This is a genomic window from Streptomyces sp. NPDC048269 (genome assembly GCF_040652395.1).
Lineage (GTDB): Bacteria > Actinomycetota > Actinomycetes > Streptomycetales > Streptomycetaceae > Streptomyces.
Genome location: NZ_JBEZLW010000031.1, coordinates 1 through 57,056 on the forward strand (window position 1 = coordinate 1; position 57,056 = coordinate 57,056).

Genomic DNA, 57,056 nt, shown 5'->3' on the forward strand with positions numbered 1-57,056 from the left:
TCGGCGTCAGGCTGACCACGCTCCGCCCGGAGCAGGCCGACTACATCGGCGTCCCGGTCGAGGGCCCGTACAAGCCGGACCACTACCGCTACTGACGTGTTCCAGTCCCTGTCCGTACGCAACTTCAGGCTCTTCGCCACCGGTCAGCTGCTGTCCGTGATGTGCACCTGGATGATGTTCGTCGCCCAGGACTGGCTGGTGCTGTCGCTCAGCGGCGACTCGGCCACCGCCCTCGGGCTCGTCACGGCCGTGCAGTTCACCCCCACGCTGCTCCTGACCCTGTACGGGGGACGACTCGCCGACCGGTACGACAAGCGCAGGCTGCTGATCCTCGCGAACCTCGCGGCCGGGCTGCTCGCCCTGCTCCTCGCCCTGGTGGTGCTGGCGGGGCGGGCGAGCCTGCCGGTCATCCTCGTCTTCGCCGGCTCCCTGGGCGCCGTGTCCGCCGTCGAGTCGCCCACCCGGATGTCCTTCGTCAGCGAGCTGGTCGGCAGCGAGCTGCTGCCCAACGCCTCCGCCCTCAGCGCCGCGTACTTCAACACCGCGCGCATCCTCGGCCCTGCCCTCGCCGGTCTCCTGATCAGCGGATCCGACTCCACCGGGCCGGTGATGCTGCTCAACGCGCTCAGCTACCTGGCCACCGTCGCCAGTCTGATGATGATGCGCACGAAGGAGCTGCAGCGCACCGGGGGCGCCCAGGACGGCGCCAGGATCGCCGACGCGCTGCGCTACATCCGGGGCAGGCCCGACCTCGTCATGCCCCTCGGCCTCGTCGCCGCCGTCGGCATGTTCGGTTTCAACTTCGCGCTCACCCTGCCGCTGCTCGCCAAGACCGTCTTCCACTCCGGATCGGCGAGCTTCGGACTGCTGACCACCGCCATGGCGGCCGGCTCCCTGCTCGGTGCCTTCGCCGGCACCGCCCGCCGCGGCCGGCCCGGCCCCGGACTGGTCATCGGCGCCGCCCTCGCCTTCGGCGTACTGGAGACCGCCAGCGGCCTCGCGCCCAGCTACGCCCTCGCGATCCCGCTGCTGGCGGCCACCGGCTTCGCCACCATCTCCTTCGCCCAGGCCGCCAACCACCGCGTCCAGCTCGGCAGCGACCCGCGCTACCGGGGCCGCGTGCTGGCCCTCTACACCATGATCCTTCAAGGGTCCACCCCGCTCGGCGCCCTCCTCGTCGGATGGCTCTGCGAGCACTACGGGGCACGTTCCGGCCTGTACGTCGGCGGCCTGGTCACCGTGGCCGCGGCCCTCACGGCCCTGTACGCGCACCGGCGCACCCGAGACCGGTCCTCAAGCGGACTTCCACGGGACGTCGAGGGCGCCGGGCGAGGGTTGGCTGGTTCCGATGTGCGTTCCCGGCCCACAGAACGGAGGCCGCGCGTATGAGACCGCACCGAGTGCTCCACGCCGTCTACAAGATGCTGGTCGCGGCGGGCAGCATCTGGGTCTGGTTCCCGCCCGAGGAGACGAGCGTCCCGCAGGGGCCCCCTCCCCGGCACCCCGAGAGGCTGCGCCCGGATCTCCCGTTCGACGAGACCGAGACGGCCCTGTTCCGGCAGCTGATGGGCCTGTGGCAGTGAACCCCGGCCCTGCCGTACCCGCACACCTCCCCCCTCCCAACAGTCCCGGAGGAAACCCGTGAGCATCACTGACGCCGCCCCCGCCCGTATCCAGGACCGTGCCGCGGAACTGGCCGACATCAAGGCCCAGGCCGTGGCCGGGCCCGACCCCAAGGCCACCGAACGGCAGCACGCCAAGGGCAAGCTGACGGCACGGGAGCGCATCGAGCTGCTGCTCGACGAGGGCTCGTTCCACGAGATCGAGGCCCTGCGCCGGCACCGGGCCACCGGATTCGGGCTGGAGGACAAGAAGCCCTACACCGACGGGGTCGTCACCGGCTGGGGCACGGTCCACGGGCGGACCGTCTTCGTGTACGCACACGACTTCCGCATCTTCGGCGGCGCCCTCGGCGAGGCCCACGCCCAGAAGATCCACAAGGTGATGGACCTCGCGCAGTCCGCCGGCGCCCCCCTGGTCAGCCTCAACGACGGCGCGGGAGCCCGTATCCAGGAAGGCGTCACCGCCCTCGCCGGCTACGGCGGCATCTTCCAGCGCAACACCCGCGCCTCGGGCGTCATCCCCCAGGTCTCCGTGATGCTGGGCCCCTGCGCCGGCGGCGCCGCGTACTCCCCGGCCCTCACCGACTTCGTCTTCATGGTCCGGGAGACCTCGCAGATGTTCATCACCGGTCCCGACGTGGTCCGCGCGGTGACCGGTGAGGAGATCACCCAGAACGGCCTCGGCGGCGCGGACGTCCACGCGGCGGTCTCCGGCGTGGCGGCCTTCGCGTACGACGACGAGGAGAGCTGCCTCGCGGACGTACGGTTCCTGCTGTCGCTGCTGCCCTCCAACAACCGCGAGACCGCCCCCCGCGAGGAGACCGACGACCCCGCCGACCGGCGCACCGACGCCCTCGCCGGCCTCGTCCCGGCCAACCCCAACCAGGCCTACGACATCCGCAAGGTCATCGAGGAGATCGTCGACGACGGCGAGTACTTCGAGACCCAGCCCGCCTGGGCGCAGAACGTGGTGTGCGCGCTGGCCCGCTTCGACGGCCACGTCACCGGGATCGTCGCGAACCAGCCCTCCGCGATGGCCGGGGTCCTCGACATCCACGCGAGCGAGAAGGCCGCCCGCTTCGTGCAGTTCTGCGACGCCTTCAGCATTCCGCTGGTCACCCTCGTCGACGTACCCGGCTTCCTGCCCGGCGTCGACCAGGAACACAACGGCATCATCCGGCACGGCGCGAAGCTGCTGTACGCCTACTGCAACGCCACCGTCCCGCGGATCCAACTGATCCTGCGCAAGGCCTACGGCGGCGCGTACATCGTCATGGACTCGCGCTCCATCGGCGCCGACATCTCCCTCGCCTGGCCCACGAACGAGATCGCGGTGATGGGCGCCGAAGGCGCGGCCAACGTCATCTTCCGGCGGGAGATCGCGGCGGCCGAGGACCCCGACGCCGAGCGGGCGCAGAAGATCAAGGAGTACCGGACCGAGCTGATGCACCCCTACTACGCCGCCGAACGCGGCCTGGTGGACGACGTCATCGACCCCGCCGAGACCCGCTCGGCGCTCATCGGCTCGCTCGCGATGCTCCGCTCCAAGTACGCCGACATCCCGTCCCGCAAGCACGGCAACCCGCCGGTGTGAGCCGCGAGGAGGACAACGCATGACGACCACCTGGAAGATCACCGGCGGCAATCCCTCCGCGGAGGAGACCGCCGCCCTCACCGCCGTCCTGACCTCCCTGCTGGCCCGGCGGGCCGCCGCCGCACAGGCACCGGCCCAGGGCACCGGGGTTCCCGGCAGCGGCTGGCACCGCACCCACCGCAACCCGCACGCCTGCGCCGGGATGTGGCGCGGCCGATGACCATCTGCGCCCCGCTGAAGGGCCGTTCAAGTACGGCTCCAGCCCGGGGCGGCACCGTATCGACGGCACACCACGCAAACCGAAACCCATGTCAGGAGAATCGCCATGACCGACGCGAGGCTGGTCGGAACCTGGACCACGGAGCTGGAGGACGACGGTAAGTCCGTGTTCGGACTGGCGTCCTTCACCGGTGACGGCGGCGTCACCTGCTACCAGGTCAACGCCAAGAACATCGGCCTGGGCAACTGGGAGTCCACCGGACCGGATTCCTTCCACTACAACTTCCACATCCTCGCCGTCAGCCCCGAGGGCGAGCACGTCGGCGAGGCGCACGTCTTCGTCACCGGCGAGTTCGTCTCCGACGACGAGTGGGTCGGCACCGGCGGCGCCAACTTCTACTCGCCCAAGGGCGACCTGCTGCGCGGCCACGAGGGCTCCAAGGTCAGCGCCCGCAAGTTCGGCATCGACAAGTAGCCGGACGGCCGACCCGTCTCGTACCCCGGACCGGGAATACACGGAGGAAAGAACCCCATGCTGCGCGACGAACTCAAGGGTGAGCTGGTTCTCCCGTCCGATCCGGGGTACCGGCTCGCCAGGCAACTGCAGAACACCGAGTACGACTCGGTGACCCCGTACGCCGTCGCCTACTGCGAGTCCCCCGAGGACGTCCTCGCCTGCGTGCGGCACGCCCAGGACAGCGGCGTACAGGCTCACGTGCGCGGCTCCGGCCACAGCTTCAACGGCTGGTCCACCGGCCCGGGCCTGGTCATCGACCTGTCCCGGATGAACCACGCGGTCGCCGACGGCCCCGCCGTGCGCATCGGCGCCGGCGTGCAGTCCCTCGACGCCCTCGACGTCCTGAAGGCCCAGGGCCGCCAGATCGTCACCGGCACTTTCCCCACCGTCAGCCAGGGCGGCTTCCTGACCGGCGGCGGACTGGGCTGGCAGACCCGCAAGTTCGGCGTCGCCAGCGACCGGATCCTCTCCGCCCGCGTCGTCCTCGCCGACGGGCGGACCGTCCGCGCGTCCGCGGACGAACACCCCGACCTGTACTGGGCGCTGCGCGGCGGCGGCGGCGGGAACTTCGGCATCGTCACCGAGTTCGAGCTGCGCCCCGTGGACGCCCCGCTGCTGACCGCCTTCGAGACCCTCTGGTCCTACGAGGACGCCCCCGCCGTCCTGGCCGCATGGCAGGCCTGGGCCGCCGCGGCCTCCGAGGACCTCGGCACCTCCCTGGTCGTACTGCCCGGCATGTTCGGGCCCGGCGGCAAGCCGGTCGTCAAGGTCTGGGGCGTGCACCACGGGGCGCCCGAGGAGCTGGAGCGGGCCCTCGACGAGCTCACCGAGGCCGCCGACGCCAAGCCCGTGCACCGCGAGGTCGGGGCGCCCGGAGCGTACGCCGAGGTCATGCACGAGGCGCTGTGCGGATCCAAGACCGTCCAGCAGTGCCACCGCACCGGCACCCACCCGGACGCGATCGGCCACCGCCACCCGTACACCCGCCAGGCCTACCGGCTCACCGGCCGGCCCGTGACCCGCGCCGAGGCCGAGAGCCTGCTGCGGGCCTGGAACCCGGACCTCGACAACGAGCGCTACCTGCTGTGCATCGCGCTCGGCGGCGCGGCCAACCGGATCGGCCGCACCGAGACCGCGTACGTCCACCGCGACGCGCAGTTCCTGACGGGTTTCCAGATCGCCACGCGCGACGAGGAGTCGGCGACCCGGGGCCCGGCCGAGCTCGACGAGTGGGCCGACCGCTGCGGGGCGGCCCTCGCTCCGCTGGCCACCGGCTCGTACATCAACTTCCCCAGCTCGCGGGTGCCGGCGGACTGGGAGGGCGACCACTACGCGGAGAACGCCCCCCGGCTGCGCGACATCAAGCGCGCCTACGACCCCGACGGTTTCTTCCGGCACGGGCAGAGCATCGGCGCCGGCCCGGCCGGCGCCCACCAGACCACGAAGGCGGCAGGACGATGAAGACGGATCTCACGGACAAGGTGGTGCTCGTCACCGGCGCCTCCCGGGGCATCGGCCGGGCCACCGCCGTCGCCTACGCGGCGGAGGGTGCGCGCGTCGCGATCACCTACCACTCCGACGAGGCGGGCGCGAAGGAGACGGCCGAGCAGGTCGCCGCTGCCGGCGGCACCTCCTGCGTGGTCCGCTACGACCTCGCCGACGAGGACTCCATCCGCGCCGCCGTCGCCGCGGTCGGCGCCGAATGGGGCGGCATCGACGTGCTCGTCGCCAGCGCGGTGGAGTGGGGCGACGCGATCCCGCGGCCCGGCCGGCAGATGCCCGCCTTCGAGGAGGTCCCCGTCGAGCAGTGGCAGCGGGTCCTGCGCACCTCGGTCGACGCCGTCTTCCACACCATCCAGGCCGTCCTGCCCCACATGCGCGGCCGCGACTGGGGCCGCATCGTGCTGATCGGCGCCGGGCTCGCGAACTCCGGGATGATCGGCGCGGGCGCGTACGGCGCCGCCAAGTCCGGGCTGTTCGGGCTGGTCCGCAGCCTCGCCTGGGAACTGGGCCCCGCGGGGATCCTCGTCAACCAGGTCGTCCCGGGTCAGACCCTCACCGAGAACGTCCTGGCCCACGCCTCGCCCGCCTTCCTGGAGAACAAGGCCAAGTCCCTGCCGTCGGGGCGGATGAACACCCCCGAGGACGTCGCGCGCACGATCGTCTTCCTGGGCTCCGCCGCCAACGGCAACGTCCACGGCGAGGCCCTGCGCGTCACCGGCGGACTCTGAACGCCGCCCCCCTCCCCAGTCGGACCCCACGCACGGCCGCCGCCGGCCACACACCCAGGAGAACCCATGACCGACACACTCGACGCGCCGAAGACGCTGGCGGACGGGGCCGAGGACGCTCCTGCCTACCCGATCCAGCGCAAGTGCCCCTACCAGATGCCGCCCGGGTACGACGAACTGCGCGAGGAGGGCCCGATCTCCCGGGTCACCCTCTGGAACGGCCGTGTGGCCTGGCTGGTGACGGGCAACGAGCTCGGTCGCAAGCTGTTCCCGGACGCCCGCCTCTCCTCCGACGTCCTCGACCCGGCCTTCCCGCTGCTCGCGCCGCGCATCGAGGCCCAGCGCCAGCAGGCCGCCGCGCCCCCGCTGGTCGGCGTCGACGACCCGGTGCACGCCCGCCAGCGCCGCATGGTGCTGCCGAGCTTCGGCGTCCGCCAGGTCAACGCGCTGCGCCCGGTGATCCAGCAGTACGCCGACGACCTGCTCGACAAGATGCTGGCCAAGGGCCCGGGCACCACCGTCGACCTGCTCACCGAGTACGCCCTGCCGATGCCGTCCGCCGTCATCTGCCAGCTGCTGGGCGTCCCGTACGAGGACCACCACTACTTCGACGAGCGCTCCCGGCACGTGCTGTCCTCCTCGGGCCCCGAGCAGGCGGCGCAGGCGCAGCAGGCGTTCACCGAGATCCTCGCGTACCTCGACGACCTGATCAGCCGCAAGCAGGCCGAGCCCGGCGACACCCTGCTCGACGAGCTGATCGCCCGCCAGCTGGAGGACGGCAAGGTCGACCGTCACGAGCTGGCGATGATCGCGACCGTCCTGCTGGTCTCGGGACACGAGACCACCTCCAACATGATCGCGCTGTCCACGATGGCGCTGCTGGCCCACCCGGAGCAGCTGGAGGCGCTGCGCGCCGACGAGTCCCTGATGCCGAGGGCCGTGGACGAGCTGATGCGGTACGCCTCCATCGGCGACATGCTGATGCGCGTGGCCAAGGAGGACATCGAGGCCGAGGGGCACCTGATCAAGGCCGGCGACGGGGTGATCCTGTCGACGATGCTGATGAACCGTGACCCGCAGTCCTTCGAGAAGGCCGACGACCTGGACATCTTCCGGCCCTCCGGCCGGCACGTCGCCTTCGGTTACGGCATCCACCAGTGCATCGGGCAGAACCTGGCCCGCGCCGAGATGGAGATCGCCCTCGCCACGCTGCTGCGCCGGGTGCCGACGCTGCGCCTGGCGGTCCCGGCCGACCAGGTGCCGGTCAACGCGCCCTTCGTCCTGCAGGGAGTCTCCGAACTCCCCGTCACCTGGTAGGCCGCCGTGCGCATCTCGATCGACACCGACCGGTGCATCGGCTCCGCCCAGTGCGCCGTCTCCGTTCCCTTCGTGTTCGAGCAGGACGACGACGGGTTCTCCACCGTCGTCTCCGGCCGTGAGGACGGCGCCGGCCACCCGATGGTGCGCGAGGCCGTACGGGCCTGCCCGGTGCAGGCCATCACGATCACGGAGACGCAAGAGGCGTGAACGCGTGCCGGCCGGGCCCTGCGGCCCGGCCGGCCTTCCCGCAGCTCGGGGCCCGGACGGTGCGGCGTCCGGGCCCCGAGCCGTTCTCGATCGGATCTCGAGCGCCGTCGTGGACGATGGTGGCCATGGACATCCGCAGCCTCGACGGTGACGACCCGGCGACGATCACCCTGCTCGTTCCGGGCTTCCAGGAGACGATGAGTCTCGAACTGCCCGCCGACCCACCGGTGTCGGAGGCCCTGCTCGCCCGGCTGCTGCAACGCCGGCACGGCGCCGACCGGATCGTCCTGGCCGCCTTCGACGGTGACACGCCCGTCGGTGTCACCAAGCTCGGCCTCGACCTCGGCGACCCTGCCGGACCCGGTCACGGCTCGCTGTGGGTCTTCCCGTCCTTCCGCCGCCGCGGCGCGGGCACCGCCCTGGTCGACGCCGCCCGCGCCGAACTGCGCGCCCGTGGCCGCGGCCACCTGATGGTCGACGCCCCGCACACCCCCGCGGCCGAGGCCTTCGCCTCCGGCTGCGGCGCCGAACTGCGCGGCACCAACCTGCGCAACCGCCTCTTCCTGAAGGGCCCGGCCGCCGCCGGACTCGACGGACTCGCCGCCCGCGCGGTCCCCGGACACCGCCTGGTGAGCTGGACCGACCGCTGCCCCGACGAACTCGTGGGCTCCTACGCCCGTGCCTGGGGCGCCCTGGACGCCCCCGTCAACGGCCAGGCGCAGGTGCGCACCCCCACCGCCGACGACGTCCGCGCGCGCGAGGCCGAGGCGGAGCGGGCCGGGCACCGCCAGCACGTGACCGCCGCGGTCGACGCCGCGACCGGCGAAGTCGTGGGGTACGCCACCGTGTTCGTCCGCGACAGCCCGATGGCCGACGCGGGGGAGACCCTCGTGCTCGCCGACCGGCGCCGCCGGGGCCTGGGCACCTGGCTCAAGGCGGACCTGCTGGCCCGTACCGCCCGCGAGAACGGGCAGGTCGCCCTCGTCCAGGCCTGGAACGACGTGCGCAACGACGCCGTCGTCGCCCTCAACCGCCGCCTCGGGTTCACCGCGGACAGCTCCTGGTCGACGTACCGCGTCAAGGCCTGAGGCGCCGGCTCCCTGTTGCTGCGAGCGGAGTTCGAGTTCAGGTCCACCGGCCGCTGCCACGATCCGCACAGACCGGTATCCGCGAGAGGGGTTCTTTGTGAGTAAGAGCGGCACGCATGTACTGATCGTCGGTGGCAGCCTCGTCGGCCTCTCCACCGCGGTGTTCCTCGCCCATCACAACGTGCCCTGCACCCTGGTCGAGCGGCACCCCAGCACTTCCATCCACCCGCGCGCGGTCGGCTACTACCCCCGTACGGCCGAGATCCTGGGCACGGTGGGCGTCGAGGCGGCCGCCAAGGCCGCCGCGTCCGGCTTCGAGAAGCACAAGACCCGCGCGGGCGTGGTCTCCCTGGCCGGCGAGGTCCTCTTCAGCAAGGAGGAACTGGAGGGGGGCGACGAGCTCGCCGACCTGACTCCCTCCAAGCTGCTGCTGCTGCCCCAGGACCGGCTGGAGCCGATCCTGCGCGCCCGGGCCGAGAAGCTCGGAGCCGACCTGCGGTTCAGCACGGAACTGGTCTCCTTCACGCAGGACGAGGGCGGTGTCACGGCCGTCGTCAAGGACGCGGAGGGCACCGAGACCACCCTGACCGCCGACTACCTGGTGGCCGCCGACGGGCCGCGCAGCACCGTACGGGAGTCGCTGGGTCTGGTGCGCGAGGGGCGCGGAGTGCTCTCCCGGCACGTCAGCATCGCGTTCGGCGCCGACTTCGGCGCGGTCCTCGGGGACCGCCGCTACAGCGTCGTCCACGTCAAGAACGACACGGTCACCGGCATCCTGGTGCACGACGACACCCTCACCGAGGGCACCCTGATCGTCGGCTACGACCCCGAAAAGGGCGAGGGCCTCGACGACTTCACCGACGCCCGCTGCGCCGAGCTGGTCTCCGCCGCGATCGGCTCGGACGAGGTCGAGGTCACCGTCCGCTCCCGCTTCCCGTGGGACATGGCCGAACTCGTCACGGGGAACTTCGTCCAGGGCCGGGTCCTGATCGCGGGCGACGCCGCCCACCAGATCCCGCCCACCGGCGGCTACGGGGCCAACACCGGCATCGCCGACGCCTTCAACCTGGCCTGGAAGCTGGCCCTGGTGACCAAGGGCGCCGCGGGCACCGCCCTGCTCGACACCTACCAGGAAGAGCGCCGGCCGGTCGGCACCCACACCGCGCGGCAGGGCTCGCTCCAGCTCGCCCTGCGCTCGGGCACCGCGACCGAGGAGGAGAAGGCCGCCACCGAGGACGCGATGACCGTGACGATGGGCCAGGCCTACCCCTCCGGTGCCTTCATCACCGAGGCAGGCGTGGAGCGGCCGCCGCTGACCTCCGACCCGCGCACCCTGCGCGGCGAGCCCGGCACCCGCGCTCCGTACGTGGTGCTGGAGCGTGACGGCGCGCCGCTGTCCACGCTGGAGCTGTTCGGCGCCGGTTTCGTCCTGCTGGCCGGGGCGGACGGCGGCTCCTGGGCCGACGCGGCCGGCGCGGCCGCCACGGCGCTCGGCGTCGACCTCGCCTTCCACCGCATCGCGCCGGCCGCCGGCGGCGGGGCGCTGGCGGACCCGGAAGGCCGCTGGGCCGCCGCCTACGGCGTGGCGGACTCGGGCGCCGTCCTGGTGCGACCGGACGGAGTCGTCGCGTGGCGCACCCCGGCCGCCGTCCCCGCCGGTGAGCAGGGCGCGGCGCTGACGGCGGCGCTGCGCCGGATCCTGGCGCGCTGAGGGATGAGGGACTGGCGGTTATCCGTCGGCCTGGGTGCCGCGCATCTCGGCGACCGAGTCGACGTACTTGATCAGCAGGCGGGCGAACTGCAGGCGCTCGTCGTCGGGCCACTCCCGGGTGATGAACTCGAAGGCGGCCCGCTGGTGACGGCGGAACGCCGCCAGCATCGCCAGTCCCTCGTCCGACATCTGCAGGATCGTCCGGCGTCCGTCCTGCTGGGACGCGGCGCGGACCAGGTAGCCGGCGGAGATGCAGTCGGTGACCATGCGGCTGGCCACCGAGGGGTCCACCGCGAGGCGCTCGGCGACGACTCCGACGGTGATCTCCTGCCCGTCGTGTTCCGGTCCCTCTTCCACGATGTTGAGCACCAAAGTCCGGGTCATGTCCTTGCGGGACACCGGGCTCTCCACGTTCAGCGCGGAAGCGCGGCGCAGCCGCGAGAAGGCCGGGCCGACCGCGTCCAGTGGGTCGGCGGCTGCCAGAGCGCCCTGCGCGGAGGGGAGCTGCGCGGTCTTCTGCCTGGTGGTCGAAGTCTCCATGGCGAACATCCTAGGCGCGGCGATTGAGGACAGCGAGCATGTGTATGCTCACAAGCGTTTGCATGACAGCAAGCATATAGTTTTTCCTCGTCATAGACACCCCCATCCCCCCTCTGGAAGGACTGCAATGCCGGACACCAAGGACTTCGACTTCGACGTCCTCATCGTCGGCGGAGGTCCGGTGGGCATGCTGCTCGCCTCCGAACTCCGCATCGCCCGCGCCAAGCCCGTCGTACTGGAGCGCCTCACCGAGCGGACCCCCCACTCCAAGGCCTTCGGGCTGCACGCCCGCTCGCTGGAGTCGCTCGACCGCCGCGGCCTCGCCGACCGGTTCCGCGACGGTGCCCACTCCTGGAGCAACGGCCACTTCGCCGGCCTCGACGTCTGGGTCGACTTCTCCCTGCTCGACAGCGCCCACAACTACGCGCTGCTCTCCGAGCAGACCCGCACCGAGCGGCTCCTGGAGGAGCGCGCCGAGGAGTTCGGAGTCGAGATCCGCCGCGGTCACGAGGTGACCGCCGTCCGCCAGGACGAGGACGGCGCCGAGGTCGACGTCACCGGCCCCGAGGGCTCGTACACCCTGCGCGGCCGCTACGTCGTCGGCACCGACGGCGGCCGCAGCCTGGTCCGCAAGTCCGCGGGCATCGGCTTCCCCGGCACCGGCGGCCGCGTCACCGCGCGCCTGGCCGACGTCGTCCTCGCCGACCGCGAGAAGGCCCCGATGGGCATGGAGCGCACCGAGCGCGGCCTGCTCTTCTGCGTGCCGCTCGACGACACCTACCACCGCGTCGCCACCTTCGACTTCGAGACCACCAAGGAGGCGGGCTCCGAGCTCACGCTGGAGGAGTTCACCGAGAGCCTCCGCGAGATCTGGGGCGACGACCTCGGCGCGAGCGAGCCGCGCTGGCTGTCCTGGTTCACCGACTCCGCCTGCCAGGCCGAGACCTACCGCTCCGGGCGCGTCCTGCTGGCCGGCGATGCCGCGCACACCCACTTCCCCGTCGGCGGCCAGGGCGTCAACCTGGGTCTGCAGGACGCCCTCAACCTCGGCTGGAAGCTCGCCGCCACCATCAACGGCTGGGGCTCCGAGGGTCTGCTCGACACGTACGACAAGGAGCGCCAGGAGCCGGCCCGCGCCGTCCTGGCCAACACCCGCGCCCAGATCGCGCTGATGAACCCCGACCCGTACGTGACCCAGCTGCGCGCGCTCTTCCAGGAGCTCATGACCAAGGACCAGGTCAACCGCCACATCGCCGAGATGCTCAGCGGTGTCCGGGTCCGCTACGCCATCGAGGGCCCCGAGCACCGGCTGCTCGGCGACTTCGCCCGCGACCTGACGCTGAAGACCGAGGAGGGCACCCAGACCCTCCCGAAGTACCTGCGCCGGGGCAACTTCGCGCTGCTCGACCTCGCCGGCCGCCCGGAGATTTCCGAGGTGTACCAGGAGTGGGCCGCGCCGCTGAAGTGGGCCGGCCGCGTCGGCCACATCGTCGCCGAGTGCGCCGAGGAGCCGGAGCTCGCCGGTGTGCTGGTCCGCCCCGACGGATACGTCGCCTGGGCCGCGGACCGCAGCGCGTCGGCCGAGGAGGTCGCCGAGGGCCTGCGTACGGCCCTGGAGACCTGGGCCGGGGTCACCGACCCCACCCGCGCCGTCTTTAAGTAATTGGCAAAGAAACCCCCCGCGAGGCCATCTCATGTGGACTCGCAATCAAATGCATGACAACATGCATATGTATCCGGTCCCCCGGACGGAGCCGCGGCCCAGCGCGACGGCTCGACGGAAATACCGTTTGGAGAAATCATGCGAATCATCCGCCACTACGAGCACGGCGCTCCGTCTGTCCTGCGCCTCGAAGAGGTGGAGAAGCCGCAGCCCGGTCCGGGTCAGGTTCTGATCCGCGCCGAGGCCATCGGCGTCACCTTCGCCGAGGTCCAGCGCCGCCAGGGCATTCCGATCGGCGGCCACGCCGGTCTGCCCGGCGCCCCCGGCGGCGACGTCGCCGGCACGATCGAGGCCGTCGGCGAAGGCGTCACCGACCTCGCCGTCGGCGACCGCGTCGTCGGCGACATCGACCACAGCGCCTACGCGGAGTACGTCGTCGCCGACACCGGCTGGCTCATCAAGATCCCGCAGGACCTCGACGCCGCCGCCGCGACCCTGCTGCCGAGCCCCGCCCAGACCGCGTACCACGCGATCAAGGAGGCCGGCCGCCTCCAGCCCGGCCAGACGATCGTGATCGACGCGGCCTCCGGCGGCGTCGGCCACCTCGCCGTCCAGATCGCCAAGGCCCTCGGTGCCGGCAAGGTCATCGCGACCGCCAGCACCCAGGCCAAGTGCGACTTCGCCCGCGAGCTCGGTGCCGACGTCACCGTCAACTACAGCGACGAGGACTGGGTCGACCAGGTCCTCGCCGCCACCGACGGCCGCGGCGCCGACGTGGTCCTCGAAACCGTCGGCGGCGACGTCCTGCTGAAGTCCCTGGGCATCACCGCCCAGTTCGGCACGCTCGTCTTCTACGGCTCGGCCTCCGGCGACATCCCGGACCTGCCCACCCTGGCCCTGTCCCGCATGAAGAACGTCGCGGGCTTCAGCCTCTACGCGATGCTCTACAACAAGCCCGAGGCGATCGCCGAAGGCCAGCGCCACCTCTTCGAGCTCATCAGCTCCGGCCAGGTCAAGCCGGTCGTCCACGAGCGCCTGCCGCTCGAGGAGGCCGCCAAGGCCCACGAGCTCATGGAAGCGCGCGCCCAGCTCGGCAAGGTCGTCCTCGTTCCCTGAGGACCTGCCGTTCAGGTGGCCGGCCCGTCCACCCCCGGGACGGGCCGGCCCCACCCCCCACCACACCCGCACCACCACCCACAACCATCGTGACCTTCCCCCAGCCCCTTTCGGGCCGAGTAGCCAGGTGACGCCGGCCGCAGCTCAGCGGCCGGTGCGACGGGGATCGCGCACACCGATTCGAAAGGCGGCACCACCTTGTCCGCTCCCACCGCTCCGGCATCCGGCGGGCTGCACCCCTCCGGGACCAAAGTCACCCCGGTCATGGTCGCCTGCATGCTCTCCGCGTTCGTGGCCATCCTCGACATGCAGATCGTCGCGACCGCCCTTCCCCGCATCGCGGGCGACCTCGGCGGCATCGACCTCTTCGCGTGGGTGACCACCGCGTACGTCATCGCCAGCAGCGTGACCACGCCCATCTACGGCAAGCTCGGAGACCTCTTCGGCCGCAAGGTCGTCTACCTCTCCGCGATGGGCCTGTTCCTCCTCGGCTCCGCCCTGTCCGGCCTGGCCGGCTCGATGGAACTGCTCATCGTCTTCCGCATCGTGCAGGGACTGGGCGCCGGAGGCCTCTTCGTCTCCGTCCTCGCCATCATCGGCGAACTGTTCACCCCGCGCGAAGGTGCCAAGTACTACGGCATGTTCGGCATGGTCTTCGCCGGCGCCTCCCTCGCCGGCCCCGCCGTCGGCGGCCTGCTCACCGACGCCCTCAGCTGGCACTGGGTCTTCCTGGTCAACCTGCCCGTCGGCGCCGTGATCGTCGCCCTGCTCGCCAAGTACCTGCACCTGCCGCGCAAGGTCCGCGAGTCCGAGCTCGACTACGCCGGCATCGTCACCCTCTCCGGCGCCATCGTCGCCGTGACCCTCCTGACCTCCTGGGGCGGCGTCGAGTACTCCTGGACCTCCCCCCAGATCATCGGCCTCGGCCTCGCCACGCTGCTGCTCCTCGGCCTGTTCGTGAAGGCCGAGTCCGCCGCCGCCGAGCCGATCGTCCCGCTGCGCCTGTTCAAGGACTCCACCTTCACCATCTCGCTGCTCGGCACCATGATCTGCGGCATCGTCTTCGTCGGCACGGTCAACTTCCTCGCCCTGTACGTCCAGGTCGCCACCGGTGCCAGCCCCACCACCTCCGGCTTCGTCCTGCTGCCGATGATGCTGGGCCTCGTGCTCACCTCCGTGGTCTCCAGCAAGATCATCGGCAAGACCGGCAAGTACAAGGTCTTCCCGATCCTGAGCATGGCGCTCGGCATCGTCGGCGCCGCCCTGCTGTCCACCATGGACGCCGACACCCCGCGCGCCCTGGCCATCGCCTACATGCTGGTCTTCGGCCTCGCCTCGGGCCTCTCCGCCCAGGTCTTCACGCAGGCCGCCCAGAACACCGCCCCTCCGCAGGACATGGGCGCCGTCTCCGGCACCGTGACCTTCGGACGCTCCTTCGGCACCTCGATCGGCATCTCGCTCTTCGCCGCGATCTTCTACGGCCGCCTCACCGACGAGCTCGCCGCCCGCGTCCCGGCCGGCGCCCTGAACGGCGTCGACCACAACTCGCTCTCCTCGGACACGGTCCTGAACTCCCTCGACGCCACGGTGCGCACCGCCGTCGAGCAGGCCTACGCCGCCGCCCTCACCCCGGTGTTCGTCGCCGCGGTGCCGGTCCTGGTGGTCGGCCTCGTCCTCACCCTGCTGATGAAGAACCACACGCTCCGCTCCCGCCACCACGGTGGCGGCGGCGACGGAGCGCCCGCCGACTCCGCTGCCAAGGAGACTGCCCCGGCCACCGCCGACAGCTCCCCCGAAACGGCCTGATCACACCATCCCCCGCGTGTGACATGGCCGAAGTGCCGCCCGCCCCCGCGACCCGCGGTGGGAGGGCGGCACTTCGCCATGTCCGCCGCCCGTACGCCCTGACCTCCGTATGCCCGTACGCCCTGCGACGGCCCGTTCCGCGGCTTCAGGACGCTTCGAGTGGGACTCCACGCGAACCGGCCATTGTCGGGAGAAGGACCGAAGCGGTCCCCCACGGTTTGCTAGGAGGCTCGCGTGACAACGACCGATGACCGTACGACGGCCGCGGCGGTCGACCCCGGTCCGCTGATCAAGCTGACCATCGCGGACTGCGCGGCCAAGGTGCTGCACAGCGCCGTGACGCTCGGCGTGTTCGGCGCCCTCGCCGAGGGGCCGGCCGGCGCGGACCACATCGCCGCCGAGTCGGGCCTGCACCCGCGCATGGCCGCCGACTTCCTGGACGCGCTGGCCGGTCTCGGCCTGCTGGAGCGCACCGGCGACCAGTACGCCAACGGGCCGCTGGCGCAGGCGTACCTGGTGCCCGGCACCTCCACGTACCTCGGCGGCTTCGTCGAGCTGACCAACGAGACCCTGTACGGCACCTGGGGCCGGCTCACCGAGGCACTGACGACCGGCGCCCCGCAGCACCTCGACCCCGACAAGGGCGGCTTCGTCGGGAACACGCACAACGACCCCGAGAAGATGAAGCGCTTCTTCGCCGGTCTCGACGCGTACAGCGACCGGATGGGCATCGAGCTCGCCGGCAGCATCGACTGGAGCCGGCACTCCTCCTTCATCGACCTCGGCGGCGCGCGCGGCAACCTCGCGTCCGTGCTGGTCAAGGAGCACCCGCACCTGAAGGCCGGCGTGTTCGACCTGGAGCGCACCCGCCCGCTGTTCACCGAGCACACCACCCGCCTCGGCCTCGGCGACCGGATCGAGTTCACCGGCGGCGACTTCTTCGCGGACGACATCCCGAAGGCCGACGTCATCGTGCTCGGCCACATCCTGCACGGCTTCGACACCGACCGCCGCCAGGAACTGCTGCGCCGCGTCTTCGCCTCCGTCAACCCCGGCGGCCAGGTCCTCATCTATGACCGGATGATCGACGACGAGCGCCGCAACGCCGAGCGCCTGCTCTCCAGCCTCCACATGCGCCTCGTCAGCCAGGACGGCTCGGAGTACCGCATCGACGACGTCCGCACCTGGCTGACCGAGGCCGGTTTCACCGACACCGCCGCCGAGCCGCTGCTCGGCACGCACACGCTGGTGACCGCGACCCGATGACCGCCCACACGGAGCCGTCCGCCGCCCCGACCACCCAAGGAATCACCATGAGCCAGGAGAAGGTGCCCGTACTCATCGTCGGCGGCGGCCTCGCGGGCCTGTCCGCCGCCGTGTTCCTCGCCCACCACGGGGTGAAGGCCACTCTGGTGGAGCGCCACCCCGGCACCTCCACCCACCCCAAGGCCCGTGCCATCAACCCGCGCACGATGGAGCTCTACCGCGCGGTGGGCATGGAGGACCGGGTCAAGGCCGGACGTTCGCCGATCTCCGGCAACACCGATCTGATCCACGTCGAGACCCTCGCGGGCAACGAGCGGGTCCGGATGCCCAACGCCTCCATCGAGGACATCAGCCGCATCAGCCCCGCCCAGTGGACGCTGATCGACCAGAACCAGCTCGAGCCCATCCTGCGCAAGCGGGCCGAGGAGGTCGGTGTCGACCTGCGCTTCCACACCCGCCTCGACGCCGTCACCGAGGACGCCGACGGGGTGAGCGCCACGCTCACCGACGCCGGCACCGGCGAGAGCTACACGCTGCGCGCCGAGTACCTCGTCGCCGCCGACGGCAGCCGCAGCCCCGTCCGCGAGCTGCTGGGCATCGGGTCCCACGGCCGTGGCACCCTCACCAACCTGGTCAGTTTCTTCTTCGACGCCGACCTGGACGAGGCCCTGCGCGGCCGCAAGATCATCGCCGCCTACGTCAACAACCCCGAGGTGCGCGGCACGATCATCCCGATCGACAACGACCGCAAGTGGGTCATCAACGTCTCCTTCTTCCCCGACAAGGGGCAGAGCGCCGACGACTTCACCCCCGAGCGCTGTGTCGAGCTGGTCCGGGCCGCCGTCGGCGTCCCCGACCTGGAACTGACCATCGAGTCGGTCAACATGCCCGCCTGGGACATCTCGGCGCGCGTCGCCGACACGTTCACCGCGGGCCGCTTCCTCATCGCCGGTGACGCCGCGCACGTGATGCCGCCCACCGGCGCCTTCGGTGCCAGCACCGGCATCCAGGACGCGTACAACCTGGCCTGGAAGCTGGCCCTGGTGCTGGCCGGCAAGGCCGGCCAGGGGCTGCTGGCCTCGTACGACTCCGAGCGCCGCCCGGTCGCCGAGGAGACCGTGCGCCAGGCGATGCTGCGCTTCGCGGTCCGCGAGGGCAAGCAGTTCCAGGACGTCGCCAAGGACCTGGTCGACGAGACCACGATGACCTTCGGGTACGCCTACCCGGCAGGCGCGTTCGCCGGCGAGGACCCGGAGCTGTGGACGGTCACCGAGGACCCGGACAAGCCCAGCGGCCGTCCGGGCTCGCGCGCCCCGCACGTGCTGGTCACCGGTGAGCACGGCCCGTTCTCCACCGTCGACCTCTTCCCGGTCGGCTTCACCCTGCTGACCGCCGGCCCCACCGCCCCGTGGGCCGCCGCCACCGCGGCCGGACGGGAGCTCGGCCTGGTGCTGACGGTCCGCGGTGTCGGCGAGGGCGGCGACTACGCCGACACCGAGGGCACCTTCAAGGAGCGGTACGGGATCTCCGAGGGCGGCGCCGTCCTCGTCCGCCCCGACGGCTTCGTCGCCTGGCGCTCCCAGGACGGTCCCGAGGGCGACGTCGCCGGGACCGTGGCCGGTCTGCTGCGCTCCCTGCTGTCCCTGGACTGACGAAGACCCCCCACAACGACCAGGCGCGCCTCCCGATCCGGGAGGCGCGCCTGGTCGTTGTGTGTGACCCGCTGCCCCGGTCTGCGACTGAGGACGGCTGTCTATCCGCGATCCGAACTCGGCGGCGCAGTGCCGCCCGAGGGTGCTCGGGCTTTCGTGTGGAGGATCTCGCGGGCCTGCTCCGCGGCGCGGGCGATGCTCTCGGAGACGAAGTCGAGGAAGCGGGCGACGTTCTCCAGGCGGGCGGCGGCCGGGGTGTCGGGGCCGAGGACGCCGACGCCCTGCCGTGCGATCTCGACGATCTGGGCGGTGGACCGGGCGCTGGCGACCATCGACTGGTACCAGATGTCGTCGTCGACGACGTAGCGCTCGCGGCGGCGTTCGTCGCGTTCCCGGCGGACGAAGCCCTGGCTCTCGAGGAACTTGATCGCTTTGGAGATGGACGCCGGGCTGACCTGGAGGCGCTGGACGAGTTCGGACGCGGTGAGGCTGCCGGTGTCGGTGAGGGTGAGGCAGGCCATCACCCGGGACATCATCGTGGGCATGCCCGAACCCATGAGGACGGTGGTGAACGTCTCCTCGTACTCGCGCACGGCCTCGGCGTCGCGTCCGTAGGCCTGCGGGGACGCCTCCGCCCCCTGGGGCGCGGCCTGCCTGCGCCGGTGGGCGCGGCGTTCGGTGGCGCGGTGGGCCAGGTCGGCGCGGTAGGCGGTGGGGCCGCCGTTGCGCATCACCTCGCGCGTGATGGTCGAGGTCGGGCGGTCGAGACGTCTGGCGATCTCCGCGTAGGCGAGGCCGTCGGCCAGTCCCAGCGCGATCTGCTGGCGTTCCTGCTGGGTGAGTCTGCCTCCCGGCATCGCGGTCTCCTCCGTGGTCCGTGGTACCTCCAGTATAGCGATCATTCTCAGTTCATTGCAACGAACGAGGGTTGTCGTTGCGTTGATCCCGAGGCCGGTTGCAACGATTTTCTGTTCTGAAACGCACTAATGGTGGTTGGGTGCAACGGGTTTGTTGAGGGTTATTTGAATGCAACGTAGCTTTTCGTTCATCGAAAACTACGAGTTCCAGGAAAACGCGATGCAGAAGTCCGATACCCACGCCCCCATCGCCGCCGTTCTCGACATTCCCCCGGGGCGGCGTGCTCCGACACCACGTCGGCGTACGCCGCCCCGTCCGCGTCATCGGCCGCCCGCCGGGTGCGGGCACGGCCCGTGGGCCCTCACACCGTGCGCGACAGCACCCGGTGGACGACCGCCGACAGCTCCACCGCCGGATCCGCGGGCTGCTCCGCGGCGCGCCAGGCCAGGAACCCGTCCGGCCGGACCAGCGCGGCGCCCGTGGACGTGATGCCGTACTTCTTCAGGAACTCCTCGACGACCTCGGCCGGCTCCTCGCCGCCCACCCGGTGGAACGCCACGTCGATACCGGCCAGCCGCGACACCTGGCCCGCCGCCCGCTCCCACAGCCCGCTGTCCGGCCCGGCCAGCAGCCGCCAGCCGCCCGTCAGCGTGTCGTGCAGCGGCGCATCGACACCGCCGGCGCGCAGCGCGAAGTGCGGGGCCCGGGTGCCGGGGCGGCCCGAGGGCTGGGTCGGGTCCTCGACCGGGGCGCCGTCGTCGTCGCCCGGCTCGGACAGCACCGCGCCCGAACGGTAGACGTGGCCGAACAGCACCGTCGTCTCCGGGCGGTGGCGGGCCGCGACCTCCTCGTCCAGACCGCTGCGCTGCAGGTACCGGATCACACCCTGCTCGGTGGTGAACTCGGCGACCGGGACCCGCTCCTCCTCGTACGTGTCCAGCAGCTCCGGACCGGCCTGCCCGCGCAGCACCAGCGCCAGCTTCCACGCCAGGTTGTGCGCGTCCTGCACGCCCATGTTGCCGCCGAAACCGCCGGTGGGCGGCATGATGTGGGCCGCGTCGCCGGCCAGCAGCACCCGCCCGGAGCGGAACCGGTCGGCGATCCGCGCCGCGATCTCCCAGCTGGTGCTCGACTCCACCGCCACGTCCAGGTCCGGCACGCCGACCGCGGCCCGGACCATCTCGACGCAGTCCTCCTCGGAGTACTCGGCGTGGGTCTCCTCCGGGGGCAGGCTCGGCGCCAGCACCCAGCGGTCCGCGTCGTCGAGCCGGCCGAGCACACCCTTGACCTTGTCGTTGGCGACGAAGCACAGGAAGAACTCGCGGCCCGCGACGTACTCGTCGAGCGCGGCGTGGAAGATGACGTTCATCTGGCGGCCGAAGACGCCCTGGCCGTGCGTGCCGATGCCCAGGTCCTCGCGGATCTCGCTGCGGACCCCGTCCGCCGCCACCAGGTACTTGGCGCGGACCGCGGTCTCGGTGCCCTGGCGCACGTCCCGCAGGACCGCGCTGACCCCGTCCTCGTCCTGCTCGTAGCTGACCAGCTCGGTGGCGAAGCGGATGTCCGCCCCCAGCTCCTCGGCCTTCGCGCGCAGCACCGGCTCGAAGCGGTCCTGGCCGATCAGGGTCCAGCCGGTCGGGCTGACCTCGTTCGGGTCGTGACGGAAGGGGCCGTCGAACCGGCCCAGTTCGGCCCCCGTCAGGGACTGCACCTGCAGGATGTCGCCGTACTGCGCGTGCGGGTTCTCCTGCGCGCGCACGGCCTGCTCCAGGCCCAGCGCGCGCATCAGCTCCATCGTGCGGGGGCTCGCCGCCTGGGCCCGGGGGTGCGCCGAGATGTGCGTGTGCCGCTCGACGAGGATCGGCCGTATGCCCTGCTGCGCGAGGAACAGCGCCTGGGCCAGCCCCACCATGCTGCCGCCCACGATCAGTACGTCGGTTTGCTCCGCCATCGGGTGTGCTCCTTGTTCTCGATGCCGCTGCCGTCTCCATGCGGTTCCGGACACTCCCGGCCAGCCAACACGGCCCGGCTAGAGGACCGCTCGGACCCGGAACGCGCCCGCCACCACCCCTGGCGCCGGGCACCGGGCGCGTCCAGACCGCTTCAAGCGGCGCGCGAGCCCCGGCTGAAAACCTTCGTACCGCTGTTGACGATCCGTGCTGGACGGGAGGCCTCGGGCCGTGCTGGAAACCCTGAGTGTGCTGGTGCTGCTGGGCACCGGGCTGGTGGCGGGGGTGCTCTTCGCCGTGGCGGTCAGCGTCATGCCCGCCCTGATCGCGATGACCCCCGACCGCTACGTCGACACCCACAAGCTGCTCGGCAAGCGGTACGACCGCTTCATGCCGTTCATCGTGAGCGGCTCCGTCGTCGTCGACGCCGTCTTCGCCGTGCGCGCCGACGAGAGCGGCCCGCGGGCACTGTTCATCGCCGCGGCCCTGGCCATGACCGGCGTCGCCATCGTCTCGCAGACCCGCAACGTACCCATCAACAACCGGGTCAAGAAGACGCAGCCCGAGGACCTGGGCCCCGACTGGCAGGACCCCCGCACCCAGTGGCGCGACTGGCACCTGGTGCGCACCTGCTTCGCCATCGCCGGCTGCACCCTGACGGCCGCCGCGGTGGTGCTGTCATGACGGCCGCACCCGGCCAGGCGCTCACCGGCGCCCCGCGCGTCGCACGGGCCCTGCCCGGCGCCGAGGACCGCGCCGCCGCCAATGCCCGGATGATCGCGATCCTCTCCCGGCCCGACCCGGGCCCGGTCGCCGAACACCTCGCGCTGCTGCACTTCACCGGTCGGCGCAGCGGCGCCGCGCACACCGTTCCCGCGGGCGTGCACCGCCTCGGCGACGGCCTCTTCATCGCCACCGGCAGCGCCTGGCGGCACAACTTCGCGGGCGGCGCCGACGGCGAACTCACCTGGCGCGGCCGCCGCGAACCGGTCCGCTTCGAGCTGGTCACCGACCCCGAGCGCACGGCCCGCGGCTACCTGGAGCTGTACGAGCGCTACGGCGCCGAGGCGGCCCACCGCCGGCTCGGCATCCTCGTCGCCGAGGACGGCCCGGCGCCCACCCTGGACGACTTCCGGGCCGCCGTCACCGGCATTCCGCTCGCCCTGGTCGCCGTGACGGTCACCACCAGCGACACCACCGAACTCGCCATGAATGAGAGGACCTCCCGATGAGCGCAATCGCTGGCTGGGTCGACTTCGAGCGGGACCTGTCCCCGGAGGCCGCCGTCGTCGAGACCATGGCGGCCACCCTCGCCCACCGCGGCCCCGACGGCCAGGGCATCTGGACCGGGGGCCATGCCGCGCTCGCCCACCGGCGCCTGGCCCTCCTCGACGTGACGGAGACCGGACAGCAGCCGGCCGTCTTCGCCACCGAAGGCGGCACCACCGTCGCCGTCCTCACCCTCGACGGGGCGATCACCAACCACCCCGAGCTGCGCGCCGAACTGGCCTCCAAGGGACACCGGTTCACCGGCGGAGGCGACGGCGAGACCGCCCTGCACGCCTACCTGGAGTGGGGCACCGACTTCCTCACCCACCTGGAGGGCCTCTTCGCGATCGCCCTGTGGGACGTCCGCAGCCAGGAGCTCCTGCTGGCCCGCGACCGCCTCGGCGTGAAGCCGCTCAGCTACTACCCGACCCCCACCGGCGTGCTGTTCGGCTCCGAGCCCAAGGCGATCCTCGCCCACCCGTACGTGGCCCCCATCGTCGACGCCGACGGCCTGCGCGAGCTGTTCGCGCACAGCCGCAAGCCCGGCACCTCCGTCTACCGCGGCATGCGCGAAGTCGTCCCCGGCCACGTGCTCGTCGTACGCCGCCCCGGCAGCCAGGAGCAGCGCTACTGGTCACTGCCCGCCCGGCAGCACACCGACAGCCTCGATGACACCATCACCACCGTCCGCGGGCTGCTCGCCGACGCCGTCGCCTCGCACCTGCGCGCCGACGTCCCCGTCGGCGCCATGCTCTCCGGCGGCATCGACTCCAGCGCCCTGACCGCGCTCGCCCACAAGACCCTCACCGGTGCCGGCGGCGGCCCGCTGCAGAGCTTCTCGGTGAACTTCACCGGCTACACCGAGAACTTCGAGCCGCACCCCACGATGCGCTCCACCCCCGACGCCCCCTACGCGGCGCTCGCCTCGCAGCACATCGGCTCGCAGCACCGCGAGATCCTCCTCGACACGGCCGCCCTCACCGACCCCGAGGTGCACGCCGCCGCCCTGCGCGGCCAGGACGCCCCGTCCCCGCTCGGCGACATGGACGTCTCCCTCATCCAGTTCTTCGCCCGGCTGCGCGAGGCGGGCTTCGCCGCCGTGCTCTCCGGCGAGACCGCCGACGAGGTGTTCAACGGCTACTTCTGGGCGTACGACCCCCAGCACAGCAACTCGCAGACCTTCCCGTGGGTCAACTTCGAACGCAGCCACGACGCCGCGGCGGGCGGCCTGGGCACCTCCATGATCGACCGCCAGCTGCGCAAGGAGCTCGACTTCCTCGGCTACGCCGACCAGCACTACCGCGACGCCCTCACCGAGGTCCCGCACGTCGAGGGCGACACCCCGGCCGAGCGCCGGGCCCGCGAGGTCACCTACCTCGCGCTCACCCGCTGGGCGCCCACCCACCTCGACCGCGCCGACCGCATGAGCATGGCCCACGGCGTGCAGCTGCGGCCGCCGTTCTGCGACCGGGCGCTCGTCGAGTACGTCTACAACGTGCCGGCCGCACTGAAGCGGGTGGACGGCGTCGAGAAGAGCCTGCTGCGCTCCGCGGTCGCCGACCTGCTCCCCGACGCGGTGCTGCACCGCAAGAAGAGCGCGTACCCGACCACCCAGGAAGCCGCGTACGGGGACTTCGTGCGCCGCCGGTTCGTCGAACTGGCCACCGACCGCAATGCCGCTGTCGCCGGCCTGCTCGACACCTCGGCGTCCGCCGATGCCCTGACCGCCGACGGCTCCCCGCAGGGCGCCTTCGCCTGGGTGGAGCGGGCCAGCATGGAAATGGTCCTGCAGCTCGAGACCTGGCTGACCGAGTACCGGATCGACCTGCGGCTCTGACCGTGCGGGCCGCCGGTCCAGATCGTTTCAAGACAGCTTCAAGACGCACCCGCGAGGGTGGGTCAACGACCGAGGAAGCCAGGAGGGCAACGTGCACCGCACACTGATCGTGGCGAGGATGGGACTCGCCGACGCCGAAGGCGTCGCCAAGGTCTTCGCGGATTCGGACAACACCGACCTGCCGCACATGGTGGGCGTCTCCAGGCGGACCCTGTTCGCCTTCCACGACCTGTACTTCCACCTCGTCGAGGCGGAGCAGGACATCGGCCCGAACCTCTACAAGGCGCGCAGCCACCCGCTGTACAACGACATCAACACCCGGCTGCAGGAGTTCATCTCCCCGTACGACCCGAACTGGCGCGAGCCGCGCGACGCGATGGCCGTCCCGTTCTACTCCTGGACCCCGGAGAGCGGCGTGACCATCACCCCGCCGTCCGGCCCGAACATGGGCGGCGCCCGATGACCACCTCCGCCACTCCCACCAAGGTCAACCTGGAAGAGGTCGTCTCCAACCGCAAGCGCGGCGGCGACATCCGGATCACCCTCAGCCCCCGCACGGTCGGCTGCACCTCCGGCTTCGGCGGCACGCTTCGCCTGGCCCACGGCGAGTACGTCACCGAGCACCTGCACCCGTACTCCGAGGAGTTCCTGCACGTCGTCTCGGGCGAGCTGGAGATCACCCTCGACGGGGAGCCGGTGCGCCTCGGCCCCGGCGACTCGCTGCTCGTCCCGATCGGCGTCCGCCACCGCCTGGTCAATTCCGGCCCGGAAACGGCGCAGGTGGTCTTCCACCTGTCCCCGCTCGCGCCGCGCCCGGAGCTCGGCCACATCGACACCGAGGCCCCGCTCGTAGAGGGCGGCGCCAACCCGGACGTCGGAGGGGCCCGATGAGCCGTCGTGCCGTCATCACCGGGGTCGGCGCCGTCGCCCCCGGCGGCATCGGCCGGGACGCCTACTGGGACCTGCTCTCCAACGGCCGTACGGCCACCCGCGAGATCACCCTGTTCGACGCGTCGAAGTTCCGCTCCCGGGTCGCCGCCGAATGCGACTTCGACCCCGTCGCCGCGGGGCTGAGCGCGCAGGAGATCCGGCGCATGGACCGGGCCGCCCAGTTCGCGGTCGTCGCCGCCCGCGAGGCCATCGAGGACAGCGGCATCGACCTCGGCGCCGGCGACCCGGGCCGGATCGGCGTCAGCATCGGCAGCGCCGTCGGCTGCACCACCGGCCTGGAGGACGAGTACAAGGTCCTCTCGGACGGCGGGAAGAACTGGCTCGTCGACCACACCTACGGCGTCCCGCACCTGTACGGGTACATGATCCCCAGCACGCTGGCGGCCGAGGTGGCCTGGCAGGCCGGGGCCGAGGGGCCCGTCGCGCTGATCTCCACAGGCTGCACCTCCGGCCTCGACGCGGTCGCCCACGGCGTCCAGCTCATCGAGGAGGGCACCGCCGACATCGTCATCGCCGGCGCCACCGACGCCCCGCTGTCGCCCATCACCCTCGGCTGCTTCGACGCCATCAAGGCGACGACGCCGAACGCCGACGGCCCCTCGTCGGCCGCCTCCCGGCCCTTCGACGGCCGCCGCGACGGCTTCGTCCTCGGCGAGGGCTCCGCGGTGATGGTCATCGAGTCCGAGGAGTCGGCCAAGGCCCGGGGCGCGGTGATCTACGCCGAGGTGGCGGGCTTCGCCAGCCGCTCCAACGCCTTCCACATGACCGGGCTCAAGCCGGAGGGCCGCGAGATGGCCGAGGCCATCTCGGTGGCCCTGGACCGGGCGCAGCTGGGTCCGCAGGACATCGACTACATCAACGCGCACGGCTCGGGCACCAAGCAGAACGACCGGCACGAGACCGCCGCGTTCAAGCGGAGCCTGGGGCAGCGCGCGTACGAGATCCCGGTCAGCTCCATCAAGTCGATGATCGGGCACTCGCTGGGTGCGATCGGTTCGCTGGAGGTGGCCGCCTGTGCTCTGGCTCTGCGTCATCAAGTGGTGCCGCCGACCGCGAATCTCTCGGTCCCCGACCCCCAGTGCGACCTCGACTACGTACCCGTGACCGCCCGCGAGCACCGCATGGACCACGTGCTCAGCGTCGGCAGCGGATTCGGCGGCTTCCAGAGCGCCCTGATTCTCGGCCGCCCCGGCGGCCACGGAAGGGAGGCGGCATGAGCGCGCTCGGCATACCCGAGGGGCGGCGGCGCCCCGCGGTCGTCACCGGCCTGGGTGTGGTCGCCCCCACCGGCATCGGGGTCCGCCGGCACTGGGAGTCGGTGCTGGCCGGCAAGAGCGGCCTGGGCCGCATCACCCGCTTCGACCCGTCCTCGTACCCGGTCAAGGTGGCCGGGGAGGTGCCCGGATGGGAGGCGCGCGAGCAGGTCCCGAAGGGTCTGATCGCCCGCACCGACCGGTTCACCCACTTCGCCCTGGCCGCGGCCGAGGCGGCGCTCGCCGACGCGGCCGTCGACCCGGAGCAGCTGCCCGAGTACGAGATGGCCGTGGTCACGGCGAGCTCGTCCGGCGGCACCGAGTTCGGCCAGCGCGAGATGGAGCAGCTGTACCAGAAGGGCCCGGCCTGGGTCGGCGCCTACCAGTCGATCGCCTGGTTCTACGCGGCCACCACCGGTCAGGTCTCCATCCGGCACGGCATGCGCGGTCCCTGCGGGGTCATCTGCGCCGAGCAGGCCGGCGGACTGGACGCCCTGGGCCAGTCCCGGCGGCTGCTCGACACCGGCTCCCGGCTGGTGCTGTCCGGCGGTACGGACGCCTCGCTGTGCCCGTACGGCCTGACCGCCCAGCTGCCCACCGGCGCGCTGTCCACCGAGGACGACCCGACCCGCGCCTACCTGCCCTTCGACGAGGACGCCTCGGGCTACGCACCCGGCGAGGGCGGCGCGATCCTGGTCGTCGAGACCGAGGAGGGCGCCCGCGAGCGGGGCGCGAAGCACTACGGCCGGATCCTCGGCTACGCCGCCGGGTTCGACCCGCCGGCCGGGTCCGAGCGCCCGCCCGTGCTCGCCTCGGTGATCCGCCGGGCCCTGGTGGACGCCGGGGTCGGCGCGGACGACGTGGACGTCGTCTTCGCGGACGCCGTCGGCACACCGGACCTCGACCGCGCCGAAGCCGCCGCGATCAACGAGGTATTCGGCGCCGGCCGCGTCCCGGTGACCGCGCCGAAGACGCTCACCGGCCGCCTGTACGCGGGAGGGGCCGCCCTGGACGTGGCGACCGCCCTGCTCAGCCTGAGCGCCGGCGTGATCCCGCACACCGCCGGCCCCGGCCGCGCCGCCTCCGGGCTGGGCATCGACCTGGTCGTCGACCGCCCGCGGCACACCGCGCCCAAGACGGCGGTGGTCCTAGCCCGCGGCCACGGCGGCTTCGCCTCCGCGCTGGTCGTGGACGCCGGGGACCGCACCGACCACACCAACTGACCTCATACGCGAAAGGGCAGGAAGCCATGAGCGATTTCACCGTAGCTGACTTGAAGCGGATCCTGCAGGCGGGCGACGGCATCGACTGCGAGGTGGACCTGGAGTCCGACCTGGACCCCAACACCTCCTTCGCCGAGCACGGCTTCGACTCCCTCGCCGTGCTGGAGCTGACCAACCGGATCGAGCGCGAGTACGGCATCTCCGTCGAGGACGGCGGCCTCGAGTACGAGAACACCCCGCGCGAGGTCGTGGACTACGTCAACGCGCTGCTCGCGGAGGCCCGAGTCTGATGGCGGGCCACACCTGCAACTCCATCGTCATCGACGCTCCCATGGACCTGGTCTGGGAGCGCACCAACGACGTGCCGTCCTGGACCGAGCTGTTCAGCGAGTACTCCGTCGCCGAGGTCCTGGAGCAGGACGGCCCCACCGTCACCTTCCGGCTCGCCCTGCACCCGGACGAGAACGGCAAGGTGTGGAGCTGGGTCTCGCAGCGCACCACCGACGAGGCCACCCGCACCGTCCGCGCCCACCGCGTGGAGACGGGCCCCTTCGAGTACATGAACATCCACTGGGAGTACACGCAGACGGACGAGGGCGTCCGGATGCAGTGGACCCAGGACTTCCACATGAAGGACGGCGCGCCCCTCGACGACGAGGGCATGACGGACCGCCTCAACCGCAACACCCCGGTCCAGATGAACCTCATCAAGCGCAAGCTCGAGGCCGCCGCCCGGGCCCGGCTGACCCCGCTCGCCGACCTCGCGGGCAAGCGGATCCTGGTCACCGGCGGGTCCCGGGGCATCGGGCGCGGCATCGTGCTCGCCGCCGCCCGCGCGGGTGCCGACGTCGTCACCTGCTACCGCCAGGAGAACGACCACGTCACCTCGCTGGAGAAGGAGCTCGCCCCGCTCCCCGGTACGCAGCACGTGCTGCGCGCCGACGTCAGCGTCGCCGCCGACGCGCGCCGGCTGGCCGAGCGGGCGAAGGAGCTGCTGGGCGGGCTCGACGCGGTCGTCAACAACGCGGGCGACTTCGCGCCGACCCCGTACGCGGAGCTGACCGACGCCGCGTGGGCCACCGCGCTGCAGTCGAACCTCAACAGCACCCACCAGGTCACCCAGGCCGTGCTGCCGCTGCTCGGCGCGGGCGCCTCGATCGTCAACTTCGGCTCCACGGTGGCCCGTATCGGCATGGCCGGCGGCGTCCACTACACGGCCGTCAAGCAGGCGCTCGTGGGTATGACGCGCTCTCTGGCCCGGGAACTGGGTCCGCAGGGCATCCGCGTGAACACGGTCTCGCCCGGCCGGATCGCCACCGAGGCGCTCGACGAGCTGCCCGCGGAGGTCGCCGCCCAGCAGCGCGCGATCTTCTCGAAGTTCAACGCGCTGGGCCGCCTCGGCACCCCGCAGGAGATCGCCAACGTCGTGCTGTTCCTGATCAGCGACCAGGCCTCCTACATCACCGGACAGAACATTCACGTCGACGGCTGCGTGTGAGCCACCGTCGCACCTCGGAAGGGACACACCACGTGGAACTCGGACTGCAGGGCAAGAAGCTCCTCGTCACCGGCGGGTCCCGGGGCATCGGGCGCGGCATCGTGCTCGCCGCCGCCCGCGCCGGTGCCGACGTCCTCACCTGCTACGTGCAGGAGAGCGAGTACGTCGAGAGCCTGCGCCGGGAGCTGAAGGAGACCGGCGGCGACCACTACGTCGTCCGCGCCGACGTCGGCGACCTGGAGCAGGTCGACGCGCTCGTCGAGACCGCCAAGGAGAAGTACGGCAAGCTCGACGGCATCGTCAACAACGCCGGTGTCATCAGCCACATCCCGTTCGCCGAGCTCGCCCCGGCCGAGTGGTCGCGTGTCCTGGACACGAACCTGACCGCCACGTACCGGATCATCCAGCAGTCGCTGCCGCTGCTGGGCGAGGGCGCCTCGGTCGTCAACATCGGCTCGCGCGGCGCCGCCGCCGGCATTCCGCTGCGCGCCCACTACACCGCGGCCAAGGCCGCGATGATCGGCCTGACCCGCTCGCTCTCCAAGGAGCTGGGCGGCAAGGGCATACGCGTCAACGTGGTCGCCCCGGGCGTCATCGAGACCGAGGCGTTCGACGACATGCCGGCCGAGCGCGCCGCGGGCCTGCGCGCGACGTACTCGCAGAAGACCGCCCTGGCCCGCCTCGGCCGGGTCGACGAGCTGGCCGCCCCGGTGCTGTTCCTGCTCAGTGACCTGTCGGCGTACGTCACGGGCGAGACCCTCAACGTGGACGGAGGCATCTGACCATGTCCGACGCGACCTTCCGGGTCATGCTCCGCATGCAGATCAAGCCGGGCGTGGAGGCCGACTTCGAACGTGTGTGGAAGGAAGTCGGGGGCTCGGTCACCAGCCACCCGGCCAACCGCGGCCAGTGGCTGTCCAAGAGCACGACCGAGAACGAGGACGGCGTCTACTACATCGTCAGCGACTGGGTGGACGAGCCGCGCTTCCGCGAGTTCGAGACGAGCGACACCCACCTGGAGCACCGCACCAAGCTGCACCCGTACCGCAGCGGCGGCTCCATGACGACGATGGACATCGTGGCGAGCCTGTCGAGGGCGGCCGCGTGAGTGCCGCTCCCGCCGTGGAAGTGGTGCTCTACCACCTCTCCGACCGGGGCGAGGACGTCCTGGCGGCCTACCACGAGGCCAGCCGCCGCATGTCCGGCACCCCGGGCCTGCTCGGCAACCAGCTCATGAGCGAGCTGGGCCGCTCCGACAGCTATGTCGTGGTCAGCCACTGGGACAGCTGGGAGTCCTTCGAGAAGTGGGAGGGCGGCGCGGACCACAAGGACCAGACGGCCCCCCTGCGCGAGTTCCGCGACACCGAACGGGCCCGCCCCTTCGAGATATACAAGGTGCTGGCCAGCTACTGAGACCCGTGGGGGACGCGCGCAGCGTCCCCCACGCCCGGTGGCCGGTTCCCTCGGGAAACGTTCCGGGGCTCCCTTGGCGTCGGGTGTTCCCCTGGCGTCGGGTGGGCGGCGTTGAGTTACTCGCGGACCTGCGCGTTCACCGGGGGATGCGCGTCACCGCTGTCCGCGCCCAGGCCCGAGAGCAGGCGCAGCCCGTCCTCGGCGCGGCTGCCGGGGGCCGCGGACAGGACCAGCAGCTCCATGCCCGAGGCGTCCGGTAGCGAGAAGTTCTCCTGGTGCAGTTCCAGCAGTCCGACCAGCGGGTGCCGGTACGCCTTGCGTCCATGGAAGAGGAGCCCGGCGAGGCGGTTCCCGGCGAGCACGTCCAGGCGATGGTCCATGATCAGCGCGGGTGCGTCGGCGACCAGGTCGAGCACGCGCAGCAGCTCCGGCCGGACGGGTTTCGGGCTGCACGTGCGCGGCTGACCGCCGGCGACGGCCGCCCCGTGCGGCACAGACTGCTCTGCGCCAGAAGGAAGCCGCGGTTCAAAAGCATCACCGAGGTGTCACAACGATCGGTCAGGCGGTGTCTTGATGCCGAAGCCCTTTGAAGCGGAGGAGACACCATGACCGGGAACACCGATGTGGTCGTGATCGGCGGCGGGTACGCCGGTGTGATGGCCGCCAATCGCCTGACGCGGCGCGATGACGTGACGGTGACGCTGATCAACCCGCGCCCGGCGTTCGTCGAGCGGATCCGCCTGCACCAGCTGGTGGGCGGGACCCACGACGCGGTCGTCGACTACCGGAAGGTCCTGGCCGCGGGCGTCCGCCTGGTGGTCGACACCGTGACACGGATCGACGCCGGCGAGCGCAGCGTGACACTGGCGGCCGGCGGCGCGGTCGGCTACGACTACCTGATCTACGCGGTGGGCAGCGGCAGCGCCGACCCACGCGTGCCCGGAGCGGCCGAGTTCGCCTACCCCATCGCCACCTTCGAGGAAGCGGGGCGGCTGCGCCCGGTCCTCGACGCCGCCCCCGCGACGGCTGCCGTGACGGTGGTCGGCGGGGGTACGACCGGCATCGAGACCGCCGCCGAGCTGGCCGAGGCGGGCCGCACCGTGACCCTGGCCTGCGGTGGCGTGCTGGGCCCGTCCCTGCACCCCCGGGGGCGGCGCTCGGTCGCCGAGCGGCTGGCCGAACTCGGAGTGACCGTGCTCGAAGGCCCCGACGCGAAGGTGACGGCCGTGACGCGCGACGCCGTGCGGCTCAGCAACGGCCGCGAGCTGCCGAGCGACGTGACCGTCTGGACCGCCGGGTTCGGTGCGCCGGACCTGGCCGCCCGCAGCGGGCTGAGCACCGACGCCCTGGGCCGCCTGCTCACGGACGAAACGCTGACCAGCGTGGACGACGTACGCATCGTCGCCGCCGGGGACTCGGCCGCGCCGTCGGGCCTGCCGCTGCGGATGAGCTGCCAGGCGGCGGTCCAGCTGGGCCCGCAGGCCGCCGAGACGGTGCTCAGCCGGATCGCGGGCAGGCAGCCCGCGGACATCGACGTGGCGTTCGTCGCCCAGTGCGTCAGCCTGGGCCGTCGCGCAGGCGTCCTCCAGCTCACCCGCAGGGATGACACCGCCAAGGGCTACTACCTCGGCGGCCGCCCGGGCGCGAAGGTCAAGGAACTCATCTGCAAGGGCATCCCCTGGCAGCTGTCGTACGAGGCGCGCAAGCCCGGTTCGCGCACCTGGTGGGCCAAGGACGACAAGCGCCGGCAGCTGCTGCGGGCCGAGCGCGCAGAGGCGCCGGCCACCGCTGGACACACCGCCTGAGGGCTGTCGTTGTCGGTCCGGTGACCGTCGCGGTGTCGACCGCATGTCGACGGCGCCGCGCACCGAACGGGTGGGTCATGATCGAACAGCCACCAACGACAAGGACCATGCTGTGAATACCTGCTTGAAGGCCTTCGCCGGCCAGGGCCGCCGGCGGGGGAGAGGGATCGGGATATGAACGACCACGCCAGCGACCCGGCGACGGAGACGTTCGTCGCCCACCGCAACCTGCTCTTCACCGTCGCCTACGAGATGCTCGGCTCGGCCGCCGACGCCGAAGACGTCCTCCAGGAAACCTGGCTGCGGTGGGCCAAGGTCGATCCGGAGGAGGTGCGCGACCAGCGCGCCTACCTGGTCCGGATCACCACCCGGCAGTCGCTCAACCGGCTGCGCACCATGAGCCGCCGCAAAGAGTCGTACGTCGGCCCCTGGCTGCCCGAACCGATGCTCACCACACCCGACGTGGCCGAGGACACCCTGCTCGCCGAGAGCGTGTCCATGGCCCTGATGCTCGTCCTCGAAACACTCTCGCCCACCGAACGCGCCGTCTTCGTACTCCGCGAGGTCTTCGACGTCGACTACGACGAGATCGCGGCCGCCGTCGACAAAACCCCCGCCGCCGTCCGCCAGATCGCCCACCGCGCCCGCAAGCACGTCGACGCCCGCCGCCCCCGCCAGACCGTCTCCCCGAGCCAGACCCGGGCGGCTCTGGAGTCGTTCCGGCACGTCATCGAGACCGGGAACCTTCAAGGCCTCCTCGACGTGCTCGCCCCCGACGTCGTCCTCATGAGCGACGGCGGCGGCATCAAGCAGGCCGCACTCCGGCCGATCACCGGCGCCGACAAGGTCGCCCGCTTCATGATCGGCGGTCTCGGCAAGAACAAGAGCCCGATCACCCTCTCTCCCACCGTGGTCAACGGCAGCCCGGCACTCCTCGTGCACCTGGACGGGGAGATCGACGGCGTCATGGCGATCCGGGTCGAGGAAAGCCGCATCACCGGCCTCTACTACGTCCGCAACCCGGAGAAACTGTCCCGCGTCGAATCCGAGACCCCGCTCACCCTGCGGTGAAAACCCGGTGGGGGATGCGCCACTTGGGGATCGGTGCCTCGTCCCTCTTGGTCCCCCGTCCCTTCGGTCCCTCGCCGTGGTCGGTACTGAACCCGCAGGTCAGAGCATTGCCGGCGGGATCGCGGCGGGGACCGAAGGGACTGAAGGGACTGAAAATGCCAGTTCCGCCTACATGCGTGTGCGTGTGTATGCGCACGCGTGAACAAAGAGCCTTGGACGCTGGACTGCTGATAACTGGCACTTGTGAGTCCCTTCAGTCCCTCTGCGGGGTGCGAAATCCCTCTGAACTGGGCTTTCGTCGGAGGGACTGAACGGGGACCGAAGCGGGACGGTCCCTCCGTCCGAGCTGCGAGGCGGAGGGGCGAGCCCCGACACGCCCGGGCTGCGGGAAGACCCGCAGTCGGGCTCTGCGGTCTCCAGCCCATGACGGCGCAGGTCGCCAAGGGACTGAAGGGACTGAAGAACTGATGCGGCAGCAGCGAAAGCCCCACTGCCTGCGGTAGGCTCTGGATCTCATTGGGAAACTCAGTCCCTTCAGTCCCTCTCTGGCGAGTTCTGGCCCTCTGACCAGGGCTTTTGTCGAGGGGCTGAATCAACTCCAGGGCCCCTCGACAAGGACGATCCGCGTGCCGCGCCATGGTGAGAGCAGAAGAACAGCACCCGCGGAGAGCGTCAGTCCCCTCGATGTCGCCCTCTGGTGCGCAGCACAGGGCTGGCCCGTGCACCCGCTGGCTCCGGGACGCAAGACACCCGCGGCCAACTGCGACACCTGCCCGCCCGCAGCGCACCCCCCGCAGGGTTGCCCTTGCGTGGCCGACGGCAGGTGGTGCCACGGCTTCCACGCCGCGACCACCGAGCACGCCCGGCTGAGCGCCTGGTGGGGGGCGCAGCCGGCGTTCGGCGTAGGAGTGTCCTGCGGTCCCGCGGGGCTCGTCGTCCTTGACGTCGACGCGCACAGTGCCGAAGTCCCCGACAGGACGCGGCTCCTGCCCGGCATCACGATCCACGAACAGGTCAACCTGGAAGGTCTGGCCTCCGGTTTCGACACCCTGGCCCTGCTCGCGGCCTACCGGAAGCAGGAGAACCCGGCCGAGGACGGGACGACCCTGCGCGTCAGGACCCCTTCGGGCGGTCTCCACATCTGGTACCAGACCCCGCCGTCCGCCGTCCGCTACCGGTCTTCGACGGGGTCGAGCCCCAAGGTGGCGCTCGCCTGGCAGGTCGACGTACGCGCCACCGGCGGCTACATCGTCGCGCCGGCCACCCGGACGACGGCGGGCACCTACGTCCCCGTCGGAGCGGCCCGGCTGCCGGCTCCCCTGCCCGAGTGGCTCGCGGCAGAGCTGCAACGAACGGGGCACGCGGTTCCGGAGCAGCCCGCGCACCCCCCGGTACCCGCACCGCGACGCGTGGCGAAGCCCGACAGCACAGCGGCCCACCACCTGCTGGGCCCGCTGCTGGCCGAGGTGGAGGGCTGTGCCGCCGCCTCGCACGGAGCAAGCTTCACGGAGAAGCTGAACCGTGCCGCGTACACCGCCGGCGGGCTCGTCGCCGCGGGCCACCTGACCGACTCGGGGGCCCGCGACCTCCTGACATCGGCCGCTGACGCCGCACGCCCTCACCAGAGCCACCGCAGCCTCGCCGTCATCACCTCTGCCCTGTCCGCCGGTCTCAACCGGCCGCTTCACCTCAAAGGACGCACATGAGCAGCGCCGACGGCCCGCGTTTTGACGCCACAGCCGCCGCCCAGCAGATGCTCGACCTCCAGGGCCTCCAGGACCACCAGGACCTGAAGGGGGCGGCGAATCTGCCTGCCCAGCAGCGCGCCGCCACGGTGCACGAGCCGACCCGGTCGGCGGGCCGGCTCCCCGGCCTGCTCTCCGACCGCGGCAACGCCAAGCTCTTCGCGGTGATGTACGGGGACCAGTTCCGCCACGTGGAGGGCCTGGGCTGGTACCACTGGAACCAGTACCGCTGGAAGCGCACCGGAGGTGAGAAGTCCGCGGTGTGGGCGGCCGGCGACATGGCCGAACAGATGCCCGCCACCGACCCGACGGGACTGTTCAGTGACCGGGAACTGGCCGCGCACCGGCGGAGGTCGATGTCGACCCCCGGGATCAAGGCCATGCTGGCCCAGGCGAAGGCCTCGCCCGCGCTCGCTCTCGACCCGGACGTCCTGGACGGCGATCCGTACGCCCTGTGCACCCCCGCCGGGGTCGTGGACCTGCACACCGGGGTTCTGCGCAAGCCGGACCCCGAACGCGACATGCACTCGCGCGCCACGGGCGTCGCGCCGGAAGCCATGGCCACCCCGCGCTGGCACCGCTTCCTGCACGACACGTTCGGGGACGATGCCAAGGGCCTGGAGACCATCCAGTTCCTCCACCTGCTCCTCGGCTATTCCATCACCGGAGACGTCGGCGCGCAGGTCCTGCCCTTCCTCTACGGCACCGGCGCGAACGGCAAGTCGGTGCTCCTGGACGTCATGACACAGATCCTGGGCGACTACGCACAGGCCGCCCCGCCCGGCTTCCTGATGGAAAAGGGCAAGTTCTCCGAGCACTCCACGGAACTCACCGAGCTCCACGGCCGGCGCATCGTGGTGTGCAGCGAGCTCAAGCCCAATGACAAGTTCGACGAGTCCCGCGTGAAGCTGCTGACCGGTGGCGACCGCATCATGGCCCGCAGGATGAGGCAGGACTTCTTCAGCTTCAACCCCACCCACAAGCTGTGGCTGCTGGGCAATCACCGCCCCGAGGTGGCGTCCGGCGGGCACGCCTTCTGGCGCCGCATCCGCCTCATCCCCTTCGAACGGGTCGTACCCGCGGCACGCAAGATCGACAACCTGGCCAAGGAGCTCGTCCAGAGCGAGGGCCCCGGCATCCTGCACTGGCTCATCGAGGGAGCCCAGCACTACCTCGCCACCCGCGACCCGCTGACCGGTCCCGCCTCCGTGCGCACGGCGACCCAGGCCTACGCGACGACCGAGGACCACATCGGGCGCTTCCTCACGGAATGCTGCGCCACCGACGCCACGGCCGCCCGCGGCAGCGACCGGGGCGCAGGCGACCTCAAAGTCGAACAAGGCCTGCTCTACGCCGCCTACAGCAGCTGGTGCAGCGCCGGTGAAGGGATCCGCCCCGCAACCGCACGGGCCTTCGCCACCCGGGTGCGGCAAGAACTCTCCCTCGCCTCACCGGCCGACATGATGAAGTCGAGCGGCAAGAAGTACTACCCCGGCCTCGCGCTCCTGGCCGAAGGCGAATCCGAGCCCGGACATGTCTAGTCCACGCACCGTACGCACCCGTACGGCACCTCCCTACGATGGACGCGGTATCCCCGCACGGGACCCTTCCCGTCCCACCCACCCTGGCCCCCACCCGGCCGCCGACAACGAAAAGGGGCTGCAGCCATGAGCTCGCTGCTGAACGAGAGCGACCTCCTCCACGAAAGCACCGTGGTGTGGCTGGAGAACCCCGATGGCCTCGACTACGTCCGCCAGGCGCTCGACAAGACCGCCCGGCGCCGCGGCAAGCCCCGCTACGCCCGTGACGGCCGCATGGTCGGATACAGCGAACTCGACGAGACCGCCGAAGCAGATCCCGACAGCGGCCTCCAGCTCCGCCGCGTCTTCTTCCTGCTCCCGCACGACAGGGACACCGAGCCCGACGGGCTGTACCAGGAAGGCGCCCCCGGCGAAGCGGTCGACCCCCGCACCATCGAGCCACGCCGAGTGGGGGAGAAGACCCCTCGCTCCCAGGGCGGCCCCGACGCGGCGATAGCCGCCACCGGAGCCAGGACCGCCCAGGCCTGACCGAGAACCCCGACGCCGGACCGCCGGCCGCCCTCTCCGGCCGCATGCTCGCCCACCGGCGGCCGCAGGTTGACCCCTGCGCTGTTGACGAGGATGTCCGGCTCGCCGAACACGGCGGCTTCCTGCTCCGCCGCCGCGCGCACCCGCAACTGAACGGCCGGCGGAGCACTGCGTCCAGGATGACGTTCACCTTCAATTCATTGCAACGCTGGGGCGATTACCGTTGCGTTAATCCGGAGGTCGGTTGCAACGATTTTCTGACCTTGACCTGCATTAATGATGATTGGGTGCAACGAGGTCGTTGAGGGTTCTTTGAATGCAACGTAGCTTTTTGCTCATCGCAAACGATGAGCTCGAGGAGAGCACGATGCAGAAGTTCGATACCCCCGCCCCGATCACCGCCGTTCTCGACATTCCCGCGGGGCGCGTGCGGTTCATCGCCGCCGACCGGGCGGACACCGCGGTCGAGGTCCTGCCCGCGGATGCCTCGAAGGGCCGTGATGTGAAGGCGGCGGAGCAGATCACGGTCGCGTACGGCGACGGGGTCCTGCGGATCGGGGCCCCGGCGGCGAAGAACCGGATCCTCGGCAGCTCCGGGTCTGTCGAGGTGACCGTCCAGCTGCCCGCCGGTTCCCGAGTGGAGGCGAAGGCGGCCAGCGCAGAGTTGCGGGGTGTGGGGCGGCTGGGCGACGTCACGTTCGAGGGCGCGCAGGGTGTGGTCAGGCTCGACGAGGCCGCGAGTGCGCGCCTGGCCCTCCTCGCCGGTGACGTCAAGGTCGGCCGCCTGGGCGGTTCTGCGGAGATCAGCACCCAGAAGGGCGACCTCCACATCGCCGAGGCCGTGGCCGGCACGGTCGAACTGCGCACCGAGTACGGGGAGATCACGGTCGGTGCCGCCCGCGGAGTGTCCGCTTCCCTCGACGCGGGCACGTCCTTCGGCCGGATCCACAACGGGCTCCGGAACACCGACGGCGCCGCCGCCGGCCTGACCATCCGCGCGACCACCGCCTACGGCAACGTCACCGCCCGCAGCCTGTGAAGGAGCACCCCTGCGCGCCCGAAGCAACGGCATTGACATGATCATCCGCCGCGCGTGGCATCACGATGCCCGGCACCCCCACCGAGGAAGGACCCGGAGAATGACCACCACTCAGGACTACCAGGCCGCAGAGCAACTCCTCCGCCGGCCCGCCCGCCCCGGCGAGCTCGTCATCGGCGACAAGGTCAGGCCCCAGTGGATCGACGGGGGAGCCCGTTTCTGGTACGCGGTGAGCAATGGCGTCGGCAGGCGGTTCGTCCTGGTCGACCCGGCGGCGGGCACCCGCGAGCCGGCCTTCGACCACGCCCTGCTCGCCGCCGCGCTGGCCGCCGCCTCCGGGCAGCAGGTCGACCCCGAGGCCCTGCCGTTCATGGCCATCGAACTGGCCGGGAACGCCGTGGAGTTCTTCGCGCTCGGCGAGTACTGGCGCTGCCGCCTGGACGACTACGCCTGTGAGCGGGCCGAGTTCACGCCGCCGGGCAGCCCCCTGGAGGTGCCGTCACCCGACGGGAAGACCGCGGTGTCCCGGCGGGGGCACGACCTGTGGGCGCGCTCGCTGTCCGACGGCCGCGAGTGGGCGCTGACCACCGACGGCGCGCCCGACCACCAGTACGGCTCCGGCCCGGACTGCACGGGCAACGCCACCCTGCTGCGCAAGATCGGCCTGCCGCACCTGCCTCCCGCGGTGGCCTGGTCGCCCGACTCGACGAAGGTGCTGGCGCACCGGACCGACGAGCGCCGCGTCCGCCAGACCCATCTCGTGGAGGCCAGGCCCGCCGACGGCGGCGCGCCCCTCGTGCACACCCAGCGGTACGCCTACGCCGGGGACGAGAACATGCCCCTGGCCGAGCTGGTCGTACTGGACGTCGCCGAGGGCACGGTGGTCCGCGCGCAGGCCGAGCCGCTGCTCATGCCGCAGATGTCGCCGATCATGACCAAGTGGGCGTGGTGGGCTCCGGACAGCTCGGCGGTGTACTACCTCGACCGGCCCCGCGACCTGCGCACCCTCACCCTGCACCGGCTGGACCCGGCCACCGGCGAGGTCACCACCGTGCTCAGCGAGAGCGGGGACACCCGTGTCGAGCCCAACCAGTGGATGTACGAGCCGCCTATCGTGCGGGTGCTGGCAGACGAGGTGCTGTGGTACTCGCAGAGCGACGGCTGGGGCCACCTGTACCGGTACGACCTGCGCACCGGCGCGCTGCTCGGGCAGGTCACCTCCGGACAGTGGGCGGTGCGGCAGATCCTGCGCGTCGACGAGGCCGAGCGGGTGGTGTGGTTCACCGCCTCCGGGCTGGTCGAAGAGGATCCGTACCGGCGCACGGTGTGCCGGGTCGGCCTGGACGGCTCCGGCTTCGCCAAGGTCACCGACGACGACCTGGACCACATCGTCACCGTGCCCGACGGCCAGGAGTACTTCATCGACTCCGCGTCCACCGTCGACACCCCGCCGGTGACCCGCGTCCGCGACTGGACCGGGCGGGTGCCGGCCGAGCTGGAGCGCGCCGACATCGGCAAGCTCACCGCGACCGGCTGGACGGCGCCGGAACGGTTCTGCGTCAAGGCGGCCGACGGGGTGACGGACATCTACGGCGTGCTGTACCGGCCGCGCGGGTTCGACCCCGCCCAGTGCTACCCGGTGGTGGACAACCTCTACCCCGGCCCGCAGGTCAACCGGGTCGCCCCGTGCTTCGACCCCGGCGGGATGGGCCTCGACGCGGAACCCATCGCGGCGCTGGGCTTCGTGGTGGTGGCGCTTGACGGACGGGGCACCCCCGGGCGGAGCAAGTCCTTCCACGACGCCTCCTACGGCCGCCTGGCCGACGCGGGCTGCCTGGCCGACCACGTCGCGGCGCTGCGGCAACTGGCCGGGACGCGGCCGTGGATGGACCTGGACCGGGTGGGCGCGTTCGGCCACTCCGGCGGCGGGTTCGCCGCGGCGCGGGCGGTGCTGGACTTCCCCGAGGTGTACAAGGCCGCCGTCGCCCTCTCCGGCTCGCACGACGCCCGCCACTTCAACCCGGGCTTCGTGGAGACCTACGACGGCGCGGACAACCCCGAGGCCTGGGCCCGCACCTCCAACGTCGACATAGCGGAGCGGCTGGCGGGCAAGCTGCTGCTCGTCCACGGCGAAATGGACGACCAGGTCCACCCGGACCACACGCTGCGCCTGGCCGACCGGCTCGTCGCCGCCGACAAGGACTTCGAGCTGCTCATCGTGCCGGGAGCCGAGCACACGCTCCTCGACTGCCTCGCCTACGTCCGCAAGCGCAGCTGGGACTTCCTGGTGCGCGAGCTGATGGGTACGCAGCCCCCCGCCTACCGCCCCGCCCCCATCGCGCTCGGCCCCGACCTGCTCGGCGAGCTGTTCGCCTGAGCCCAGACGGCCTCGGCCGACGAACAGCCCCCGCCCCGACTCCTGCATGCCTGCACCGAATACGGTTGCACGGTCCCTCGGACCACCGTTACCGTGCCGCACGTCAGTCATCGACACACAGGGAGTCCCGAGGGGCGAGCGAGCGACGAAGAACCGCGATCGGAAAGTCCGTGCAGGACTGATCGACGGTTGAGAGGGCCGAAAGAGGCCGGAGTCGGACAGAGGATCCGACCACCCCATCTCCGCTGCCACAGCAGGCAGCGTTCTTCATCGACTTCGCTGTGCGCACTCCCGTTGCGGCTCGCTCCACCGCGAGCCGCACGGTTCTGTGCACCGCACCAAGGAGACACCACCGCATGATTCTGGTTACTGGCGCCACCGGCAACGTGGGCTCGGAACTCGTCGTCCAGCTGGCCGCCGCGGGCATCGCGGTCCGGGCCATGACCCGTTCGCCCGAGAAGGCGGACTTCCCCGCCGGCGTCGAGGTCGTCGCCGGCGACTTCGACAAGCCCGGGACCCTGCCCGCCGCCCTCGCCGGCGTCGAGCGCGTCTTCGTCGTCCCGCCCGGCTACGGTCCCGAGGGCCCGGTCCAGGAGACCACCCTCGTCGCCGCCGCCCGCGAGGCCGGCGTCGAACACCTCGTCAAGATGTCCACCAGCGGCGTGCACTTCGGCGCCACCGACCCCCTCAGCAACGGGCACCGACTCGGTGAGCAGGTCATCCGGGAATCCGGGCTCCGGTGGACCGTCCTGCGCCCCGGCACGTTCATGGTCTACCTCTTCGGCCACGCCCGGACCATCGCCGCGAGCAAGACGATGTACGTCACCGAAGGCGACCCGGTCTCCGCGATGATCCACCCCCGCGACATCGCCTCCGTCGCCGCCGAGGTCCTGACCGCCTCCGGCCACGAAGGCCGGACGTACACCCTCACCGGCGCCGAGGCCTACTCCCCGAAGCGCCAGGGCGAGATCATCGGCGAGGCCCTCGGCGAGCCCGTCGAGGTCGTCGAGCGCACCACCGCCGAAGCGCGGGCGGAGTACGACCGCCTCGGCTGGGGCGGCCCGCGACTCGAAGGCCTGCTCGAACTCAAGCGCCAGTCGGCCGCCTGGGACTTCGAGGTCTTCGACACCGTGGAGAAGATCACCGGCGCCGCGCCGCTCACCTTGCGCGACTGGGTCGACGAGCACCTCCACCTCTTCGGCTGACCCGGCACGCGGCCGCCCTGGACCGGGTCTCCAGGGCGGCACCAGCCTTTGCCGAGTGCGGCTCCGCAGGCTGGGAGGCCAGCGCCGCCCGCCCGAAGGAGACTGCCGTGGAGAGCCCGACCCGCTCGCACGACCCGAGCGGCGCCACGCTGCTGGGCGAGGACACGCCGACCGCCGAGCGGATCTACGTGCCGCCCATGACCTCCGGCGGCGCCACGCCCGGGCCCAGGGCGCGGCGGGCGTTCGTCACGCTGCTCGGCGTCGACCTGTGGGAGCGGTTCAGCTTCTTCGGGATGGCCGCGATCCTGGTCCTCTACCTCACCGCCGCCCCCGCCGACGGCGGCCTGGGCATGGCCTCGCAGACCGCCACCGCGGTCTTCGCCGCGTACATGTCCCTGAACTTCATGGCCGGACTGCCCGGCGGCTGGCTGGCCGACCGGGTGCTCGGCGCCCGCCGGGCCGTGCTCCTGGGCGGTGCGCTCATCGCCACCGGGCACGCCGTCCTGTCCATCACCACCGCATCCGCGCTCTACGCCGGACTCGCGCTCATCGTCGCCGGTACGGGCCTGGCCAAGCCCTCGCTGGCCGCGATGGTCGCCGCCGTCAGCGGCGCCGAGAAGCGCGAAGCGGCGTTCTCCCGCTTCTACATGTGCATCCAGGTCTCCGCGCTGCTCGCCCCCGTCGTCACGGGACTGCTCGCCGAGAAGGTCGCCTGGCACCTCGGATTCGCCGCGGCCGCCTTCGGCATGGCGGCGGGCCTGGCCCAGTTCGGCATCGGGCTGCGCGCCTTCGAGGACGTCGGCCGGTCCCCGGTGCGGCCCGTCTCGCGCGAGGAGGCCCGTACCGCCCTGCGGCGCGCGGCCGTGGGTCTCGCCGTCGCCGCGGCCGCCGTGACGGCCGTCGCCGCCGGCGCGCTGCCGCTGACGGCGGTGCTGGCACTGCTCGGCCTGTCCACCCTGTCCCTGCCGTTCCTCTACCTGCGCACGCTGCGCCGCCGCACACCCGTCGACGGCAAGCGGCTCTCCGCGTTCACCGGGGTGATGGGTGCCTCCGCCGCCTTCTGGATGATCTTCGCGCAGAGCGGCTCGGTGCTCGCCCTCTTCGCGGAGCGCCACACCGACCGCGGCGTGCTCGGCTTCGACGTGCCGGCGAGCTGGTTCCAGTCCGTCCACCCTCTGTTCGTCCTGCTGCTGGCCCCTTTCGTGACGCGGCTGCGCGGACCGGTGACCACGAAGTTCGCCGCGGCACTGGGCGCGGCGGGCCTGAGCTTCGTCGTCATGGCGGCGGCCGCCCTGCTGGCCCAGGACGGAACCGTCTCCGCCGCCTGGCTGATCGGCGTCTACCTGCTCTACTCCTTCGGCGAGATCGTCCTCGCCCCGGCCGGACTCGCGCTCGCCGCGGCCGTCGCCCCGCCCGGCTTCACCAGCCGGTTCCTCGCCCTCAACGGCATGTTCGCGGCGGTCGGCGTGGTGCTGGGCGGCCAGCTCTTCCGGCTGACCGCGGTGCTCCCGCTGTCCGTCTACTTCCTGCTGATGGGCAGCGCCGTGCTCGCGGTCGGCGCCGCCGTGGCCGCCACCGCGCGCCGGGTACGCCCGCACCTTCCCGCCTGACACCCGAAAGGGGTATCCCGTGCTTGTCACCGAGCTGGCCGAGGGCGTCCACGCGTACGTACAGCCCGACGGCGGCTGGTGCCTGAACAACGCGGGCATCCTCACCGACGGGACCCGGAGCGTCCTGATCGACACCGCCGCCACCGAAGCCCGCGCCCGCAACCTGCGCCGCGCCGCCCTGCGGCTGGCGCCGCGGCCGCCGCACGCCGTGGTCAACACCCACTTCCACGGCGACCACACCTACGGCAACTCCGTCTTCCCCGAGGCCATGGCCATCGGCCACGAGCGGACCCGCGCCATGGTCGCGACGGCCGGGCTGCACATGGCCGGCCTGTGGCCGGAGGTCTGCTGGGGCGACATCGAGATCACCCCGCCGGAACTGACCTTCCAGGACCGCATGACGCTCCACGTGGGCCCGATCCGCGCCGAGCTCATCCACATCGGCCCGGCCGCGCACTCCATCGACGACACCGTCGTCTGGCTGCCCGACCAGGGCGTGCTGTTCACCGGCGACCTCGCGATGAACGGGGTCACGCCCTTCTGCGTCATGGGCTCCGTCGCGGGCTCCCTGCGCGCCCTGGAGCGGCTGCGCGCCCTCGGCGCCACCACGCTCGTCCCCGGCCACGGCCCGGTCGGCGGCCCGGAGATCCTCGACGCCAACGAGGCGTACCTGCGCTGGGTCCAGGGGCTCGCCAAGGAGGGCGCCGCGGCCGGAGCCAGCCCGATGGAACTGGCGCGCGCCACCGACCTCGGCCCGTACGCCGGACTGCTGGACGCGGAACGCCTGCTGCCCAACCTGCACCGCGGGTACGCGGAGGAGCGGGGGCTGCCCGAGGGCGCCCCGCTGGACATCGGCGCCCTCTTCGAGGAGATGGCCGTCTACCACGGCCGCCGCCCGCAGTGCCACGCCTGAGCCGGTCGGGCCCCCGGCCGGGGGCCCGACCGGCTCAGCTCTCGATCAGCTGCTGGAAGACCACCGTGTCGAAGACGTCCTCCATCCGTACGGCGATCCCGTCCCGCAGGGTCCAGGAGTGGATGAAGGGCAGGGACCGCGTCGTACCGCGGACCGAGGTCACCTGTCGGACGCCGAAGACCACGATCCGGTCGTCGGCCGCCACGAACTCCTGCGGCTCCAGGCGCATCCCGCCCAGGACGGACGGCACCCGCGACAGGAACTCCCGCACGCCCGCGTGGCCGTGCTTGGTGCCGCCGAGGCCGTAGTCGGCCATGCCGTCGGGGTGCACCCACTCCACCTGCGGATCCAGGGTGTCGAGCAGGCCCGCCACATCGCGGTCGTGGAAGGCGCGGTAGGCGCGCCGGACCAGGGCCAGGTTGTCGTCGATACCGGTCTTCATGCCGTCCTCGTCCCTTCGCGGTGACCCATGTGCTGCGGATACAGGGCCCGCAGGGTGCGCTCGATGCCGTCCCGCCAGTCGACACGGCACGGGCCGGTCAGCCGGCGGCGCAGCGTGGGGTCGAACCGGTAGGTCTCCCGGGTGACCTCGCTCGGCACGAGCACGGCCTCGACGCCCGTCAGCGCCTCGATGTGGCGGACGCAGTCGCTGACGCCGACCGACTGGTCGCCCCCCCAGTTGACCAGCGTCGCCGGGACCGACGCGGCCCGCCACAGCGGCGGAACCTGCGCCACCAGATCGTCGGTGTGCAGGAGGGAGCACCAGTTCTGGCCCTCCAGCGGCACGGCGATCGGATGGCCGGCCAGCATCCGCTCGAAGTAGAGCATCGGGACACCGCCGTAGCTCCCCGGCCCGTACGCGATGTTCAGGCGGGCGATGGTGGTGGGCAGGCCCAGCACCCGGGCGAAGGCGCGCACCGCGCCCTCGGTGGCGAGCTTGCCCATCGGGTAGGCGGGCAGCCATGCGGCGGAGGCGTCGACCGGGTCGTCCTCGGTGTACGCGTGATCCAGGGTCCGGCGCGCGTACAGGGCGCCCGTCGAGACGAACAGGAACGCCTCGGCGGTGCGGGAATGGACCATCAGGCGGCCCGTGGCCACCGTGTTGATCTCCGCCGTGGCGTTGAAGTCGCCGTCCTCGCCGCGGTGCACGGCGCAGTGCAGCACGTGGGTGAAGTCCTCGGGAATGCCCTTGAGGGCTCCCTCGGAGGGATCGGCCATGTCCCACTGCCGCGTGGTGATTCCCCGGTCGTTCAGCTCGCGCTCCACGCCCGGCGCGGCGAACCGGCCGATGCACCAGACCTCGTTGTGCTCGGCCAGCGCCTCGGCGACCGGCCGGGCGACCTGCCCGGTGCCGCCGGTGATCAGGATCTTCTTGCCCCTCATGGTGTCGTCCCCCGTCATCGCTCTCTCCCTACCGTCGTGCCGCGATCGCATCGGCCTCGGCCAGCGACCGGTCGAGTTCCCGCCGCAGAATCGTCTGGAAGGCCCCCACGTGGCGCGGGCCCATCAGGGTGTAGTGCTCGCCCGGTACCTCCAGGTACCGGTTGGGACCGGCGGTGTGCTCGTCCCAGCGGCGCAGCTCGTTGTCGAGCCAGTCCTGCCTCGTGCCGCGCAGCGGTATCGCGTGGAACACGCTCATCGACCGCACCTGTCCGCTCGGCTCGTAATCGCGCCCCAGATCGGTCAGCGTGTTGGCCACTTCCGCCCAGGCGCCGAACTTCGCCTCGTCCAGGTCGAGTTCGGCGATCCGCTCCGGGGGAGCCAGCTCGATGAGACGGGCCACCTGGGTCTCGCGGGGCAGGTGGCGCAGGGCGTCCGGCAGCTCGGCGGACTGCTTCTTGTCGATCAGGTCCAGGAAGAACGCCAGATGGACCGCGGTGTCCACGAAGTCCAGCTCGTCCATCCGGTACTTGATGTGCGGCGGCAGGTTGAAGCTGCCCACGAAGTCGACGCGCTCGCCCTGGGACTCGAGGACCTTGGCGATCTCGAAGGCCACGGCGGCGCCGTACGAGTAGCCGGCCACCGCGTACGGCCCGTGCGGCTGCCGGGCCCGGATGGCGTCCACGTAGGTGTCGACCATCTGCTCGAAGGAGACGAAGGGCTTCTCCCCCTCGTTGAAGCCGCGCGCGCGCAGGGCGTAGAACGGCCGGTCGCCCGTGAAGTACCGGGCGAGGTTGACGAAGACGAGGACCTCGCCGACTCCGGGGTGCACGCAGAACAGGGGGGTCTTGGCGCCGCTGGTCTGCATGGGCACCAGCGGGTCGTACGGGCGGGCGGCGGGCGCGGTGTGCGCGGCGAGCCGGGCCGCCAGCGAGCGCACCGTCGGCGCGGTCAGCACGGTGATGACCTCCAGGCCCGTGACGCCGAGCCGCTGGGTCACCTTGGCTCGCAGCCGCAGGATGTCGAGCGAGGTGCCGCCGAGGTCGAAGAAGCTGGCCGTGGCGCTGATGGTGGCCGGGTCGGCGTCGAACATCTCGCCGAAGATCTCCGCGATCACCCGCTCGGTGGCGCCCTCGGGCGCGCTGTAGCCGCCGAGCATGCGCAGGGTCAGGTCGGCCACGGCCCGCCGCGGGGCCTCGTAGGCACCCGCTTCCAGACGGGCGCGCATGAGCGAGCGCTGGATCTTGCCGAGGCTGGTCTTGGGGAAGTCCTCGCCGGACAGCGGCAGGACCAGGGCGGGGCGGAAGCCCCAGCGCATCACCACGGTGCTGCGGACGGCGGTGAGCACCCGGTGCAGGCCGGCCTCGTCCCCGTCGGGCAGATCGGGACGGAAGGCGATGACGAGCTGCTCGGTGTCGCTGCCGGCCGGCCGGGTGGGGAAGGCCGCGACGTAGGAGCGGGAGACACCGTCGAGCTCTTCGAGAGCGGCCTCGATGTCGTGGCTGAAGTAGTTGACGCCGTTGACGATGACACTGTCCTTGGTCCTGCCGGACAGGCTCAGGCGCCCCTCGTCGATGCGGCCCAGGTCGCCGCTGCGGAACCAGCCGTCGGCGGTGAAGGCGGCCGCGGTGGCTCCCGGGTCCCCGTAGTAGCCGGGGGTGACCATCGGACCGGAGAACTGGACCTCGCCCTCCTCACCCTCGGGCAGCGGCCGGCCCTCCCCGTCCACGACGCGCATGCCCAGGCCACTGACGGCGGTGCCCAGGTTCGCGAACTCCGCGCCGCGGTCGGCTTCGGGGAAGGCCTTGCGGGAGTAGACACTGCCCGCGCAGGTCTCGGTCATCCCGAACGCCGGCCACAGCACGTCCCGGGCGAGACCGTACGGCGCGAAGCGGTCCAGAAACGTTTCCCCGGTGGCGACGACCACCGCCTCCCCGCCGCTGATGATGTGCCGCAGCCGGCTGAGGCCGAGCGACTCACCGGAGGCGGTGAGCCGGTCGGCGGCCGTGTTGATCAGGCCCAGCAGGAAGTTGGGCGTGAAGGTCATGGTCACGCCGTGCCGGGAGATCAGCCGCAGGAACTCCAGCGGATCGGCGAGCACCACGGTGGCGGGGACGTGCAGTTGCCGGCTGCCGGTGTACAGCGGCAGCAGGTGGCATTCCAGGAGCGCGGCCACGTGGTCGAAGGAGACCCAGTTCAGCGTGGTGTCGGCCGGGCCGAGCCGGTGGTGCCCGTTCTTGGCGGCCATGGAGGCGAGCAGGTTGCCGTGACTGAGCATCACGGCCTTGGAACTGCCGGTCGATCCCGAGGTCAGCATCAGCAGGGCGGTGTCCTCGGGGGCCGCGTGGTGCAGGTCGGCGGCGGGCTCCCCGTCCAGCTCCTCGAACGCGGCCACCCGCAGGCCGGCCTCGCGCAGGCGCCCGGCGAGGGCGGCGCCGGTGACCGTCAGCGGCTCTCCGAGGAGCGCGTCGACATGGCGGAGCCGGCTTGCCCAGTCCTCCGGGTCGCCGCCCGGCGGCGCCACAGGGCACGGGATGAAGCCGCCGAGTACGGCCGCCCAGAATGTGGGCAGGAACTCCTCGGAGCGTTCCAGGATCAGTACGATTCTGTCCTGAGGGCGCAGGCCCCGGGCGCGCAGCCCGGTCAGGATCCGGCGGGCCCGGTCCAGCAGCTCGGGGTGGCTCTGGTCGGTGAACCCGGCGTCCGCCGCGCCGGTGCAGTGGCGCAGGCCCGAACCGGGGTGACGGGCGGCGGCGGCCAGCAGCAGGCCGGTCAGGTTGGCCGTGTGGGGAGGGCCGGACGGGTGGGTTGGGTTGTGCAGGGCGTTCACGGTCGTCTGTCTCCTGCCTCGAAGGGCGTGCCGCGGCTGGGCCTGGGCCCTGGTGCGGCTGGGGAAATAGGTGGGGGGAACGGGACCGCTCCCGTGGCCGGGACGCGGTCCGGTGACGAAAACTGCGTGAGTGGGACGGCCCGCTCACGTGGCAGCGCCGTCGGCGTGCCGAAGAGGACCTAGCCGAGCCGGCGTACCGACGGAGGCCGGTCGGCGCCCGCAGGGAGCGCGAGCGAGGCCGTCCAGCCCTCCGGAACCGGTACGTCCGCCATCCGCCAGGTGCGGGGGGAGCCGAGGGCCGTCGTGGTCGTGTGGGCGGGCCCAGGGGACCAGCCGTGGCTTTCCAGCGCGGTCAGATCGGTGGTGATGCCGATCCCGAGGGCCTTGCACACGGCTTCCTTGCGGGTCCAGCAGCGCAGGAAGGCCGCGGTGCGGGACGGCCCTTCGGGCAGCGCGCGCACGGCCAGACGCTCGGCCGCCGTGAGGACGGGAGCCTCGACCTCGGCGACGTCGAGTGCGCGGACCCGCTCGACGTCGACGCCCACCCGGAAGGGGGAGAGGGCCAGCATGCCCAGGCCCTCGGTGTGCGCGATGCTGATCCGCAAGGACGTCGCCGGGTGCCGCACGGCGGGCGGTCCGTGCTCCTCGCTGCCGCAGCCCGGACAGGGGGTCCGGCCCAGCGATATTTCGGCCGCGGATGGCCGAAAAACATCGGAAAGCGCTCGGCGAACGGCTGCGCGGCAGGTGATGAACTCACTCCGCGCCCGCTCGGATTTCATCTTTTGAACTCGGGTCAACTCGCTGTCGTCAAGCAGTTTCAAGTCGCTCGTCCGGTACCGCCCGGCCGGTACCTGCCACCACCACACCAACGCGTCGGTGGATTCGAAGAGCGGCGCTTCGGTGAATTCGATCGTCCCCGTGTGGCTTGTCGTCACGGGCCTCACCGTAGGCTCGAAGGCCGCTCGAGACGGCCTTGAGCAAGGCATAGTTGGCCGCAACCGGACACCGTCACCACGGACAGTGATGGCGAGGACGCGTCCGGTGGCACAAGCGGAAGTGGCGGATTTCCTTCCGGGGTGGCGGGGGCAGCTTGCTGCCAGCGCGGCTGGAAAACTCCCTCCCCGGCGCGGGAATAAATGGGGGGTTGACATATGCCGGAGTGGTCTGATGTTTCCGCCCGGGATCTTGTTGACCGGTTCCGAACCGGCGAACTAGGGTCGGGCCAGTGCGCCGCTCGAATGACGCCTGAGGTTTATCGGCTAAATAGTTGAAACTTTGGGCTCGGCGGCGCGGATCATGGTTAGGCAAGGGGGAAATCAGTGAGCGGTGCCGTGATCGGGTCGTATGGGCGAAAGAAGTGGTAAAAGAACTGGGCGAGATGCCACCGACGGACCACGCCGCGCATGTGGAACAGACCCTGCTGCAGGCCCGGGCCCTCATCGAGTCCACCGTGTCCCTCAACCGGCGGCGCCCGGCCAAGGGTCCCGCGGCCCCGCACACGGACGTGGCCGTGGTCGCGGAGGCGGTCGAGGAGCTCGTCCGCGGTGCCCGCCACGCGGTCTGCGTCGCGGTCACGAGCGCCGACACCTTCGACCGGATCGCCCGGAAGGCGCTGACCACGCTCGAACCGGGCCTGGCGGTACGGCTGCTGTGCGCGCCCGACGTCGCGGACGAGTCGCTCGCCGTGCTCACCCGGGACGCCGGCGGACGACTGGAGGTCCGGGTGTCGGGAGCCGACCTCCGCGACATCGTGGTGGTCGACGGCGCGGCGGCGCTGGTACGCGCGGTCGCCGCCACGGGCCAGGCGACTCTGGTACACGACCCCGCGGCGGTACGCGCCCTCGAACTGCTCTTCGCCGGCGCCTGGTCCCGCAGCCGCAGGCTCGACGACCACCTGGCGCTCAGTCCCAGGCTGCGCAGCGACCTCACCGGCCGGATCCTGGAGCGGCTGCGCGACGGCCAGACCGATGACGCCGCCTCCCGCGAGCTCAGCGTGTCGCTGCGCACCTACCGGCGCCATGTCGCCGAGATCATGCGAGAACTCAACGCCACTTCCCGCTTCCAGGCCGGAGTGCGGGCAGTGGAACTGGGACTGCTGACGGAGTAGCCGGGCAGCGACACGGGGAAGACTGCGGTCCGCGCTCGCGGCGGCCGCAGGGCAACATGCACACCAACGGGGAATGGTGAACGGGACATGCCCAACGGGGCTGAGGACGAACTGGAACAAGCGCTCCTGGAAGTACGGGCCCTGATCGAATCGACCGTGGCGATCCACCGGGACCGCAGTCTGCGGGCCCAGCAGATCGCCACGGTCGACGGTGGCTACGAGCCGGTCCTGCGGGCCGCGGGGAAGATCATCCGGGATGCCGTGCGGAGCATCGACATAGTGGACTCCCGGCTACCGGGAGCGGACGAGGCGTCTCCGCGCCGGGAGCAGGCCGAACGGCGCCTGATCTACACGGCGGCCGAGGGGGTGTCGGTCCGGCTGCTGACCAGCCCGGCCATGATCGACGAGGACTTCGTACGTGAACAGCTCGCGCTCGAGCGGCCGGTGGCGATCCGGGTGGCCCGGGTCCCGCCGCTCCAGGCACTGCTGGTCGACGGCACCGCCGCCCTGGTGATGGCGGAGTCGGCGGCCGGCGTGCGGGCGTCGGTGATCCGGGCGCCCGAGGTCCTGCACACCCTCGGCACCCTCTACGACAGCATCTGGCGCAACGCCGTGCCGGCCGGAGAGCGGATCGTCTTCGGCGACCGAGACCGGGCCGCGCTGGCCCGGCAGATCCTGGGCGCGCTGCGGGCGGGCGTCACCGACGAGGTGGCCGCCCGGGAACTCACCGTCTCGGTGCGCACCTACCGGCGCCATGTCGCGGAGATCATGGCGCTGCTCGGCGCTCAGTCCCGCTTCCAGGCGGGAGTACGGGCCGCCGAGCTCGGACTCCTGCCGGCGGCGGGGGCGTCCGGCGCCGGACCCCGGGCCTGACCGCCACGGGCCCCCGGGTCTGACCGCGGCCGGCGTCGTACCACCTGCCGTACCACCACCTGCCGTAGTACCACGACGTGCTGTACTGCCAGGTGCCGTACTGCCACCTGCCGTCCCGTCACCCTGTCGTACCGCTGCCCGCGCGAGGTCCGCTGGCAGCTTCCTGAAAGCCCTGTTGCCGCCCGCAGGGCGCCCCCCGTTGTATGGCGCCAGGAAAGGGGTTCGGGCTCCGGCGAGCTCTCGAACTCCTTCCCGGTGGCATGGAGACACCCCCGACCTGCATGCCGCCGGCGCGCGGGGATCCGTACGTCGCGAGAAAAGTGCGACGGCGGATCCCCGGGCCCCCGGTGAATTCGGTGCGGAAGGCGACTCCATGGATCAGATGCAGACCGGTCTGGTGTTTCCAGGACAGGGAACGCAGCGGGAGGGAATGGGCGAACCCTGGCGGCACACCCCGTCGTGGAAAATCACCGAGGAGATATCCGACGTCACCGGGGAAGACCTCCCGAGCCTGCTGCTGCACACTTCCGACGCAGAACTGCGGCGCACCGACCTGGCCCAGCTCGCCGTGTTCACCGTCGCCGTCCTCGCCCACGCCGAGGCGGTCCGCCGGGACGCGCTCGGCGGCCCGGTGGCCGCCTGCGCCGGACACAGCCTGGGGGAGTACGCCGCCCTGACCGCCGCCGGCGCGCTGACCCTCGGCGCGGCGGCCGCGCTCGTCGCCGTCCGCGGCCGGGCCATGCGACAGGCCGCCGAAGAGCGGCCGGGCACCATGGGCGTCCTGGTCGCCGCCCCGCTCGAGGAGGTCGCCGCACTCGCCGGCCGGGTCCGCGCCGACGGCCCTGACGTATGGGTCGCCAACGTCAACGCCCCCGGCCAGACGGTGGTCTCCGGATCCGCCGAGGGCATCGACCGGATCGAGGCCGAAGCGCCGTCGATCGGCGCCAAGATGATCCGCCTCGCGGTGGGCGGCGCCTTCCACAGTCCCTACATGGCCTCGGCGGCCGACAGCCTGCGGACCGCCCTGGAGCACACCCCGTTCGCCCCCGCGCACCTGCCGGTCGTGGCCAACGCCGACGCCGAGGCGTACAGCGGCGGGGCCGACTGGCCCGGCCTCGCCACCCGTCAGCTCACCTCGCCGGTGCTGTGGGAACCCAGCGTGCGCACCCTCATCGGCCCGCTGGGCTGCCGCCGCCTGGTCGAGCTCGGCCCCGGACGCACCCTGGCCGGGCTGGTCCGCCGGATCGCCCCCGGCACCGAGGTGGTGTCCCTGGACCACCCGGCCGCCGCGGCCTGACCACCGCACCCCACGCCACGCTCACAAGGAGACCACGCACCATGCCACTTGGCACCGAGAGCAGATGGCTGCGCAGATTCGCCACCGGGGCCCCGCCCCGGATGCGGCTGCTCTGCCTGCCGCACGCCGGCGGCTCCGCCAGCTTCTTCCACGACTGGGGGCACGCCTTCGGCGACGACGTCGAGGTGCTCGCCGTACGCTACCCGGGCCGTCAGGAGCGCATCGCCGAGGAACCCTGGACCGAGCTGGAGCAGCTCGCCGCCGCCATCGCCGACGAACTCCCGCCCTACCTGGACGCCCCGCTGGCGATCTTCGGCCACAGCATGGGCGCCACCCTCGGGTACGAGATCACACTGCGCCTCGCGGCGCGGTACGGGACCGTGCCCGCCCTGCTCATGGTCTCCTGCCGCAGGGCTCCGCACCTGCTCACCCCGCGCACCGCCGCCTTCGGCACCGACGAGGAGCTCGTCGCCGAGATCAAGCGGATGGGCGGCACCGACTCCGTTCTCCTCGACGACCCCGCCCTGCGCGAGCTGGTGCTGCCCGCGATCCGAGGCGACTTCTGCGCCGTCGCCCGCTACACCGCGCGGCCCGGCACCGCCCTGCCCTGCCCGGTCGTCGGCTACGTCGGCGACGGCGACCCGGACGTTGCGCCCCACGAGGTCGCCGCGTGGTCCGGACTCGCCCCGCGCGGATTCGAGCTCAAGGTGCTGCCCGGCGGCCACTTCTACCTGGTGGACCAGCGGGCCGCGCTCATCGCAGACATCCGCGCACGGCTGGTGGCGCAGCGGTGAGCACCGCGGTGAGCCCACGGCCGATGTGCGGGGTGGGCGTGCTCGACAAGGCGTCCGTCCTGTTGGAGATCGTGGAGAGGGGACCGGCCACCCTGGGCGAGCTGGTCGCGCACAGCGGTTTCTCGCGCCCCACCGCCTACCGGATCGCGATCGCCATGGACCGGCTCGGCCTGCTCACCCGCGATCTCCAAGGCCGCTTCGTGCTCGGCCCGCGGCTCGGCCTGCTCGCCGTCGAGGCCCGCCACGACCGCCTCGCCGCGGCCGCCGGCCCGGTGCTGGCCGAGCTGCGCGCCGAAACCGGACTGGACGCCCGGCTCTACCGCCGGCGCGGTGGCCTGCAGGTCTGCATCGCCTCCTCCGTGGACGGTGTGGTGGCGGCCGACGCGGCCGTCGGCGCGGCCCGCCCGGCCTCCGCCGGACCCGCCGCGCAGGTGCTGTACGCCTGGGAGGAACCCGACGAGCTGTACAAGGCGCTGCTGCGCGCCCGCTTCTCCGCCGCGCAGCTGTCCGCCGTACGCCGCCGGGGCTGGGCGTACGGCCCCGACCCCATGGCGCCCGGCGCCATCTCCTACGCCGTGCCCGTCCGCACCGGGGCCGGGCCGCCGGCCGCGGCCCTGGTGCTGACCGGCCGGGCGGCGCGCATGCCCACGAGTCCCGACCGGCTGCTGGGCGTCGCCGCGGTGGACGCGGCCGCCTCCCTCGCCGAGGCGTTGCCGCGGGTCCCGGGGCAACTCCACCCGGCGGAATACGCCGGATCCTGAATTCCGCGGCGGCGGTGGCAGGTTGTTGCATCCGTCGTTGTGAGAAAAGAACCCGCGACCGCACCATTCCAGTGCGAGTAACCGTGCCGCGCGAATGCGGCGGCACATCCGAGAAGGGGAAAAAGCGTGACGACTGCTACGCGCGACGAGCGTCTCGAAACCATCAAGGAAATCGTCTGCGACATTCTCGAGATCGAGGAGGACGAGGTCACCGAGGTCAGCCTTTTCAAGGAGGACCACGACGCCGACTCGCTCCGCGCCATCGAGATCCTGGCCGCCCTGGAGAAGGAGTTCGGCATCGTCATCAACCAGAGCGAGCTGCCCCGGATGGTGAACCTCAAGGGCGTCTACGAGGTCGTGTCGGAGCCGGCCAACTGGTAGTCGATCCCGCTGCGGCGGTTGGGGAGGTTGCCATGACGGCGGCAGAGCGCGGCACCGGCCGGATCCGGCCGGAGCGGCACCGGGTGGTTCTCACCGGACTGGGAGTGGTGTCCAGCATCGGACTCGGCGCGAAGGAGTTCCTCCAGGGACTTCGCGAAGGCCGCAGCGGTGCACGGCCCATCTCCGTATTCGACACGGAGGGCTTCGCCCACGCGAACGGGTGCGAGATCACGGATTTCGACCCGCGGGACTGGATCAGCACGCTGGACGTGGAACAGCTCGGCAGGGCCGCGCAGTTCTCGGCGGCGGCCGCCCGGATGGCCCTGGAGGACTCGGGACTCGATCTGACGCAGCTGCGCACCCGGCGCGGGCTGATCTCCATCGGTACCACCGACGGCGAGAGCTACGACCTCGACCAGCTGGTCGCGGGGGAGCTCGCCGACGGGGTGGGCACCTTCGACCCCACGGCCGCCCGGCGCGTGCCGGCCGGGCGGCTGTCGGTCGCCATCGCCCAGGAACTGGGCCTGACCGACGTGGAGGCGCTCACCATCCCGACCGCCTGCTCGGCGGGCAACTACGCCATCGGCTACGGTTTCGACGCCGTCAGCTCGGGCGAGGCGGAATTCGCCTTCTGCGGTGGCGCGGACGCGATGTGCCGCAAGACCTTCACGGGCTTCTACCGGCTGGGCACCATCGCCCCGGACCGCTGCCAGCCCTTCGACATCGACCGCAAGGGCATCCTCACCGGCGAGGGCGCGGGCGTACTGGTCCTGGAGCGCCTGGACTCCGCCCTGGAACGCGGCGCCACCATCTACGCCGAGGTCCTCGGCTACGGGCTCAACTGCGACGCCCACCACCAGGTCGCACCCGACCGCGACAGCGTCGCCGAGCTGATGCGGCTCGCCCTGGACAACGCAGGCGTGAAACCGCACGAGGTGGACCTCATCTCGGCGCACGGCACGGGCACCAAAGCCAACGACATCACCGAGGCGGGCGCCATCCGCCAGGTCTTCGGAGACACGCCCCCCCGCACCGTCTCCATGAAGTCGATGCTCGGCCACAGCATGGGCGCCGCCAGCGCCCTCGGCGCGATCGGCTGCGCCCTGGCCATCCAGAACCGCTTCATCCCCCCCACCATCAACCATGTCACCACCGACCCCGAGTGCGATGTCGACTGCGTGCCGAACCGGGCCGTCGAGGCCGACCTGCGGATCGTTCAGAACAACGGTCTCGCCTTCGGAGGCAACAACGCGGCGGTCCTGCTCGGCCGGTACGACGCGATCAAGGAGGCGTCATGATGAGCCGTCCCATCATCGGGATGGGCGTCGTCGCCGCCACCGGCTCCGGTGTCGGTGAACTCTTCGAGAACCTGTGCCGGGGCGTCAGCGGACGCGCCGAGCTGCGCGGCTTCGACCGCACCCGCTTCCGGGCCCAGCACGCCTACGAGGTCGACGACCGACCAGCCGTAGGCGAGGACGTCCCCGCCCGCGCCGGCCGCCTGCTGCACGAGGCGATCGCCCAGGCCGCCGCCGACGCCGGACTCGGCGAGGACCTCAGCGGAATCCCCATCCTGGTCGGCACCGGCCTGCGCGAACTGCGCTCCTTCGAGCTGTGGTGGCGCGACGGCTCCCCGTTCGCCGACTCCGGGCTGCACTTCGGCACGGGCCTGCGCGAGCGCTTCAACGCCGATGTCACGCACACCTTCTCCAACGCCTGCTCGGCCTCGCTGTACGCGCTCGCCCTCGGCTCCGACCTGCTGAGCCAGGAGGGCGAGGACGCGCCCGACACCGTCATCGTCGCCGGCGTCGACGTGCTGACCGAGTCGATGTACGGGCTGCTGGAGCGCGTCCACCCGACGCCGCCCGACCGGGTGCGGCCCTTCGACCGCAACCGTACGGGCGTCCTGATGGGCGACGGCGCGGCCGCGATCGTGCTGCGCCGCACCGACGCCGGCGCGCCCCAGGTCCACGGCCGGCTGCGCGGCGTCGCCGTCAAC

53 protein-coding genes and 4 pseudogenes (1 of these 57 running past the window's edge) are annotated in these 57,056 nt (G+C 71.7%); 48 read left to right on the top strand and 9 right to left on the bottom strand.

Annotated elements, in window-relative coordinates:
* The 12 genes from AB0D48_RS26735 to AB0D48_RS26790 all read left to right on the top strand — a co-directional run.
* Positions 1–95, top strand: a 95-nt coding sequence (locus AB0D48_RS26735; protein WP_362402195.1) for an adenosylhomocysteinase, incomplete at its 5' end; no start/stop codon positions are given.
* Between the two features lies 1 nt (position 96).
* Positions 97–1,389 carry an MFS transporter gene (locus tag AB0D48_RS26740; RefSeq protein WP_362402007.1) on the top strand — a complete coding sequence of 431 codons (1,293 nt, stop codon included), beginning with the start codon at positions 97–99 and terminating at the stop codon, positions 1,387–1,389.
* Positions 1,386–1,583: a DUF6059 family protein gene (locus tag AB0D48_RS26745; RefSeq protein ID WP_362402010.1), complete on the top strand. Its 198-nt coding sequence runs from the start codon at positions 1,386–1,388 to the stop codon at positions 1,581–1,583. The genes AB0D48_RS26740 and AB0D48_RS26745 overlap by 4 nt, the downstream gene beginning before the upstream one ends.
* A gap of 58 nt (positions 1,584–1,641) precedes the next feature.
* On the top strand, positions 1,642–3,216 hold the full coding sequence (locus AB0D48_RS26750; protein ID WP_362402013.1) for an acyl-CoA carboxylase subunit beta: 1,575 nt from the start codon (positions 1,642–1,644) through the stop codon (positions 3,214–3,216).
* A 19-nt stretch (positions 3,217–3,235) separates the two neighbouring features.
* Positions 3,236–3,436 carry an acyl-CoA carboxylase subunit epsilon gene (locus tag AB0D48_RS26755; protein ID WP_362402017.1) on the top strand — a complete coding sequence of 67 codons (201 nt, stop codon included), beginning with the start codon at positions 3,236–3,238 and terminating at the stop codon, positions 3,434–3,436.
* Between the two features lie 105 nt (positions 3,437–3,541).
* Positions 3,542–3,910, top strand: a complete 369-nt coding sequence (locus AB0D48_RS26760; protein ID WP_328930710.1) for a hypothetical protein — start codon at positions 3,542–3,544, stop codon at positions 3,908–3,910.
* A 57-nt stretch (positions 3,911–3,967) separates the two neighbouring features.
* Positions 3,968–5,413 (top strand): FAD-binding oxidoreductase, encoded by a 1,446-nt coding sequence (locus tag AB0D48_RS26765; protein ID WP_362402021.1) that lies wholly within the window; start codon positions 3,968–3,970, stop codon positions 5,411–5,413.
* Positions 5,410–6,183, top strand: coding sequence for an SDR family oxidoreductase (locus AB0D48_RS26770; protein ID WP_362402024.1), 774 nt, complete (start codon positions 5,410–5,412; stop codon positions 6,181–6,183). The genes AB0D48_RS26765 and AB0D48_RS26770 overlap by 4 nt, the downstream gene beginning before the upstream one ends.
* A gap of 66 nt (positions 6,184–6,249) precedes the next feature.
* Positions 6,250–7,500, top strand: a complete 1,251-nt coding sequence (locus tag AB0D48_RS26775) for a cytochrome P450 (protein ID WP_362402027.1) — start codon at positions 6,250–6,252, stop codon at positions 7,498–7,500.
* A gap of 6 nt (positions 7,501–7,506) precedes the next feature.
* The gene (locus AB0D48_RS26780; protein WP_362402030.1) at positions 7,507–7,710 is read left to right on the top strand and encodes a ferredoxin; all 204 of its coding nucleotides are present in this window, start codon (positions 7,507–7,509) and stop codon (positions 7,708–7,710) included.
* Positions 7,711–7,835: 125 nt separating this feature from the next.
* On the top strand, positions 7,836–8,798 hold the full coding sequence (locus AB0D48_RS26785) for a GNAT family N-acetyltransferase (protein ID WP_362402033.1): 963 nt from the start codon (positions 7,836–7,838) through the stop codon (positions 8,796–8,798).
* Positions 8,799–8,895: 97 nt separating this feature from the next.
* Entirely contained in the window at positions 8,896–10,509 is a 1,614-nt protein-coding gene (locus tag AB0D48_RS26790; RefSeq protein WP_362402036.1) for an FAD-dependent monooxygenase, read from the top strand.
* Positions 10,510–10,527: 18 nt separating this feature from the next.
* On the opposite strand, the gene AB0D48_RS26795 is transcribed toward AB0D48_RS26790, so the two are convergent.
* On the bottom strand, positions 10,528–11,049 hold the full coding sequence (locus AB0D48_RS26795; protein WP_362402039.1) for a MarR family winged helix-turn-helix transcriptional regulator: 522 nt from the start codon (positions 11,047–11,049) through the stop codon (positions 10,528–10,530).
* A 127-nt stretch (positions 11,050–11,176) separates the two neighbouring features.
* Between AB0D48_RS26795 and AB0D48_RS26800 the strand changes: the two genes are divergently transcribed.
* The 5 genes from AB0D48_RS26800 to AB0D48_RS26820 all read left to right on the top strand — a co-directional run bounded on the left by AB0D48_RS26800 (position 11,177) and on the right by AB0D48_RS26820 (position 18,552).
* Positions 11,177–12,712 (top strand): FAD-dependent monooxygenase, encoded by a 1,536-nt coding sequence (locus AB0D48_RS26800; protein WP_362402042.1) that lies wholly within the window; start codon positions 11,177–11,179, stop codon positions 12,710–12,712.
* 138 nt (positions 12,713–12,850) lie between these two features.
* Positions 12,851–13,828, top strand: coding sequence for a zinc-binding dehydrogenase (locus tag AB0D48_RS26805; RefSeq protein WP_362402045.1), 978 nt, complete (start codon positions 12,851–12,853; stop codon positions 13,826–13,828).
* A gap of 198 nt (positions 13,829–14,026) precedes the next feature.
* Complete coding sequence (locus tag AB0D48_RS26810; RefSeq protein WP_362402048.1) at positions 14,027–15,634, top strand: MDR family MFS transporter; 1,608 nt, start codon at positions 14,027–14,029, stop codon at positions 15,632–15,634.
* 234 nt (positions 15,635–15,868) lie between these two features.
* Positions 15,869–16,900 carry a methyltransferase gene (locus AB0D48_RS26815; RefSeq protein ID WP_362402051.1) on the top strand — a complete coding sequence of 344 codons (1,032 nt, stop codon included), beginning with the start codon at positions 15,869–15,871 and terminating at the stop codon, positions 16,898–16,900.
* Positions 16,901–16,947: 47 nt separating this feature from the next.
* Positions 16,948–18,552, top strand: a complete 1,605-nt coding sequence (locus AB0D48_RS26820) for an FAD-dependent oxidoreductase (RefSeq protein ID WP_362402054.1) — start codon at positions 16,948–16,950, stop codon at positions 18,550–18,552.
* Between the two features lie 101 nt (positions 18,553–18,653).
* Here AB0D48_RS26820 and AB0D48_RS26825 read toward each other — a convergent pair whose 3' ends face one another.
* Entirely contained in the window at positions 18,654–19,409 is a 756-nt protein-coding gene (locus tag AB0D48_RS26825; RefSeq protein ID WP_362402197.1) for a helix-turn-helix domain-containing protein, read from the bottom strand.
* Between the two features lie 362 nt (positions 19,410–19,771).
* Complete coding sequence (locus AB0D48_RS26830; RefSeq protein ID WP_362402057.1) at positions 19,772–21,361, bottom strand: FAD-dependent monooxygenase; 1,590 nt, start codon at positions 21,359–21,361, stop codon at positions 19,772–19,774.
* A 229-nt stretch (positions 21,362–21,590) separates the two neighbouring features.
* On the opposite strand from AB0D48_RS26830, the gene AB0D48_RS26835 reads away from it, so the two are divergent.
* From AB0D48_RS26835 to AB0D48_RS26895, 13 genes and pseudogenes are all read left to right on the top strand, one after another.
* Positions 21,591–22,043 (top strand): DUF1772 domain-containing protein, encoded by a 453-nt coding sequence (locus AB0D48_RS26835; RefSeq protein ID WP_362402060.1) that lies wholly within the window; start codon positions 21,591–21,593, stop codon positions 22,041–22,043.
* Positions 22,040–22,591, top strand: coding sequence for a hypothetical protein (locus AB0D48_RS26840; protein ID WP_362402063.1), 552 nt, complete (start codon positions 22,040–22,042; stop codon positions 22,589–22,591). The genes AB0D48_RS26835 and AB0D48_RS26840 overlap by 4 nt, the downstream gene beginning before the upstream one ends.
* A complete protein-coding gene (asnB, locus tag AB0D48_RS26845; protein WP_362402066.1) occupies positions 22,588–24,465 on the top strand; it encodes an asparagine synthase (glutamine-hydrolyzing) in 1,878 nt (625 codons plus the stop codon). Before AB0D48_RS26840 ends, asnB begins: the two co-directional genes overlap by 4 nt.
* A 91-nt stretch (positions 24,466–24,556) precedes the next feature.
* Complete coding sequence (locus AB0D48_RS26850) at positions 24,557–24,928, top strand: TcmI family type II polyketide cyclase (protein WP_362402069.1); 372 nt, start codon at positions 24,557–24,559, stop codon at positions 24,926–24,928.
* On the top strand, positions 24,925–25,356 hold the full coding sequence (locus AB0D48_RS26855; RefSeq protein WP_362402072.1) for a cupin domain-containing protein: 432 nt from the start codon (positions 24,925–24,927) through the stop codon (positions 25,354–25,356). The genes AB0D48_RS26850 and AB0D48_RS26855 overlap by 4 nt, the downstream gene beginning before the upstream one ends.
* Positions 25,353–26,633 carry a beta-ketoacyl-[acyl-carrier-protein] synthase family protein gene (locus AB0D48_RS26860; RefSeq protein WP_362402075.1) on the top strand — a complete coding sequence of 427 codons (1,281 nt, stop codon included), beginning with the start codon at positions 25,353–25,355 and terminating at the stop codon, positions 26,631–26,633. Before AB0D48_RS26855 ends, AB0D48_RS26860 begins: the two co-directional genes overlap by 4 nt.
* Positions 26,630–27,892: a ketosynthase chain-length factor gene (locus AB0D48_RS26865; protein ID WP_362402078.1), complete on the top strand. Its 1,263-nt coding sequence runs from the start codon at positions 26,630–26,632 to the stop codon at positions 27,890–27,892. The genes AB0D48_RS26860 and AB0D48_RS26865 overlap by 4 nt, the downstream gene beginning before the upstream one ends.
* Positions 27,893–27,918: 26 nt before the next feature.
* Positions 27,919–28,182, top strand: coding sequence for an acyl carrier protein (locus AB0D48_RS26870; protein WP_328930689.1), 264 nt, complete (start codon positions 27,919–27,921; stop codon positions 28,180–28,182).
* Positions 28,182–28,628 (top strand): annotated as a pseudogene (locus tag AB0D48_RS26875) (SRPBCC family protein); the annotation flags it as partial. The gene AB0D48_RS26870 and the pseudogene AB0D48_RS26875, both read left to right, overlap by 1 nt.
* A gap of 45 nt (positions 28,629–28,673) precedes the next feature.
* Positions 28,674–29,390, top strand: a pseudogene (locus AB0D48_RS26880) (SDR family oxidoreductase); the annotation flags it as partial.
* 32 nt (positions 29,391–29,422) lie between these two features.
* Positions 29,423–30,172, top strand: coding sequence for an SDR family NAD(P)-dependent oxidoreductase (locus AB0D48_RS26885; RefSeq protein ID WP_362402082.1), 750 nt, complete (start codon positions 29,423–29,425; stop codon positions 30,170–30,172).
* 2 nt (positions 30,173–30,174) lie between these two features.
* Positions 30,175–30,498, top strand: coding sequence for an antibiotic biosynthesis monooxygenase family protein (locus tag AB0D48_RS26890; RefSeq protein WP_362402086.1), 324 nt, complete (start codon positions 30,175–30,177; stop codon positions 30,496–30,498).
* Positions 30,495–30,803 (top strand): antibiotic biosynthesis monooxygenase, encoded by a 309-nt coding sequence (locus tag AB0D48_RS26895; RefSeq protein WP_328930686.1) that lies wholly within the window; start codon positions 30,495–30,497, stop codon positions 30,801–30,803. Before AB0D48_RS26890 ends, AB0D48_RS26895 begins: the two co-directional genes overlap by 4 nt.
* A 116-nt stretch (positions 30,804–30,919) precedes the next feature.
* Here AB0D48_RS26895 and AB0D48_RS26900 read toward each other — a convergent pair.
* Positions 30,920–31,240: pseudogene (locus AB0D48_RS26900) on the bottom strand (hypothetical protein); the annotation flags it as partial.
* Positions 31,241–31,408: 168 nt separating this feature from the next.
* Between AB0D48_RS26900 and AB0D48_RS26905 the strand changes: the two are divergent.
* The 5 genes from AB0D48_RS26905 (at position 31,409) to AB0D48_RS26925 (ending at position 37,493) form a co-directional block, all read left to right on the top strand.
* The gene (locus AB0D48_RS26905; protein WP_362402090.1) at positions 31,409–32,608 is read left to right on the top strand and encodes an FAD-dependent oxidoreductase; all 1,200 of its coding nucleotides are present in this window, start codon (positions 31,409–31,411) and stop codon (positions 32,606–32,608) included.
* 174 nt (positions 32,609–32,782) lie between these two features.
* Positions 32,783–33,679 carry an RNA polymerase sigma-70 factor gene (locus tag AB0D48_RS26910; protein WP_362402093.1) on the top strand — a complete coding sequence of 299 codons (897 nt, stop codon included), beginning with the start codon at positions 32,783–32,785 and terminating at the stop codon, positions 33,677–33,679.
* 626 nt (positions 33,680–34,305) lie between these two features.
* Positions 34,306–35,385 carry a bifunctional DNA primase/polymerase gene (locus AB0D48_RS26915; RefSeq protein WP_362402096.1) on the top strand — a complete coding sequence of 360 codons (1,080 nt, stop codon included), beginning with the start codon at positions 34,306–34,308 and terminating at the stop codon, positions 35,383–35,385.
* Positions 35,382–36,965: a phage/plasmid primase, P4 family gene (locus AB0D48_RS26920; protein ID WP_362402099.1), complete on the top strand. Its 1,584-nt coding sequence runs from the start codon at positions 35,382–35,384 to the stop codon at positions 36,963–36,965. Before AB0D48_RS26915 ends, AB0D48_RS26920 begins: the two co-directional genes overlap by 4 nt.
* 126 nt (positions 36,966–37,091) lie before the next feature.
* Positions 37,092–37,493, top strand: a complete 402-nt coding sequence (locus tag AB0D48_RS26925; RefSeq protein WP_362402102.1) for a DUF6009 family protein — start codon at positions 37,092–37,094, stop codon at positions 37,491–37,493.
* Between the two features lie 47 nt (positions 37,494–37,540).
* On the opposite strand, the pseudogene AB0D48_RS26930 reads toward AB0D48_RS26925, so the two are convergent.
* Positions 37,541–37,636, bottom strand: a pseudogene (locus tag AB0D48_RS26930) (dehydrogenase); the annotation flags it as partial.
* A 224-nt stretch (positions 37,637–37,860) separates the two neighbouring features.
* Here AB0D48_RS26930 and AB0D48_RS26935 point away from each other — a divergent pair.
* The 5 genes from AB0D48_RS26935 (at position 37,861) to AB0D48_RS26955 (ending at position 44,637) form a co-directional block, all read left to right on the top strand.
* Complete coding sequence (locus AB0D48_RS26935; protein WP_362402106.1) at positions 37,861–38,532, top strand: DUF4097 family beta strand repeat-containing protein; 672 nt, start codon at positions 37,861–37,863, stop codon at positions 38,530–38,532.
* 100 nt (positions 38,533–38,632) lie between these two features.
* Entirely contained in the window at positions 38,633–40,909 is a 2,277-nt protein-coding gene (locus tag AB0D48_RS26940) for a DPP IV N-terminal domain-containing protein (protein WP_362402109.1), read from the top strand.
* A gap of 356 nt (positions 40,910–41,265) precedes the next feature.
* Positions 41,266–42,114: an SDR family oxidoreductase gene (locus AB0D48_RS26945; protein ID WP_362402112.1), complete on the top strand. Its 849-nt coding sequence runs from the start codon at positions 41,266–41,268 to the stop codon at positions 42,112–42,114.
* Positions 42,115–42,221: 107 nt separating this feature from the next.
* The gene (locus tag AB0D48_RS26950) at positions 42,222–43,724 is read left to right on the top strand and encodes an oligopeptide:H+ symporter (RefSeq protein WP_362402115.1); all 1,503 of its coding nucleotides are present in this window, start codon (positions 42,222–42,224) and stop codon (positions 43,722–43,724) included.
* Between the two features lie 19 nt (positions 43,725–43,743).
* Positions 43,744–44,637, top strand: a complete 894-nt coding sequence (locus tag AB0D48_RS26955; protein ID WP_362402118.1) for an MBL fold metallo-hydrolase — start codon at positions 43,744–43,746, stop codon at positions 44,635–44,637.
* Positions 44,638–44,671: 34 nt separating this feature from the next.
* Here the strand turns inward: AB0D48_RS26955 and AB0D48_RS26960 are convergent, their stop codons facing one another.
* The 4 genes from AB0D48_RS26960 to AB0D48_RS26975 form a co-directional block, all read right to left on the bottom strand.
* Entirely contained in the window at positions 44,672–45,079 is a 408-nt protein-coding gene (locus AB0D48_RS26960) for a nuclear transport factor 2 family protein (protein WP_362402121.1), read from the bottom strand.
* Positions 45,076–46,020: an NAD(P)-dependent oxidoreductase gene (locus AB0D48_RS26965; RefSeq protein WP_362402199.1), complete on the bottom strand. Its 945-nt coding sequence runs from the start codon at positions 46,018–46,020 to the stop codon at positions 45,076–45,078. Before AB0D48_RS26965 ends, AB0D48_RS26960 begins: the two co-directional genes overlap by 4 nt.
* Before the next feature lie 28 nt (positions 46,021–46,048).
* A complete protein-coding gene (locus tag AB0D48_RS26970; protein WP_362402124.1) occupies positions 46,049–48,847 on the bottom strand; it encodes a non-ribosomal peptide synthetase in 2,799 nt (932 codons plus the stop codon).
* Positions 48,848–49,026: 179 nt separating this feature from the next.
* Positions 49,027–49,452 carry a 4'-phosphopantetheinyl transferase superfamily protein gene (locus tag AB0D48_RS26975; RefSeq protein ID WP_362402127.1) on the bottom strand — a complete coding sequence of 142 codons (426 nt, stop codon included), beginning with the start codon at positions 49,450–49,452 and terminating at the stop codon, positions 49,027–49,029.
* 773 nt (positions 49,453–50,225) lie between these two features.
* Here AB0D48_RS26975 and AB0D48_RS26980 point away from each other — a divergent pair.
* From AB0D48_RS26980 to AB0D48_RS27015, 8 genes are all read left to right on the top strand, one after another.
* Complete coding sequence (locus AB0D48_RS26980) at positions 50,226–50,954, top strand: DNA-binding response regulator (RefSeq protein WP_362402130.1); 729 nt, start codon at positions 50,226–50,228, stop codon at positions 50,952–50,954.
* Between the two features lie 87 nt (positions 50,955–51,041).
* Positions 51,042–51,827 carry a TrmB family transcriptional regulator sugar-binding domain-containing protein gene (locus tag AB0D48_RS26985; RefSeq protein ID WP_362402133.1) on the top strand — a complete coding sequence of 262 codons (786 nt, stop codon included), beginning with the start codon at positions 51,042–51,044 and terminating at the stop codon, positions 51,825–51,827.
* Positions 51,828–52,200: 373 nt separating this feature from the next.
* Positions 52,201–53,124, top strand: a complete 924-nt coding sequence (locus tag AB0D48_RS26990) for an ACP S-malonyltransferase (RefSeq protein ID WP_362402136.1) — start codon at positions 52,201–52,203, stop codon at positions 53,122–53,124.
* A 41-nt stretch (positions 53,125–53,165) separates the two neighbouring features.
* Positions 53,166–53,918, top strand: coding sequence for an alpha/beta fold hydrolase (locus AB0D48_RS26995; RefSeq protein ID WP_362402139.1), 753 nt, complete (start codon positions 53,166–53,168; stop codon positions 53,916–53,918).
* Positions 53,915–54,679: a helix-turn-helix domain-containing protein gene (locus AB0D48_RS27000; protein ID WP_362402142.1), complete on the top strand. Its 765-nt coding sequence runs from the start codon at positions 53,915–53,917 to the stop codon at positions 54,677–54,679. The genes AB0D48_RS26995 and AB0D48_RS27000 overlap by 4 nt, the downstream gene beginning before the upstream one ends.
* A gap of 126 nt (positions 54,680–54,805) precedes the next feature.
* Positions 54,806–55,060, top strand: a complete 255-nt coding sequence (locus AB0D48_RS27005; protein WP_328930670.1) for an acyl carrier protein — start codon at positions 54,806–54,808, stop codon at positions 55,058–55,060.
* A gap of 32 nt (positions 55,061–55,092) precedes the next feature.
* A complete protein-coding gene (locus AB0D48_RS27010; protein WP_362402146.1) occupies positions 55,093–56,358 on the top strand; it encodes a beta-ketoacyl-[acyl-carrier-protein] synthase family protein in 1,266 nt (421 codons plus the stop codon).
* A protein-coding gene (locus tag AB0D48_RS27015) for a beta-ketoacyl synthase N-terminal-like domain-containing protein (protein ID WP_362402149.1) crosses the window boundary here: on the top strand, positions 56,355–57,056 show its 5' portion. The gene runs 450 nt beyond the window's last position; only the first 702 of its 1,152 coding nucleotides appear in the window; the start codon lies at positions 56,355–56,357; its stop codon lies beyond the right edge, outside the window. Before AB0D48_RS27010 ends, AB0D48_RS27015 begins: the two co-directional genes overlap by 4 nt.

Bases quoted from the DNA above. Each gene is read 5' to 3' on its own strand.
- AB0D48_RS26745 (WP_362402010.1), top strand. From the start codon at position 1,386: ATGAGACCGCACCGAGTGCTCCACGCCGTCTACAAGATGCTGGTCGCG.
- AB0D48_RS26755 (WP_362402017.1), top strand. From the start codon at position 3,236: ATGACGACCACCTGGAAGATCACCGGCGGCAATCCCTCCGCGGAGGAG.
- AB0D48_RS26760 (WP_328930710.1), top strand. From the start codon at position 3,542: ATGACCGACGCGAGGCTGGTCGGAACCTGGACCACGGAGCTGGAGGAC.
- AB0D48_RS26765 (WP_362402021.1), top strand. From the start codon at position 3,968: ATGCTGCGCGACGAACTCAAGGGTGAGCTGGTTCTCCCGTCCGATCCG.
- AB0D48_RS26770 (WP_362402024.1), top strand. From the start codon at position 5,410: ATGAAGACGGATCTCACGGACAAGGTGGTGCTCGTCACCGGCGCCTCC.
- AB0D48_RS26775 (WP_362402027.1), top strand. From the start codon at position 6,250: ATGACCGACACACTCGACGCGCCGAAGACGCTGGCGGACGGGGCCGAG.
- AB0D48_RS26785 (WP_362402033.1), top strand. From the start codon at position 7,836: ATGGACATCCGCAGCCTCGACGGTGACGACCCGGCGACGATCACCCTG.
- AB0D48_RS26795 (WP_362402039.1), bottom strand. From the start codon at position 11,049: ATGGAGACTTCGACCACCAGGCAGAAGACCGCGCAGCTCCCCTCCGCG.
- AB0D48_RS26800 (WP_362402042.1), top strand. From the start codon at position 11,177: ATGCCGGACACCAAGGACTTCGACTTCGACGTCCTCATCGTCGGCGGA.
- AB0D48_RS26805 (WP_362402045.1), top strand. From the start codon at position 12,851: ATGCGAATCATCCGCCACTACGAGCACGGCGCTCCGTCTGTCCTGCGC.
- AB0D48_RS26820 (WP_362402054.1), top strand. From the start codon at position 16,948: ATGAGCCAGGAGAAGGTGCCCGTACTCATCGTCGGCGGCGGCCTCGCG.
- AB0D48_RS26825 (WP_362402197.1), bottom strand. From the start codon at position 19,409: ATGCCGGGAGGCAGACTCACCCAGCAGGAACGCCAGCAGATCGCGCTG.
- AB0D48_RS26830 (WP_362402057.1), bottom strand. From the start codon at position 21,361: ATGGCGGAGCAAACCGACGTACTGATCGTGGGCGGCAGCATGGTGGGG.
- AB0D48_RS26840 (WP_362402063.1), top strand. From the start codon at position 22,040: ATGACGGCCGCACCCGGCCAGGCGCTCACCGGCGCCCCGCGCGTCGCA.
- asnB (WP_362402066.1), top strand. From the start codon at position 22,588: ATGAGCGCAATCGCTGGCTGGGTCGACTTCGAGCGGGACCTGTCCCCG.
- AB0D48_RS26855 (WP_362402072.1), top strand. From the start codon at position 24,925: ATGACCACCTCCGCCACTCCCACCAAGGTCAACCTGGAAGAGGTCGTC.
- AB0D48_RS26860 (WP_362402075.1), top strand. From the start codon at position 25,353: ATGAGCCGTCGTGCCGTCATCACCGGGGTCGGCGCCGTCGCCCCCGGC.
- AB0D48_RS26865 (WP_362402078.1), top strand. From the start codon at position 26,630: ATGAGCGCGCTCGGCATACCCGAGGGGCGGCGGCGCCCCGCGGTCGTC.
- AB0D48_RS26870 (WP_328930689.1), top strand. From the start codon at position 27,919: ATGAGCGATTTCACCGTAGCTGACTTGAAGCGGATCCTGCAGGCGGGC.
- AB0D48_RS26890 (WP_362402086.1), top strand. From the start codon at position 30,175: ATGTCCGACGCGACCTTCCGGGTCATGCTCCGCATGCAGATCAAGCCG.
- AB0D48_RS26905 (WP_362402090.1), top strand. From the start codon at position 31,409: ATGACCGGGAACACCGATGTGGTCGTGATCGGCGGCGGGTACGCCGGT.
- AB0D48_RS26910 (WP_362402093.1), top strand. From the start codon at position 32,783: ATGAACGACCACGCCAGCGACCCGGCGACGGAGACGTTCGTCGCCCAC.
- AB0D48_RS26920 (WP_362402099.1), top strand. From the start codon at position 35,382: ATGAGCAGCGCCGACGGCCCGCGTTTTGACGCCACAGCCGCCGCCCAG.
- AB0D48_RS26925 (WP_362402102.1), top strand. From the start codon at position 37,092: ATGAGCTCGCTGCTGAACGAGAGCGACCTCCTCCACGAAAGCACCGTG.
- AB0D48_RS26935 (WP_362402106.1), top strand. From the start codon at position 37,861: ATGCAGAAGTTCGATACCCCCGCCCCGATCACCGCCGTTCTCGACATT.
- AB0D48_RS26940 (WP_362402109.1), top strand. From the start codon at position 38,633: ATGACCACCACTCAGGACTACCAGGCCGCAGAGCAACTCCTCCGCCGG.
- AB0D48_RS26945 (WP_362402112.1), top strand. From the start codon at position 41,266: ATGATTCTGGTTACTGGCGCCACCGGCAACGTGGGCTCGGAACTCGTC.
- AB0D48_RS26960 (WP_362402121.1), bottom strand. From the start codon at position 45,079: ATGAAGACCGGTATCGACGACAACCTGGCCCTGGTCCGGCGCGCCTAC.
- AB0D48_RS26965 (WP_362402199.1), bottom strand. From the start codon at position 46,020: ATGAGGGGCAAGAAGATCCTGATCACCGGCGGCACCGGGCAGGTCGCC.
- AB0D48_RS26980 (WP_362402130.1), top strand. From the start codon at position 50,226: ATGCCACCGACGGACCACGCCGCGCATGTGGAACAGACCCTGCTGCAG.
- AB0D48_RS26985 (WP_362402133.1), top strand. From the start codon at position 51,042: ATGCCCAACGGGGCTGAGGACGAACTGGAACAAGCGCTCCTGGAAGTA.
- AB0D48_RS26990 (WP_362402136.1), top strand. From the start codon at position 52,201: ATGGATCAGATGCAGACCGGTCTGGTGTTTCCAGGACAGGGAACGCAG.
- AB0D48_RS26995 (WP_362402139.1), top strand. From the start codon at position 53,166: ATGCCACTTGGCACCGAGAGCAGATGGCTGCGCAGATTCGCCACCGGG.
- AB0D48_RS27010 (WP_362402146.1), top strand. From the start codon at position 55,093: ATGACGGCGGCAGAGCGCGGCACCGGCCGGATCCGGCCGGAGCGGCAC.